The sequence below is a fragment of the Burkholderia sp. Ax-1724 genome, from assembly GCF_011752995.1.
In the GTDB taxonomy this organism is placed as follows: domain Bacteria; phylum Pseudomonadota; class Gammaproteobacteria; order Burkholderiales; family Burkholderiaceae; genus Paraburkholderia.
On record NZ_VWWL01000001.1, the window covers coordinates 286,929 to 343,944 of the forward strand.

Below are 57,016 nucleotides of genomic sequence, written 5' to 3' on the forward strand. Positions count from 1 at the left end.
CCCATCGCGCTCGGCTCGCTGATGGCCTACGCGGAAACCAAGCCGTGGGTCATCACGCGGGCGAAAGCCTACGCGAGCGGCGTGCGGGTGCTGTGGCTGCTGGGCGCCGCTCACGCGTCGGTCGGCGCGGTCATCGCCTCGTTCGCCTGGCCGCTCGAAGCCTACGTGGCGGCGGCCGCGCCGTTCACCCGTTACCGGACGCTCGCGTTCAACCGGCCGCCGTCCCTGCACGGCTCGGAAACGGTCAAGCGAACGCTGATCGTTCGCGGACTCCGGATGTGGCCCGCGATTGCCGCGAGCGTGCTGGTGCTGCGCATGGACCGGCTGTTGCTCGGCACGCTGATGTCGAAGACGGACCTCGGTATCTATGCGGCTGCGGCGTCGCTCGTCGAGCAGTGGAATTCCGTGGGCACGACGCTCGCGCTGGCGCTTGCCCCGGCCATGGTGTTCGTCGCGCGCGGCGAAGACCAGCTGCGCAGCAAGGCGATCAAGCTCAGCGCGTATCTGGCGGTAATCGCCGCGGTGGCGCTCGTCGGAAGCCTGTTCGTCGGGCGCGCGGTGTTCCTCGTGATCTATGGCCCCGCGTTCGAAGCCGGCATTCCCGTGATGATCTTCGGCACGGCCTGCTCGATCGCGACGTTCGTGGACGCGGGGCTGACGACCTGGCTCATCGCCGCGCGCCGTTACCGGCTGATGACGATCAAGCTGCTCGTGACCATCGCCGCGATCGGCGTGGCGCCATTCGTCATGCCGACGGCGCTCATGATGTATGCGCCGGCGGTAGGGACGGCCTTGTCGATCGTCCTGTTCTGGGCTGCCGTCTTCGGACAGGGGCAACGTTTAAAGGTGGCGCAATGAAACTCTGCCTCTGCAATAACCGCTTTCCGCCGCATGTCGTCGGCGGCACCGAAGTGGTCGTCTACGATCTCGCGGTTCAGCTTCGCGACCGCGGGCATGACGTGTCGATCTTTACCCTGTCGGATTCGCGCTCGGCAGAAACCGTGGTTGTCGATGGTCTGCACGTGCACAGCATGCCGAATACGAACATCTACAACCAGTTTTCGCACGCTGAGCGCAGCGGGCTGAAAAAGGCCTTGTTCGGCGCATTGGATACGTTCAACCCGCTCGTATTCTTCTACGTGCTGCGCCATTTGCGGCGCCTCGGTATCGACGTGCTGTGCACGAACAACCTCAAGGGCATGGGGCCGGCCATCTGGCTCGCTGCTTGGTGTTTGCGGATTCCCGTCGTGCATGTGCTGCATGACTATTGGCTGATCTGTCCGACCTCGACGATGTTCCGCAATGGCCGCGCATGCGAACAGGCCTGCAAGGGGTGCCGGAGCGTTTCGGCGCCCAAGGCGTGGTTCTCGCGGCTGGTCGGGCATGTGGTGGGCGTCAGCGAATTCGTGCTGGAACGCCATCGACGGCAAAACTTCTTCGGCGCCGCGCAGCCCTGCGTCATTCATAACGCGCGGCAGCCGTTCAGCGCTGTTCCTGCCATACCCGTCGAACCGCGCAAGCCTTTTCGAATCGGCTTCATTGGACGCACCGACGCGACGAAAGGTATTCGCGAGTTCTTTGCGGGCGCGGCTGCGGCGCGAACAGGCAACCTCGAGTTGCATATTGCCGGCCGGGACAACGAACGGATTCTGGATCAACTGATCGCGGAGTACCCCGATCTGCGGGTCGTGCGTTATGGCTTTATGCCGGCTAAAGATTTTTATCCGCTTGTCGATCTGGTGGTCGTGACGTCGATGTGGAACGAACCGTTCGGCATGGTCGCGTTCGAGCCGTGGGAATTCTTCAAGCCATCCATTGCGTTTACGTCCGGTGGATTGCCCGAAGTATTCAGTGCTTTTCCCGAATTGACGGTCCCGCGAGGCGACGTCGCGGCGCTCGGTGCGCTGATTCGCCGCTTTATCGACGATCCGGCTTTCTATCGCGACATGGCTCGCCGTTGCCACGAACGGCGCAGTCACTTCTTGCCGCCGCGACAACTGCAGCAATTCGAAGCGGTCCTGCGAGCTGCCGCGAGACGGGATCGGCGCGCAGCGAGTGTGAGCGTAATCGAAGCCGACCGGGACGCTCGCAGCTAATCCGGTGTGCGGACGGGATGGACGCGCCAGCCGCCCCGGACGCATACGTATTGCAAATTCGGCGACGCAGCGGATTTGCGAAGCATGGAGGTTGGCGGAAGTTTAACGGCCAGCCTGGTGTTCTGATTAATTAGTATGGCGAATAGTATAAAGAGAAAGGTGGATTTCTGTGAATATCGGTAAAGAGATTCCATTGATATCGCGGCACTTCGGATCTGAACTTGCTTCCGTAGCCCAGCGGAACGATTCAGGAACTATTTCCGCTCGGGAGGCATCATGAGAAAACGCGTACTGATGGTAATGACCCGGGAGATTCCCCGGGCCGCGTCCAATGGACGCGAGCGCACGTTGTGTTTTATTCGCAAAGCGATCGGCATGGATGCGGATGTGCGCGAACTCAAGATTCACTCCGTATTCGAAACGGGTACGCTCGCCTCGAAGCTGCGCGCCGGGCTCAGGGTCGCCGAAGGTCTGGTGACGGGCCGGCCTTGCGCACTGCAAGTCGCCATGTTCGCCAGTGCCGACGGAAAGAAGCGGCTGGTCGAGGCGATCGAAGACTATCAGCCCGACGTCATCTATTTCGACGGCATCCGGATGGTCGACTATGCTGCCTTCGTGCGCCGGCGCTATCCGTCGAGCCATATCATCAGCGACCTGGACGATCTGATGTCGCGGCGCGCCCATATCCTGAGAACCGGCAATTTCGCGTTGTCCGTCGGCTACCTTGCCAAGTCGATTCCCCCTGCCATCGTTTCGCTGATCAATTCGCGATTCGCCCGCAATCTGCTGCTCAGATACGAGGAGTCTGCACTGAAAGGCCATGAGCGGCGGGCGACGACGGTGTCGAATGCCGTCACGCTGGTGTCGACGACGGATGCCGACGCGTTGACCCGCATCCTTCCCGGTGCGTTGAAAAGGCGGGTGTATGTGATCGCGCCGCCGGTTGACTCGGTCAAGCCGGCGGTGCGGCCCGCCGATCCGGTTCGGTTCGTATTCGTTGGTGCGGACAGCCAGTTGCAGAACCGGCTTGCAATCGAATATCTGCTGGCATCCTGGAAGAAGCTCGAATTGAGCTTGCCACTCGTTATATACGGGCGCATGTCCCGTCAATACGAAGCGGTGCCGAACGTCGTGTTCGCCGGCTTTGCCAGGACGCTCGACGAAGTCTATACGCCTAACTCGATTGCCCTATGTCCGACATTTTTGCGCGGCGGCATCAAGTCGAAGGTACTCGAGGCTGTCTCGTTCGGTTGCGTTCCGGTTGGCAACGACGCTGCGTACGAGGGGCTGAATTTCGAAGATGCCGCTCTGGCGATGGATGAGGCGCGACTGCATCGTTTCCTCGGCGATCCTTCCGGCGATCTGGATGAAGTCATGGAGGCCGCGACGCGGTTTGCGGCTTTCTGCGAGCGCAATTTCAGCATGCCGGTGTTTGCACGGCGTTGGGGCGATCTGCTGCGGCCGGTGTACGTTCCGGAGACCGAGACAAGTGGTGTTGTCGGCGAAGGGAAAATGTCCACCATCGCGCAGCGTAGTAGTCCGGCAAAGCTGCCGTGAGCGTGGCGCGGTGACTCACGCCTTGCCGTGAGTCACCGCGAGGCGTGTACGGCGCCAGATGGATTCGTTCCAGAAGGATTGCGTTGCCTGAGCAGGAGAGGGGCGCGCAATAGAAGTCCCTGGAAGTTCCGGCGCACCCCGCTTGACGTGCTATATGCGCTTCCGCTTGTGCATCAACGTCCACCAGCGGCGTTTGAATCCATAATAAAGACGATACGGATCGATATTGTTCCGTCGCATCACGCGCCGATACAGAGCGGTAATTTTCCCCTTGCCCCGCAGCCAATTGACTTCGATCTCGTCTCGCGTCGTGGTCTGATTGAGCCAGTTGAACTCGCGGTATTCCGTCGAAACGGTAGCGGGAACATCGAAGACGACGACATAGGCAAAGCGCGCCGTTGCGGTGACATTCGGCCCGGCACCATGCAACGTGCGGCCCAGATGAACCGTACATCCGCCAACCGGCACAGGACAGAAGATTGCGTCGTCGGGATCGAATCCTTCATAGCATTCAATTCCGTGCGAACGTTCCTTGCCCGGGAGTTTTCTATGAGGCTGAACGCTCCACCGATGCGAACCCGGAATAAAACGAAGACAGCCGTTTTCGATAGTCGCCGGTTGCAGAGGTAGCCAGAAGCTCACTTCCTGGTAGTTGAACCGCGGGTCGTGAAATGCTTCGTCCTGATGCCAGGGGGTTTCAGGGCCGGCCACCGGCGGCTTGTAGAAGAGGTGATCTCCCGCGAAGCGCGCCTTGGGACCGAGAACCTGCCTCGCGAGGACTTCGAGCCGCTTGTGATAATTGGTTCGGCGCAGCCGCGGATTGAAGTTGCTCGGCATACTGAGCTGCGTCAATGCCGTCGAGGCGAGAGGATTGTCGCCAATGAAGTCGAACAAAGCCCCCTCCTGGGCACCCGCGCCGGCGAATATCAGTCGCTCACAGATGCCTTTCAGTTCGGCTATTTCTTCCAGCGAGGCAATGTTCTCAAACGAACCGAAGCCACGCTCTCGAAGCGTGGCAATCTGATCGGCGAGTAAACTGTTCTGCGTGAGACGATCGGGGAGCACAAAGTTTGTTTGCATGTCTTCTCCAATGCGTTCCGACCTTGATGGAATAATCTTAAAAGTTGTTAATTGTTAAATATGTTCGATACCGCCTATATCGGCACTTTCATGTTGTTGTCATATAGGGCTGTCATCGAATGTCTATTTCTCGATATAGGTACTCTTACTATTTCTCGGCAGGCTCTCTCGCATTTTGCGAGTTTTTCTATTGAGACCTATAGGTATTAGACGATTGAGCGATGAATGGATTGAATAGCACGGTGTCGTGTTGCGATCGACAAAGAGTTATCCGTGAATAATTTGTGACGACTCATGCAGTCATGCAAAGTGAGCGATAAGTCGAGATCGGTCGGCACGCGCGTGCCGACCGATCTCGACGGTTGCGCTGGCTACGCATTGCATCAATGCAATGGTGATGCAGGAGAGAGAAATAGCTGTGTCACGGCCCGATGCATGGCGAACACGAGCAGGGCGGCCGCTACGAACGTGCTACGCGGTGTTGCATGGCAAGCGACCGCGCCGAGTGTCGTAACCATCGGAGGCGCTGCAAATGCAGGGCGCTTCAAGCGAGGGAGTATCGGCGTTAAAGGTCCGGCACCGTGATTTGGAAAAGCGCAACGACCTGCCGTACGCCTAGCCGCGAAACGCCCGAAGCAGAATGCGATGCAACCCGGCGCACACGACGTGTGTCGAGTATTGCTGTGCATTGGTTGTACCGCGCTCCCGCAGTTCGTCCATCCGGGAAGGGGAGTCGATCAGGCTGCCGATTGCCGCCGCCCATTCGTTCGGATTCGTCGGGTTTGCAACGGCAAGGAACGAGTCCTTCATGGAGCCGCGAAAGACCGGGATGTCCGATGCGATCACGGGCGTTCCCGCCATCTGTGCTTCGATCACGGTGCGGCCGAAGCCTTCGTGCAATGTCGCCGAAACATAGATGTCCGCAGCTTGATAAAAGTATCCGAGATCTTCCTCGCTGACGGAGTCGGCGAAGTGAGCACGGAGCCCGGACGTTTCGGCGAGCGTTTTGCATTCCATGCGATTAGCGGCATTGAACGCTTTGCCTGCCCGAACGATCATCAGATCCTTGCGTGCCAGTTTGGCCAGCGCCTGGAACAGGGTGAGGTTGTTCTTACGCGTCTCATCGGAGCCGACATTGAGCAGCACCAGCGCGTCGCCCATGTCCAGACCAAGGCGTTGCTTCAGAATCGCCCGCGCCTGAGCGCGAGTCTCACTCCGTGTCGCCGCGGCGAGCGGCGAATATTTGTCTTCGAACGGGCAGGGCACGATCTGCACGAGCTCGGGCTTCACCGGGGCAGCGCGTACCAGATCCTTGGCCGCCGAGTCGGCTTCGACGAGCACGAGATCCGCTTTCGGCGCCAGCGGAAGAAGTGTCTTGACATAAAGTGACTTGAGCTTTTCCACGATGCCGCGAGCATGGCCTGGAATCTGGACGTGATGGAACATCAGACAGACCCGACCACCGGCGAGATGGATGATCGGGATCATGAAACTGAGGTCTTCCTGATAAAGGATGATCATGTCGCATGAACGTGCCACGCGAATTGCGTGCAGCGGGTACAGCACCAATTGCGTCCAGTAACGCTTGAGCGAGCGAGGCTGTGCATCGATATCGACTGTTTCGACGCGGAAGTTCGTGTACTTCCTCAAACCCGCAGCCAATGCAAGACTATGCTGACCTACTCCGGTCAGACTGCTTGGCCGCGGCCCCATGAACCACACGATCCGTGCACCGTCGGCCGCATTCGGTACGGCGCTTTCTTGCGAGACCGGTTTATGCAGTTCTGCCGCATCGCGTCCGGACAGCATGGAAAATAATTTCATGGATAGTTCTGGCGAAAACAAGGTTGACGGGCCGCTGAGCGAATATCGGCGTATAGCTGCCTGAATCTTCGTTCGGCCGGCGTTTATCTGGAGGCGTTCGAGCGGCGTCCTGAATGGAGAAACGCGAGCCGGTCCGTTGAACGGGATGCTGTCGAACTTCTCGTATTTTCCTGAAACACGAGGCCGTCCGTTCGAGGCCATTCGGTCCGCTTGCGACGGCACTCGACGGATTCCTCGCATGCAGGCTTCGTGTTGCTCGATGGAGCCATCATGTGAACCCTCAGACATATACTGAGCGCCGTTGCCGTCATTCTCAGTGCGCTAGACCACAATGATTTGCGCGAAGCATGAATCCGGAACGTGTTGCTGGCGGGGGGCTCGAGGCCGATTGAGGCCGAAACAGGGATACGCCGTCGGGTTCGTGGAGCCGTTGCGGTTTCAGATTTGCCGCAACGCGAGACGCGACCTGTTGGCGCGACGTCGGGCGAATTGAACAGGAATGTAATGACGCTGAGGAGGGCGGCGAGTCCGGTTCCCCGGTTAAACAATGCATCGTCGAATGCGAATGTGCCACGGACCCTTGCCATCTGGTTTGCAACAAGGGCGGCGTGGCACATTCATCGATCAACAACAGAGGCAACTCCCCGCTTTACGACGAGATGACGGGGTCGGTCCCGTCACAGGCTGCTGGCGGATGACGTATCCGGAATCACCTCGTTCTCGTCCAGCGCAATGTCCGTATCGCGTTCGAACGGCACGGTCGATAGCGCTTCGAGGACGCCATTCATGACCCGTCCGCCGAAGTCATGGTGAAACGCCCACACGCCGTAAATGCGTCCACGGAACGCGGCTTCGAATCCGGTCTCGCGGCGGATCTGTTCGTCGGGACGGAACCCCGAGCCGAGTCCGAACGAGAACAGCCCTTGCACCAGATTGCCGTTGACATCGAAGGGGCATCCATACCTGTCGGAGACCACTCCGCCCTGGCCGAGTTGCAGCGAAATCGGCAGGTCCCAACGATCGACGAGTATCGACATGTTGGGCCCGTATCCGGCGCCGTGAACGACCGCGATCGACTCTTCCAGACACTCGCGCGCGCGCGACCGGGCCGCGTCGCTCGAATCCGCCTCGATCAGCTCGATGCGTGGTTTTGCGCCGGGTATATAGCCGCTTGCCATGATCGAGCGCGCAATGTCGAAAGCCCGATAACGCAGACCGCCCGCCCGGTTGACCCGCTTGGTGACGGGGCAGACGTCATTCTCTTCGTCGACCTCGTAACTATTGGCGTGCGCTTCGTCGACCGTTTCGAAGAACAGGCGAACCTGGGAGCGGTGAATCACGGCAATTTCATCGAGGCCTTCGCTGCCCAGTTCCATGGCAAGTCGATCGACAACGGTGAATGCACTATGCGATCCGCCGATAACCGTAATCCGTTTCGGGTGGCGCGTTTCTCGTTGCGAGAGGTCGCGCGCGAACTCGTCGATCAATTGCGGAGTCGTCAGGCTGAGCAGATCATCGGACACATAGCTGCGCAGATTCTCGTCCGGCGGCGGCAACCGCAACCCGCGACACAGCTCGTCGATTTCGCTCACGTGCTGCTGTCCGCCGAGATTCATCACAACGGTGTCGCTCGATACCGTGCAGACCTCGGTCGGATCGCTGACATCGTGATAATCGATTTCGAAACCACCGCTGTCGAGGTATCGGATCTTGTCGATCTCGCGGCCACGCAATACCGTCACGTCGTAGCGCGCGGTCAGGTAAGCGAGCAGCTGCTCGGTTGCCAGCGCGAGCAACGCGCCTGCGTCGGTGAGGCTCGGCGGCCCATCGGCCACCTCGACCATCCGTTTGTGCAGCGGCGAGTTTTCCCTAAGGTCGGCAAACACCTCTTCGAAGTTGGCGTGTTCGAGGCAGGCGAGAAACGTGTTTCCCACGGTATTCCCGGTGACATTCACGTACTCGCCCAGCCTGCCAGCACCGAGTTCGGTGCGTTTGTCGATAATCAACAGACCATTTCTCGCGATCTCCGGCAGATTGCCCGTTTTGAAAGCATGGAACAAAAATCCCATCCCCGACGGACCAGCTCCGCAAATGGCGCAAGAGAATTTTGTCCGTGCAATCCGCCCGACGGATGGCACGTGTAATGTGTGATTCACGTTTGTTTTCTCCTTAGCGCGGGCATTACGACGCTAATGTCGTATGAAAGGAGATTTCCGCTCTGTTCGCTGCCGCACCGAACTGCGATGTAGGCGACCGAGATGTATTCAACGAGCTAGATCACCGCGGCTGGTTTGACAATCTCGCCCGGTGGATCGGGTGCTGCGGAGGGGATGCGGCCGAATCGGACAAAGAAGAGCGGATTTGGCGATTTTTTTCTGTGAGTACTGACTGAGGCAATTGCCTGCAGCGCGCGTGATCGGGTTCGATCTGCTATGGGCGGGGACGAGGCGCGATCAAACAGGTGGCGAGGAACACGTGCTGAGTGTGTTGGCGAGTTGAATGGCCGCGCCGTGAGTCAGGGATCGCTATGAAGTGATGAGCGCGCGCATTGGCTGGGGTACGAATGCTTTGCCGCTCATTGAATGATCGAAGAGGAGAACAAGGAAGTACGCCGTATCGCACAGCGTACTTCCTGCTCTGAACGCGAGGCGCCACGTGACATCATTCGATGTCACGCGACGCGGACGCGACCGCTTAATTGACCGTGATGGCCGAAGAAAGCGTGTTCTTGATAAACGGCTTGCCCACCGCCTTGACATAGTATGTGCCCGCGGCGGTTACCGGGATCGTGGTCGTGTTGGCCGGGTAGCTCACCTGGCTCCACGCGGAATTGTTGAAGCTCCACAACTCCAGATGGTCGAGGGTACTCGTATTCGACGGGGAAACCGTAATCGTGCGGCCGCTCGCCGACGTATTCAGCGTCAGACAGTTATCGACACCCGTTTCCAGCGGCGTGCCTTCGTAGTAGTCATCCCATGTCACCAGTTGCAGGAAAGGAAGCTGCTTCGCCGAGTTGTAGTACTGGTTGATCTTGGTGAAGCTGTTGAGCCACGTCTGACCGCACTGCTGATCGACGTACTGCTGACCATCCCACGACGCATATTGCGAGTTGAAGCCCTTGTAGGCGCCTCCCATCGTGATTTCCGTCGGGTGCAGATTGGCGCGGGTGTAGAAGTCGTCCATGCTCGACAGATCCGGCGGCACCACGTCTTGAGAGGTCGGGTTGACCCAGAGGAACGAGCCGCCGCTCTTGGGGATGTTGAATCCATCCGGCGACGTCGCGTTGTCCAGGTGCACGAACTGGACATTCGGATACGCGTTCTGAATCGCTGTCCAGTCGATACCGCTTGCTGCCGTCAGGCCGAAATCGCCGACAACGGGCTTGCCGTTATAGGTCAGATACGACGGGTCTTTGAGGTACTGCGCATTGATGTAGTTCATCGCCGCCAGCACCTTGGCCTGGTTGGTGCCGCTCGCGTTGTTCAGCAGGTTCGCGTCGAGCATGATTGCAAACGTCAGCTTGTCGCCCGACAGCGTCGTGTAATTGTGAATGAGCGGCTGCGAAACGAGCCAGTCCTTGTCGCTGATATCGGTCTGACCTTGCCAGTCCACCATCACGCCGTCGACACCGCGACTGACGATATCGGCGAAGAATGAGTTGATATAAGTCGGATTGGCGTTCGAGTAGTTGACGTTGATACCCGTGTCCATGCCGCCGTCGAACCACGGCAGATAGTGCACCAGCACCTTCGTGGTGTTACCCGGGTAGAGCAGCGAGTGAACGTTGATCTTCGAGACGTCGGTCGCGCCCGACAGCGTGCCGTTCGACAGACCTGCAAAGGACACGCTTGCCGAGGTGTCGGCCGGCATCAGTGTCGATTGCACGGCTGCCGATGCGGTCGATGCGGCCGAACTGGTCGAGCCGGTCGAAGCCGCTGGAGTTGCCGGAGTTGCGGGTGACGATGCACTCGATGTCGACGGTTGGGTGCTTTGCGAGTGCGAATAATGTCCGTGTGCTTGCGCCGAACACGCGACAAAAGAAGTCGTACAAGCCGCGAGCATGGCGCGGGAAAGAACGTTTTTTAATTTCGATGACACTAGCAGGATCCTCTCGAATTTTATTTGAAGACTCAAAGCCCCTGTACCTCGGACTTCACGAAAAAAAGGGCTGCCTGCGCCGAAGGCGCCTCGGCTGTGCCCCAGGCGTCGACAAAAGATGACGAGGCCATGACGCCGATCGCAGCGGCAGTGCCCTGCGATCAGGCTGGAGAAAGCGGATTCGTTCTTACCAGGTCACTTCATAGGAGTGACATATTGATAAGCATGACTGATTAACTCAGGCTGTTCGATATCGAGTATTGCGATTCCTCCTCTTATCGGTTGGTCACCTCGCGGCAACATCATCTCGACGCGACTCGCCATCCACACGCCATCCGACGGTGGGTGAATCAGGACTGGAGAAGGGAACGAACTTTCGTCCAGAAAGACAACTAGAGCGAAGTCTGTGTCGATTGAAGTGTTTTCGAGAAAGTGGCGCTATAACATAAAATGACCAGAATAGTTAATTTGCAATGCGAATTAAAATGTATAAAAATGTAACTGCCTTACATCTCACGCACGACCGCTTTCGTGGCACGCACACTGGCAAATTCGCTCGATCGTGGCGGACTCATACCCACGCTCTGATCGGGAAAAATAAGGACCGTTACGTACTGACAGGGTCATAACATCAGAACAGAGCCGCTCGATATGAATGGCACGGCCCTTCCTGATCGAGGATGTATGCGTCGATTCCGTTGATTGCAGCGGTGCGAGCGTCTTGATCGCGATAGCCACTTGCAGTCCACCACCCGCGAAGCGAAATCTTTCGAATTCGCCGGGCGCGAAGTATTGCTGCTGGCAGATGCAAATGGAGCGAGAGAGAATTGCGCGATAGGGTTTTCCCGCGCAACTCAAGTGCACGAATTATCCCCCAAAAAACGTTTCAGTTTTGTAACGCAGGCAAAGTTCAGGCAAAAAAAGCGATAGCTCCCCGCTCCCGTTTTCGAGGAGTTGGTTTTTCCTTGAATTTCGCATCATATGCAACAACTCTTCTTCCGGAATCGAAAAGGAACAATGAAATACTTGGCCTCCTTACTTCATTCATACCAAAGAGAGCGCGTCGGTATTTTGAAATTCTTCATATAAATAGTATTCCGAATAAAATACCTAAGGAGGGAATCTAGGTATTTTCCGCCAATGTGGTTTTGGACTGGAAAATAGCAGCGAAATGCGAAGCGTCCCTTACTGTGGTTTACGGTATTCGTTAGTCGAATACATGCCGGGAATTATTCGCGTATCGTGAATTCAATGAAAGAAAAGTGCTGTTGAAGTGGTCTTATCCGATGGTGTTTTTTTGAATTATTTATTGAATTCGCGAGTGCATGAAACGCGAATTATCGGGGAATAAAGGGGCGCGAGAAAACCGAAAGTACTCTTGTGGGAATGTGGGGGTGCGAGAAAGCAAGCGTACTCGTCGCCATGCTTTCCATGGGGAACCGAAGGGAAGTACTCGCTTACAAAGAGGGAAGGACGTTGCCGTGCGGCTACGTCGACTGTCGTAATCGAGGTATCTGCCTCACAAAGACCAACCGCGGCGGAGCCCGTGCATCGCGACTCACCGGGTCCGCGGTCGATCTGCAGCGGCACTCAGGCCGCTTCTGCCGTTATTGAACCGGCCTCGGCCGCTTCAGGCAAACCCTCGCGGATTCATCGACTGCCAGCGCCAATGATCGGCGCACATGCGCTCGATGCCGAACTGCGCGCGCCAGCCGAGAATCCGCTCGGCCGCCGCCGGATCTGCGAAACATTGCGCAACATCGCCGGGCCGGCGCGCGACGATCTCATACGGCACCGGCTTGCCGGACGCCTTCTCGAACGCGCGCACGACGTCGAGCACGCTATAGCCCTGACCCGTGCCGAGATTGACGACAAAGCTCGCATCGCGTTTGACGAGCGCATCGAGCGCGGCGAGATGCCCGCGCGCCAGATCGACCACGTGGATGTAATCGCGCACACCGGTGCCGTCGGGCGTTTCATAATCGCCGCCGAACACGCGCAGTTTCTCGAGCTTGCCGACCGCGACCTGCGCGACGTATGGCATCAGGTTGTTGGGAATGCCGGCCGGGTCTTCGCCGATCAGGCCGCTCTCGTGCGCGCCGACCGGGTTGAAATAGCGCAGCGTCGCGATGCGCCACGACGGGTCAGACACTTCGAGATCGCGCAGCACCTGCTCGGCGATCAGCTTCGATTGACCATACGGGTTGGTTGCCGAGAGCGGGAACGATTCGTCGATCGGCGAGCTTTTCGGCACGCCGTACACGGTCGCCGACGAGCTGAACACGAACTGCTTCACGTTGCGATCGCGCATCACGCCGAGCAGCGCGAGCAGACTGCCGACGTTATTGCGGTAGTACTCGATCGGCTTCGCGACCGATTCGCCGACCGCTTTCAGCGCCGCGAAGTGGATCGCGCCGGTGATCGGGTGCGCGTCGAAAATCCGCCGCAGTGCCGTTTCGTCGCAGGCGTCGTCGTCGTAGAAGGTCACGGCGCGGCCGGTGATCTGCTCCACGCGCCGCAGCGATTCGCGCCTGCTGTTCACGAGGTTGTCGATCACCACGACGTCGTAGCCGCCGTTCAGCAGTTCGACGCAGGTGTGCGAGCCGATGAAGCCCGCGCCGCCCGTTACCAGAATCGTGCCCTTCGTGGTCATGCTGTTGCTCCCTTAAAGTAAAACGCCTGTGATTTTCTGTACCAGGTCTTTATAGGTTTCGACGACCATGCGTTCGTCGAATTCGGTTGCGACTTTCTGCCGGCCGCGTTCGGCCATCGCGCGACGCCCGGCGGCGCTCATGTCGAGCATGCGCGCGAGGCTCGCGGCGAGGCTCGCGGCATTGCGCACTTCGCACAGCAAGCCGTTGACACCGTCGGCCACCACTTCGCGGCAGCCGGGCACGTCGGTCGTGACGATCGGCCGGCCCATCGACGACGCTTCCATCAGCGTGCGCGGCACGCCTTCGCGATACGACGGCAGCACGACGCAATCGGCCGCAGCGATAAACGGCCGCACGTCGTGCGCTTCGCCCAGATACTCGATCACGCCTTCCTGTTCCCACGCGGCGACCTCGGCGCGCGTGATCGCACTCGGATTGTCGACGCCGACCGGCCCGAGCAACTGGAAGCGCGCATGCGGGTAGCGTTCGCGCAACTGCCGCGCGGCCTCGACGAATTCGCCGACACCCTTGTCCCACAGCAGCCGTCCGATCAGCACGAAGCGAAACTCCGCGCCTTCGGGCAGCGGGCTCAGCGCGAACTGTTCGAGATCGACGCCTTCGCCATGCAGCAGCCGCGCGCGTTCGGGATGCACGAGCAGCTTGCCGTCGATGAACGCGGCCTGATCGTCGCGATTGAGGAACCACACTTCGCGCGGGAAACGGAACGCAAAACGATACAGCTTTTTGGCGATCTGCGCGGCACGGCTCTGCTGGATGAACACGTAGCCGAGCCCCGTCGTGACCGCGATCGACTGCACGCCGGCGAGCTTCGCCGCGATCGAGCCGTAGATGTTTGGTTTGATCGTGTAGTGAAACACGACGTGCGGACGAATTGTCCGGTATTGCCGGTACAGCGCCAGCAGCATGCGCAGATCCTCGCGCGGACTCGTGCCTTTCGAGGCGACCGGCAGCTCGATGCAGCGGCAGCCCATCGCCGTGAGCAATTCGAACGTGCGGTCGCGCGGCGCGAGCACCGTGACGTCGACGCCGCGTCCGATCAGCATGCGGATCAGCCCTTGCCGATACGTATAGATTGCCCAGGCCGTGTTGCAGACGAGTGTAATGCGCAGCGCGGGCGTCGACTTGAAAGAGGGCTTCATGCGTATAAGGCGGGGCGTGGGGTTATCTGATGAGCGAGGTAGCGAATAAAATCGCGAACAAAACCGCGACCCTCGCGCGCAACATGTTCAACGACTCACGCGCGGCGCGAGCAGCGCGCGCTTGACCCGCTGCAGCGTGCGATAAGGCAGCGCGAGATGCAGCAGATTCTTCGCGAGACCGAGCCAGTCGTACGGATTGCCCGCGTTGAAATAGCGTAACTGCAAACGCAGCGTCGAGCCGATCTGGCGGCGCCGCTTCGTCGCGCTGATGCCACCTTCGTTCAGTTCGTAGTAGAGACCGAGTTCGGGCAGGTTCGCGCAGTCGTAGCGATCCATCAGACGTACGAACAGATCGAGGTCTTCCGCCGAACGATACTCGGCGCGATAGTTGCCGGCCGTGCGCACGGCATCGATGCGCAGCATCATCGACGGATGCGCGAGGCACGAGCGGAAAAACCGCTGACGCCGGATCGCGTCCGGCTCGGTGGGCGGCGTCAGCATGAAGAGTGGTTCGCCCGCGCGCGTGACGACCTGGGTCCACATGCCGAGGCCCGCCACGTTCGGATGCCGTTCCATGAACGCGCGCTGCTTCGCGAGCCGTTGCGGCACCGCGCGGTCGCCCGTGTCGATACGCGCGGCGTAGCGAAAGCCGCGCTGCGCGAGCGCGTCGATGCCGGTTTGCAACGCGCGTTCGATGCCGCCGTTCTGCGCCATGCGCAGCACTTCGATATGCAGGTTCGGCAGTGTCGGCGCGACGATCGGCGGCGTGCTGCCGTCGTCGACGATCAGCACGTGCACCGGCGCATTTTCCTCGAACGAGGCGAGCGTGGCATCGAGGTCCGCCTGGCCGTTGTACGCGGGGATCAGCACCGCGACGTCGTCGAGCGGGATTTGCGCGGTGGCGGATGAATTCGTCATGGGCGCAGTTTGAAACGGATGTAATAAAGATTGACCGACGCGGCCGCGAGATAACCGGCCGCGAGACCCACGAGCGCGCCATACGCGCCGAGCCGCGCAATCGCGAGCAGATTGACCGCGAACGCCACCGCGAGCGCAAGCAGCCATTTCGCGAGCAGTACGAACTTGGCCTGATACTTGAGCACGACCAGATTGCCGATTGCCTCGATACCGGCCGGCACGGACAACCACACGGCCCAGCGGAAAATCTCGATCGCGCCTTCGAAGTCCGGCCCGAACACGCGGCGAATGATAAAGCCCGCGAGCAGGTCGAGCACGAGCGCGCCGGCCACCATCAGCACGGCGGTCAAGGCGGTCAGGCGCAGCATGTTGCGGCGCAGTTGCGCGATGCCCTGCACGCGATAGACAAAGGCCGGCGCGATGGTCTGCGCGAGCATCAGCGCGAGCGTGATCCAGTTTTCGTTCAACTGCTGCGCGGCCGAATAGCGTCCGAGGTCGGCGAACGAAATCGCGCGCTCGAGCATGAGTCGGTCCAGTTTCAGGAACAGATACATACAGATGAGCCCGAGCCAGAACACCGTGCCCGCGCTCGCGAAGTGTTTGAACAGCGTCCGGTCGACATGCCAGCCGAGCTTGCCGCCATGCCGGCGCATGAAGTAGAGCACCAGCACCGCGCCGATCGCCGCGGATTCGAGCGCCCACAGCCAGCCGAAGCGCGCGGGCGCGGCCATCGCGCGCACCAGCAGATAGACGAGGCCGGCCTTGAGCACCGCCGTGCTCATGCTGGTCAGCAACTGCGGCTTGCTGTAGGTCATGCTTTGCAGCCACGCGTTGATGATGCCGACGAACGGTTCGCGAAACAGCATGGTCACCGCGAGGCCCGCGAGCATCGCGCCGACGAGCGGTTCGAACAGATGCAGCGCGATGCCGAGCCACGTGAGCAGCAGCGCGATGGCCGACACGGAAAAGCGCAACGCAAAGGCGCTGCCGAGCACGGTGCCGAGTTGTGCGGGCGCGCGATTGACGATGGTCGGCACGAGGATTTCCGCGCCGCACACCCAGGTGATCGGCGACAGCACGAGCAGCAGCGTGTTCGCGTATTGCCACTTGCCGAACGTGTCGGGCCCGAAGTAACGCGCGAGCATGCCGCTGATCGCGATCGCGACGCCGATCTGCGTGAGCCGTTCGAGTCCGAGCCAGATGATGTTCGTGAACGCGCGCGTGACGTCGGGATTGGCGAAACGTTTGAGCGTCAGCATCCGTTGGCCGCCCGCCGTTGCGCGCCGGCGCGGCCGCATTGCGCGGCGCCCCGCATGTTCGCCCGCCCGGCCGGCAGCCGCGGCAACTTTACAAAAGGAGGGCGTCTAAGCATTAGAATGGCGTTATTCAGGCTGGTCAGAAGAACGCAATTATAAGTTGGAACCGGATCGCTTCCGGCAAGGGCGCGTCGCGGCGAGGCAAGGCCCGGTTTTAGCGTGGTTTTTACCGCGATTTTTACCGGTCACCGACGGTGCGCAGGTCAAAATTTTCCATTGCACGCAAGTGAGCCAACATGATCTCCAAATCCATTTTCAAGGCGTATGACATTCGTGGCGTCGTCGGCAAGACGCTCGATGCCGAGACCGCGCGTTCCATCGGCCGCGCGTTCGGCAGCGAAGTGCGTGCGCAGGGCGGCGACGCGGTCGTGGTCGCGCGCGACGGCCGCCTGTCGGGTCCCGAACTGATCCAGGCGTTGTCCGACGGTTTGCGCGCGGCAGGTGTCGACGTCGTCAACGTCGGCATGGTGCCCACGCCGGTCGGCTACTTCGCGGCAAGCGTGCCGCTCAAGCTCGCGGGCGGCGAGCGCCGCGTCGATTCGTGCATCGTCGTGACCGGCAGCCACAATCCGCCCGACTACAACGGCTTCAAGATGGTCCTGCGCGGCGCGGCCATTTACGGCGAGCAGATTCTCGCGCTGCATCAGCGCATCGTCGACGAAAACTTCGCGCAAGGCAGTGGCTCGTACGCCGAGTACGACATCGCCGACGAGTATCTCGAGCGCATCGCGAGCGACGTGAAGCTCGCGCGCCCGATCAAGATCGTCGTCGATACCGGCAACGGCGTGGCCGGCGGCCTCGCGCCGAAGCTGTTCAAAAAGCTCGGCTGCGAACTCGTCGAACTCTTCACCGAAGTCGACGGCAACTTCCCGAACCATCACCCGGACCCGGCGCACCCCGAAAATCTCGAAGACGTGATTCGCGCGCTGAAGGAAACCGATGCCGAAATCGGCTTCGCGTTCGACGGCGACGGCGACCGCCTGGGCGTCGTCACGAAAGACGGCCAGATCATCTATCCGGACCGTCAGCTGATGCTGTTCGCCGAAGAAGTCCTGTCGCGCAACAAGGGCGCGCAGATCATCTACGACGTGAAGTGCACGCGCAATCTCGCGAAGTGGGTCAAGGACAAGGGCGGTGAGCCGCTGATGTGGAAGACCGGCCACTCGCTCGTGAAGGCGAAGCTGCGCGAAACCGGCGCGCCGCTCGCGGGCGAAATGAGCGGCCACGTGTTCTTCAAGGACCGCTGGTACGGTTTCGACGACGGCCTGTACACGGGCGCGCGTCTGCTCGAAATCCTCACGCGCGTCGCCGATCCGAGCCAGCTGCTGAACTCGCTGCCGAACTCGCACGCCACGCCCGAGCTGCAACTGAAGCTCGAAGAGGGCGAGAACTTCGAACTGATCGCGCGCTTGCAGAAGAACGCGCAGTTCACCGGCGCGGACGACGTCGTGAAGATCGACGGCCTGCGCGTCGAGTATCCGGACGGCTTCGGTCTCGCGCGTTCGTCGAACACGACGCCAGTCGTCGTGATGCGTTTCGAGGCCGACAACGACGCGGCGTTGAAGCGCATCCAGGACGATTTCCGCCGCGTGATTCTCGCGGAGAAAGCCGACGCGAAACTGCCGTTCTGACGGCGGCGCGGCGGTGCCGCGGTCCTGGTCGCAACAGGTCGAAGCACCGCCGCCATCGAACGCGGCGCGGGCGGTATTGCCCGCGCCGCATTTTTCATGTCGCGCCAAGGCGGGGCCTCTCTCGCATTCTTATGTGACGTTTTGATGCGCGGCCCACGCGGCGCGCTAGAATTGCCGTCCTCTGCCCTGTCGGGGGCTTGGCGCGCGTCGCCGGGTTCGGGGCTTTATCAACGCATCTTCGAGCCGGACAGCCGGTTTTCCCACTCTTGAGCGCGCAAAAGATACTGATCGTGAGGGTGTCGTCGCTGGGCGACGTCGTTCACAACATGCCGGTGATCGCCGACATCCGGCGCCGCCATCCCGATGCGCAGATCGACTGGCTCGTCGAAGAGAGCTTCGTCGGGCTCGTGGAACTCGTCGGCGGCGTGCGGCGCGCGATTCCGGTGTCGCTGCGGCGCTGGCGCAAGCGCATCCTGTCGGTCGGCAACTGGCGCGAGATCGGCGCGTTTCGCCGCGCGCTCGCGGCCGAGCACTACGATCTCGTGATCGACTGCCAGGGGCTCATCAAGACCGCCTGGGTGTCGAGCATGGCGCGCGGACCGGTGACCGGTCTCGCGAACCGCACCGAGGGCGCGGGCTTCGAATGGCCGGTGCGCTTCTTCTACGACCGGCGCGTGCCGATCGAGCCGCGCACGCACGTAGTCGAGCGCACGCGGCAACTGGTGGCGGCGGCGCTCGGCGACCCCGCGCCGCAACCGACCGACGAGATCGACTTCGGCCTCGATACGCGCCGTGCGGCGCTCGCGCTGTCGCAGGCGAATCTGAACCTGCCGGTGCCGTACGTCGTGTTCGTGCACGCGACCTCGCGCGCCGACAAGCAGTGGCCCGATACCGCGTGGATCGAACTCGGGCAGTCGCTCGTGCGGCGCGGCGCGTCGCTCGTGCTGCCGTGGGGCAGCGAGGCCGAGCGCGCGACCAGCGAGCGGCTCGCGAAGGAATTCGGCGCGGCCGCGATCGTGCCGCCGAAGCTGTCGCTGCCGGCGGTGGTCGGCCTGATCGAGGGCGCGGCTGCGACGGTCGGGGTCGACACGGGGCTGGTGCACATCGCCGCGGCGCTGAAGCGGCCCACGGTCGAGTTGTACAATTTCTCCACTGCGTGGCGCACCGGCGGCTACTGGTCGCCGAACGTCGTCAATCTCGGCGCGGCCGGGCAGCCGCCGACGCTGCAACAGGTCAAGTCGGCGCTGGCGGGCTTCGGTCTTCTATAGCCGGGGCCGCCATCCCCCGCGTCCACTGCAATCCGCCGGTGCGCTGCGCCTTGAGCACCTTCCGCACCTTCCGTTCCCAAGGGCGACCATGAACGAAACCCAGATCATCGAAGTAGCGAGCGCCGATTGGCACGGCCGCAACCTGTCCGTGCCGCGCGAGACGCTGCTCGCCGGCGTCGAGCGCGGCAAGGTGCTGTACTTCCCGAACCTGCGCTTCGCGATCGAAGGCGGCGAGCAGGCGCTGCTCGACCCGGCGCTCGCCGATCCGAACCGCAAGAACATCAGCCTCGAACCGAACGGCGGCGCGCTGCACGGCGTGGCCGGCGACGCGGTCACGCAGTCGGCCGTGCGCGCGCTGGTGGCGCGCTACCAGGCCAACGCGCGCACGCTCGTCGACGGGCTGTTCCCCGAATACGACGGCAAGCTGCGCGTCGCGCCCACGAGCCTGCGGCTGCATCAGGTCGCCACGCGCCAAAGCTCGTGGCGCAAGGACGATAGCCGTCTGCACATCGACGCGTTTCCGTCGCGGCCCAATTACGGCGAGCGTATCCTGCGCGTGTTTACGAACGTCAATCCGCATGGCGAGCCGCGCGTGTGGCGCGTCGGCGAACCGTTCGAGGACATCGCGCAACGCTTCCTGCCGCGCATCAAGCCGCAGATGCCGGGCTCGGCATGGCTGCTGAATCTGCTGCACGTCACCAAGTCGCCGCGCAGCGAGTACGACCATCTAATGCTCAATCTGCACGACGGCATGAAGGCCGACCTCGACTATCAGAAGACGAGCCCGCAGGAGACCATGCGGTTTCCGCCGGGCTGCGTGTGGGTGTGCTTCTCCGATCAGGCCTCGCATGCGGTGATGTCCGGCCAGTTCATGCTCGAACAGACGTTCTTCCTGCCGGTGAAGGCGATGGCGCAGCCCGAGTGCGCGCCGCTCGGCATTCTCGAGCGCCTGAAGGGCAGGGCGCTGGTTTGAGCGCCGCGGTTGGCCTGATGGCCTGGCGGGGCGCGCCGGCCGCTTGTTTGTCGTGGGGTGAGATCGATGCGAGTCGCGCGAGTTGCGTGGGCGGTGTGATTCGCGCGGGCGCGGCGATCGGCGCGATTCACCTAAAGCGTCCGAACCACACGAACTACGTGCATCCCGTGCACCCCACGCGCCGCGCGGATCATTCGAGCCGCCCGAGCCATGCGAACGATGCGGAGCGCCGATGCTAAGAGCGATTTATCGCGCGCTCTGGTGGCTCGTCGCGCCGCTGGCCGTGCTGCGTCTGTTGATCCGTTCGCGCAAGGAGCGCGGATATCGCGAGCATATCGGCGAGCGCTTCGGCTATGCGCGCGGCCGCCTGCCCGAGGACAGCGCGCCGTTGATCTGGGTGCATGCGGTGTCGGTCGGCGAAACGCGCGCTGCGCAGCCGCTCATCGATGCATTGATGAAGGCGCGTCCCGACGCACGCATTCTGCTCACGCACATGACGCCGAGCGGCCGCGCGACCGGCACCGGGATTTTCGGCGACCGCGTGCTGCGCTGTTATCTGCCCTACGACATGCCTCACGCGGTGCGGCGTTTTCTGCGCGCGTGGCGGCCGTCGCTCGGTCTCGTGATGGAGACCGAAGTGTGGCCGACGCTGATCGACGAATGCCGCCGCGCCGACGTACCGCTCATATTGACCAATGCGCGGATGTCGGCGCGTTCGTACAAGCGCGCGGCGAAGTTCGGCAGCGCGACGAAGGACGTGTTCGGTGGTTTCGCGCGCGTGCTCGCGCAGAGCCCGTCCGATGCCGAACGGCTGACCGCGCTCGGCGCGCGCAACGTCGCGGTGCTCGGCAATCTGAAGTTCGATATGAGCACGCCGCCCGAACTCGTGGCGCGCGGTCATGCGTGGCGCGCCGCGATCGGCACGCGGCCCGTGTGGGTCGCGGCCAGCACGCGCGAGGGCGAAGAGGCGCTCGTGCTCGAAGCGTTTGCGGCGCTTGGCGTCGACGATGCGCTGCTGATTCTGGTGCCGCGTCATCCGCAGCGCTTCAACGAGGTCGCGGGGCTTGTCGAGAAGGCGGGCTTGCGGCTCGAACGCCGCTCGAACTGGGCGCCCGATGCGAAGCTCGCGTCGGCGGCGCGAAGCGTGGACGACGGCGTGCCGCCGTTGTCTGCGGACGTGAAGGTGCTGCTCGGCGATTCGATGGGCGAACTGGGTGCTTACTATGCGGCGTCGGACCTTGCGTTTATCGGCGGCAGTCTGTTGCCGCTCGGCGGACAGAATCTGATCGAAGCGTGCGCGGTCGGCGTGCCGGTGCTGATCGGCCCGCACGTGTTCAACTTCACCCAGGCCACTGCCGACGCGGTCGCGGCCGGCGCCGCCGTGCAGGTGCAGGACCCGGCCGATCTGGCGCGCGCGTTGCGCGAGCTGTTTGGCGACAGGGCGCGGCGGCTGGCGATGGGTGGCGCGGCGGCGGCGTTCGCCGCACGGCACAGCGGAGCGACGGCGCGGACGGTGGATGTGTTGACGGCGGTGTTGCCGGGATGAGGAAAAAAGCCGATGGGCGGTTAATTCTTCTTCGGACTTTAATCAATCGATGGGGGCCGCCGTTGATCGTGATGGGGACCGTCTTGGGTATGTATCACGCAGTGGTGGACCATTTTTACGGTGGCCGGATTTCTCTGCTTCAGGAGCAAGTTGCATTGCTCAAGCAGCAAAATGAAAGTCTGATGCAAAGCAATACGGAATTGCATCACACGCAATGTGATGTTCAGTATTCGCAGATCGATTCCGCCAGAAAACTGGCCGATATGCGAATGGCTCAGCTCACGTCGTCTATCCAGCTGGTTGGTGGGGGAGCCGTTAATCCAGATGACGTTGCTTATCGCTACATGTGTCTTCGCTTGAAGCGGTAGTCTCACACCCTCAACAACCCCTTCTTTTCAATAAACGCGACCACCTCGTCCAGGCCCGCGAGCGCCTTCAGATTGCACATCACAAATGGCCGCTCGCCGCGCATCCTGGTCGCATCGGACGCCATCACGTCGAGGTTCGCGCCGACCAGCGGCGCGAGGTCCGTCTTGTTGATGACGAGCAGATCCGACTTGGTGATACCGGGGCCGCCCTTGCGCGGAATCTTCTCGCCGCCCGCGACGTCGATTACGTAGATCGTCAGGTCCGACAGTTCCGGGCTGAAGGTCGCCGCGAGATTGTCGCCGCCCGATTCGATGAACACGATGTCCGCGTCGGGAAAACGTGTGAGCATGCGCTCGACCGCTTCGAGGTTGATCGACGCATCCTCGCGGATCGCCGTATGCGGGCAGCCGCCCGTCTCGACGCCCATGATTCGCTCGGCCGGCAACGCGCCCGCCACCGTCAGCAGACGCTGGTCCTCTTTCGTGTAGATGTCGTTCGTGATCGCGACGAGGTCGTACCGGTCGCGCATCGCCTTGCACAGCATTTCGAGCAACGTGGTCTTGCCCGAGCCGACCGGACCGCCGACGCCCACGCGCAGCGGCGGCAGTTTCTTCGTGCGGGGTCGGGCGGGGAAAGCGGAATGATGAGGTGCGTTCATGATGGATCGTGTGAGCGTGTTACGAGCGGAAGAGCCGCGAATACTGCGACTCGTGGCGCGCCGAGAGAATGCCGAGTTGCGGCGCGAACGTGTTGATGTCCTCGCGCGAGGTCGCGAGCGCCCGCGCGACGGCCGCATCGATCGGCCCGCGCAGCGCGACGAGGATGCGCTGGCCCGCGAGCTGTCCGAGCGGCACCGCCTTCAGGGCGGCGGCGGCCTGGTTCTCGACCCAGCTGAACGCGTAGGCGGCCAGCGCGGCATCGGCGGCGGCGTCGTGCGCATAGGCGGCGAAGGCGAACGCGGTCGGCTGCGCGAGCGGCGTGAGCGTGGCGAGCGTCGCGCGTCGTGACGCATCGCCCCATTCGAGCGACACGCACAACTGCCGCAGCGACCAGCCCATCTGCTCCGTTTCGCGCCGCAGTTCGGCCGATTCGCGGCTCGCGAGAAATTCGCCGTTGGCATCGGCGAGGCCGGCCGCGTCGTGCGTGCGCCAGCGCTCCATCTGCTGCGCGAGAAACGGCAGCTCGCAGCGTGCGAGCACGTCGGTCAGGCCGCTTGCGATCCAGTCGCGCGCGGAATCTGCGTCGGTGATCAATTGCGCTTCGATGGCTGCTTCGAGGCCCTGCGAATAGCTGAACGCGCCGATCGGCAGCGCCGGCGACGCGAGATGCAGCAGTGCGGTGAGTTCAGCGATGCGCATGCGGGTGTGAGTGATGCGAGTGGCCGCATGTGTCGTCGTGCGCGTGGTCATGGTCACATGCCTGGCCATGCTGATGATCGTGATCGTGGCCACGCTCATGGCCGTGCTCGTGCTCGTGCTCACGCGCTTGCGAGTGCGCATGCGGGTGCTCATGCAAGTGCCCATGCGAATGCGCGCAACCCTCATGGGCATGCGCATGCCCATGATGCTCACCGAACACCTGCTGCGCGAGCGCATAGTCTTCGGCGAAGGTCTCGTCGTGACCATGCTTGTGTCCGCCGCCATACGCGCCCGCTTCGGGCTGGAACGGCAGCGATACCTGCTCGACCGTCGCGCCGATGCGCACGAGCATATCGGCAAGCACCGGATCGTATTCGAGCTTCAGATAATCGGCGCCGACTTCCACCGGCGTATGACGATTGCCGAGGTGATACGCGGCGCGCGTGAGCGTCAGCGCATCCGAAGCGCGTACGTAAAGCACGGCTTCATGCGCGGCAACGACACGCACGAGACCGCCATCGTCGGCGATGAGCACGTCGCCGTCGTGCAGCACGGTGCCGCGCGGTAACAGCAATGCGACTTCCTCGCCGTTGTCGAGCGTCGCCGCCAGACGGCTTTTGCGGCGCTCGTCGAAGGCGAGCGTCAATGTCGGGGCGCGCCGGATCAAGACGGGCGCGAGTTTCAGATGCGGTGCGAGAAGTTTGTCGAGAGTACGCATGTCTAGAAGAGGAAATAACGTTGCGCCATCGGCAGCACGGCGGCCGGCTCGCAGGTGAGCAACTGGCCGTCGGCGATCACCTGATACGTTTCGGGATCGACGCTGATGTTCGGGCGCCACGCGTTGTGAATCATGTCGGCCTTCGTGATGTTGCGGCAGTTCTTCACCGCGACGATGCGCTTTTGCAAACCATAGCGTTCGGCGACGTTCGCCTCGGCGGCCATCCGCGAGACGAAGGTCAGCGACGTTCGGCCGAGCGCGCCGCCGCGCGTCGCGAACATCTCGCGATAGTGCACGGGCTGCGGTGTCGGAATCGATGCGTTGGGGTCGCCCATCTGCGCCATCGCGATCATGCCGCCCTTGAGGATCAGCGACGGCTTGATGCCGAAAAACGCCGGCTCCCAGAACACGAGGTCGGCCCACTTGCCCGGTTCGATCGAACCGACTTCATGCGCGATGCCGTGCGTGATCGCCGGGTTGATCGTGTACTTCGCGACGTAGCGCTTCGCACGGAAATTGTCGTGACGCGCGTTGTCCTCGGGCAGCGCGCCGCGTTGCACCTTCATCTTGTGCGCGGTCTGCCACGTGCGAATGATGACCTCGCCGACACGCCCCATCGCCTGCGAATCGGAAGACAGCATCGACAGCGCGCCGAGGTCGTGCAGGATGTCCTCGGCCGCGATCGTCTCGCGGCGAATCCGCGATTCGGCAAAGGCGATGTCTTCGGCAATCGACGGGTCGAGGTGATGACACACCATCAGCATGTCGAGATGTTCTTCGAGCGTGTTGACCGTATAGGGGCGTGTCGGATTCGTCGACGAGGGCAGCACGTTCGCCTCGCCGCATACCTTGATGATGTCGGGCGCGTGGCCGCCGCCCGCGCCTTCGGTGTGATACGTGTGGATCGTGCGGCCCCTGAACGCGGCCACGGTCGCTTCGACGAAGCCCGCTTCGTTGAGCGTGTCGGTGTGGATCGCGACCTGCGTGTCGGTGTCGTCGGCGACGGCAAGGCAGTTGTCGATCGCGGCCGGCGTCGTGCCCCAGTCCTCGTGCAGCTTCAGGCCGATCGCGCCGGCGGCGATCTGCTCGACGAGCGGCTGCGGCCGGCTCGCGTTGCCCTTGCCGAGAAAGCCGAGGTTCATCGGATACCCGTCGGCCGCCTGCAGCATGCGTTCGAGATGCCACGGCCCCGGCGTGCAGGTCGTCGCATTGGTACCGGTCGCGGGGCCGGTGCCGCCGCCGAGCATCGTCGTCACGCCGCTCGCGAGGGCTTCCTCGATCTGCTGCGGGCTGATGAAGTGGATATGCGTGTCGATGCCGCCCGCCGTCACGATCAGCCCTTCGCCCGCGATCACTTCGGTGGACGCACCGATCGCGATCGTCACGTTCGGCTGGATGTCGGGGTTGCCGGCCTTGCCGATCGCCGCGATGCGCCCGTCCTTGATGCCGATGTCGGCCTTCACGATGCCCCAGTGATCGAGAATCACCGCGTTCGTCACGACCGTATCGACGACCTCGGCATGCACGCGCTGCGACTGGCCCATGCCGTCGCGAATCACCTTGCCGCCGCCGAACTTGACCTCTTCGCCGTAGGTCGTGAAGTCGCGTTCGATCTCGATCAGCAGGTCGGTGTCGGCGAGGCGCACGCGGTCGCCGGTGGTGGGGCCGAACATCTCCGCGTATGCGCGGCGGCCAATGCGTAGTGTCATGGTGTGGGTCCGGAATGGGCGGCTAAGCGAAGCGAGGCTGCGGAGCGTGGTTGCGATGGGAAGCTATAAAGCAAGGCTATGAAGCAAGGCTATGAAGCAAGGCTATGAAGCAAGACCAGAAGCGGCACAGCGCGGCCGAAGCGAACGGGCGCGGCTCGCGTACCTCACAGCTTGCCCATCACCTTGCCGTTGAAGCCGTAGACGACCCGCTCGCCCGCCAGTTCGACGAGCTCGACCGTGCGCTCCTGGCCGGGCTCGAAGCGCACGGCGGTGCCGGCCGCGATGTTCAGGCGAAAGCCGCGCGCCGCGTCGCGATCGAACGACAGCGCTTCGTTCACCTCGTAGAAGTGGTAGTGCGAGCCGATCTGCACCGGCCGATCGCCGGTATTCGACACGACCACCGTGAGCGTCGCGCGGCCCGCGTTCAGTTCGTGCTCGCCGTCGTCGATGAGGAGTTCGCCGGGAATCATGGAACCTGCCATGGAGCCTGCCTTGACGGTAAGAAGTTCAGGGAATCGGATGATGCACCGTGACGAGCTTGGTGCCGTCGGGGAACGTCGCCTCGACCTGGATGTCGGGGATCATCTCGGGCACGCCTTCCATCACGTCGGCGCGCGTAAGCAGCGTGGTGCCGTAGTGCATGACCTCGGCAACGCTCCTGCCGTCGCGCGCCGCTTCCATCAGCGCCGCGCTGATGAAGGCGACCGCTTCCGGATAGTTCAGTTTGAGGCCGCGCGCGCGGCGCCGTTCGGCGAGCAGCGCGGCGGTGAAGATCAGCAGCTTGTCCTTCTCGCGAGGTGTCAGCTTCATCGGATATGGGCTTGCAAATAGGGCTTGCGGTGAGGTCGGTCGTGGTGGCGTGGCCTGTCGCGTTGCGGACAATGCGGCCATGCCGGATCAACTGGTCACGGTATCAAGTCCTGCTAACGGTGGGCTTACAGACAGGGGGCGGCCGTCGGGTCGTGGTGCCACGCGGCAGCACAGTGTGCGGCGGCGCAATGCAACGCAAGCCGTATGCCATCGCGTCGCGGCCTCGGTGCACAGCGCGCGCGACGCGCTTGCGCACGGGTTTGGGGCATGCGTGCGCGCCACGTTGGTGCGCGTTCGGCGTTCTGAAGGTGAAAACCGAGGCGGGCGGCTTGCCGGGTCGGCCAGGTGCAAGCGTGCGGGTCTTCCGCGCTGCTCAGGTGCTCAGGTGCTCAGGTCGACCAGATTCGCAACGGCACCGCCGCGACGCCATGCACGACCGGCCGCAATTGCAGCCAGCAGCGCGTCAGTGCCTGTTGCAGCGTCTCCATCGAGCGCGACACCGCGCGCACGATCAGCACGCCGTTCGTCACGCACGAGGCGGCGGCGCGCAGCGTATCGTCGAACGGCAGTTGCGCCGAGAGCGACTCGGCGAGCGCGTCGTCGCACGCGGCGCCGACGGCCCATAGCGCGCCGTAGGCAGGAAAGCCGGCCAGCCCTTGCGGTGCATCGCGCAGCGGATCGTTCGCGGCGAGGCTCGCGCGCTCGAACCACAGCAATTCGCCGCGCGCGCCGACGATGCGCGACACCGCACTCAGGCTGCCCGCCGACCAGCGTTCGCCGGCCGCCTGGCGTCCGAGCTGCGTCGCGTCCCAGCCGATCGCGCTCGCGCCGTCGGCGAGCGTCAGCGAAAAATCGAGTTGCGCATGCGCATGATCGAACACGATGTTGTTCTGCGGCAGCCAGTCGAGCTTCGCGTGTTCGCCGACGCGCACCGCAATGCGCTGCCGCGCCGCGCGGCCGTTCGACTTGTACCACTTGGTCGCGCCCGGCGTCGTCAGCACGGCATGGCTGTGCATGCCGAGCGCGACGTCGATGTCGAGCCGGTCGCCGCCCGCGATGCCGCCGGGCGGATGCACGATCACCGCATGGCAGATCGCCTGGCCTTCGGGGTAGAGCGGACGTTGCACGCGCAATGGCCCAGCGTGCCGCCGGTGCGCGAGCGTCGTGCGTGCGTCGCCGTGGGTGAAGCCGAGTTCGAGGCGCGCATGCCACGGCGCATGGGTGGCGTCATGAGCGGCTTTAGGGGTAGCGTCATGAGCAGCCGGTTGCGCGGTGACGAGCGTGGCGCGGTTTTCGTGAAGCGACATGCGAGTGGATGGGTGGGCGACGGCGTGGAACGGAGCGGGTCAAACGAGTGCCATGTTAAACCGCAATCAACCCGCGCACGCCATCCGCTTCCATATTCGCGCCTGCGCCGCCCGCGACGATCTCCCCTCGGCTCATCACCCAGTAATGATCGGCGATCGCTTTGGCGAAGTCGTAATACTGCTCGACGAGCAGCACCGTCAGGCCCATGTCCTCGACCAGTTGCCGCAGCGTGCGGCCGATGTCCTGAATGATCGACGGCTGGATGCCTTCGGTCGGCTCGTCGAGAATCAGCAGTTGCGGCTCGCTCATCAGCGCGCGGCCGATCGCGAGCTGTTGCTGCTGACCGCCCGAGAGATCGCCGCCGCGCCGTCCGCGCATGTCCTTAAGCACGGGAAACAGTTCGTAGATGCGCGCGGGGATCTGCTTCGGCGCCTTGCGGCTCGCCGCGCCCACCAGCAGATTTTCCTCGACGGTCAAACGCGGAAAGATATCGCGGCCCTGCGGCACGTAAGCGAGACCCTGCGCGACGCGCGCATGGGTCGGCAGCTTCGTGAGCGGCATGCCGCGCCATGCGATCGCGCCGCTCTTCGCGGGCACGACGCCCATCAGGCAGCGCAGTAGCGTGGTCTTGCCGACGCCGTTGCGGCCGAGCAGCACCGTGAGCTTGCCGTCGGGCACGCTGAGCTGCACGTCGCGCAGAATGTGGCTGCCGCCGTAGTACTGGTTCAGTCGGTCTACTTCGAGCATGTTCCTGATGTCCTGTCGAATCGTCGTTCAGCGGCCCAGATAAGACTCGATGACGGTCTCGTTCTGCTGCACCTCGTCGAGCGTGCCGTGCGCGAGCACGCGCCCCTCGGCCATGACCGTTACCTTGCCGGTTTCTCCCGCGAGCGCCGCGACGAACTCCATGTCGTGCTCGACGACCATCATCGAGCAGGTGCCGCGCAGCCGGTCGAGCAGTTCGGCGAGCTGCATGGTTTCGTCGTCGGTCATGCCGGCCGCGGGTTCGTCGAGCAGCAGCAGTGCCGGGCGTTGCATCAGCAGCATGCCGATTTCGAGGCGCTGTTTCTGTCCATGCGAAAGCTCGCCCGCGAGCCGCCGCGCTTCGCTTTCGAGCCCGATCAGCGCGAGCGTTTGCTCGATGCGCGCCTGCGCCTCGCGATCGAGCCGTGCGCGCAGCGAGGCCCACCAGCCCTTGTCGGCCTGCATCGCGAGTTCGAGGTTTTCCCATACGGGATGCTGTTCGAACACGGTCGGCTTCTGGAACTTGCGGCCGATGCCCGCGCGCGCGATCGCGGGCTCGTTCATGCGCGTGAGGTCGATCGACTGGCCGAGAAACACCTTGCCGTCGTCGGGCGCGGTCTTGCCGGTGATGACGTCCATCATCGTGGTCTTGCCCGCGCCGTTCGGGCCGATGACGCAGCGCAGTTCGCCCGCGTCGATCGCGAGCGACAATGCGTTGAGTGCGCGAAAGCCGTCGAAGCTCACGGTCACGTCTTCGAGGTAGAGGATCGTGCCGTGCGAGACGTCGATCTCGCCCGGTACGACCGCGTGCCCCATGTTCGCGACGCCGCTCAGCGACGTTTCGGCGGGTGCTTCAGGCAAGGCCAGATCGGCCACCAGCGGGTTTTCGTTCATCATGCGCGGTTCCTTTTGCGCGTCAGCAGCTCGGCGAGCCCCATGATGCCGTTCGGCAACAACAGCGGCACCAGCACGAAAATCAGGCCGAGAAAGAACAGCCAGTACTCCGGAAAGTTCGCCGTGAAAAAGCTCTTCGCGCCGTTCACCGCGAACGCGCCGATGATCGGTCCGATCAGCGTGCCGCGTCCGCCGACCGCGACCCAGATCGCCATTTCGATCGAGTTGCCCGGCGACATTTCGCCCGGATTGATGATGCCGACCTGCGGCACGTAGAGCGCGCCCGCGATGCCGCACAGCACGGCCGACACGGTCCACACGAACAGCTTGTAGGCAAGCGGGCTATAGCCGAGAAACATCAGCCGCGTTTCGCCGTCGCGCACCGCGGTGACGACGCGGCCGAGCTTCGAGGTGACGATCGCGCGCGCGCCGAGGAATGCCGCGATCAGCACCGCGAACGTGATCAGCAGCAAGGCGGCGCGCGTGCCCGGATGCGTGATCGGAAAACCGCCGATGCGCTTGAAATCGGTGAAGCCGTTGTTGCCACCGAAGCCCGTTTCGTTGCGATAGAACAGCAGCATCGCGGCGAAGGTCATGGCCTGCGTGATGATCGACAGGTACACGCCTTTCACGCGCGAGCGGAACGTGAAGAAGCCGAACACCCACGCGACCACGGCCGGCACCAGCACGACGAGCAGCAGCGCATAGCCGAGATGCTGCGTGCCCTGCCAGTACCACGGCAACCGGTGCCAGTCGAGAAACACCATGAAGTCGGGCAGATCGCTGCCGTACTTGCCGTCGTGGCCGATCGCGCGCATCAGGTACATGCCGATCGCGTAGCCGCCGAGCGCGAAGAACAGCGCATGGCCGAGGCTCAGGATGCCGCAGTAGCCCCAGACGAGATCGAGCGCGAGCGCCGCGATCGCGTAGCACATGAACTTGCCGGTCAGCGTCATCGCGTAGGCGGACAGATGCAGCGCGCTCGTTTCGGGAATCACGAGCGCGGCGAACGGCACGCCGAGGCCGAACACGATGACGAGCGCGATCAGCGCGAGCCACGCGCGGCGCGACAGCAAGGCGGGACGCGGCGGCAGGCCGAGCGCGAAGCCGGCGTTGGCATCGCGTGCGTTGCCCGCGCCGCTGCCTGCCGTGGCGCCAGGCGCATGACCGTCGCGACCGACGCGCGACGGTGCGACGGAAGATGGACTTGCCGGCGAATGCGTCGCTGAGGTCGCCTCCGAGGCGGCCGACGACGTAGTAGAGGAAATTGCCGATGTCATCTCAAGCCTCCGCGCTGCGGCCCTTCAAGGCGAACATGCCTTGCGGACGCTTCTGGATGAACAGCACGATCAGGACGAGCACCGCGATCTTCGCGAGCACCGCGCCCCAGAACGGCTCGATCGCCTTGCTGACGAGCCCGAGGCCGAAGCCGCCGAGCACGGTGCCCGCAAGCTGGCCGACGCCGCCGAGCACGACCGCCATGAACGAATCGATGATGTAGCTCTGGCCGAGGTCGGGCCCGACATTGCCGATCTGCGACAGCGCGCAGCCGCCGAGTCCCGCGATACCCGCGCCGAACGCGAACGCATACGAATCGACGCGCGCGGTTTTCACGCCGACGCAGGCGGCCATGCGGCGGTTCTGCGTGACCGCGCGCACGAACAGGCCGAGCCGCGTGCGCGTGAGCACGGCCCACGCGATTGCGACGACGATCAGCGAGAACGCGAGAATCGCGAGCCGGTTGTACGGCAGGATCAGGTTCGGCAGCACGGTCACGCCGCCGCTCATCCACGACGGATTGACGACCTGCACGTTTTGCGCGCCGAACAGCATGCGGGTTGCCTGAATCAGGATCAGGCTCACGCCGAAGGTGGTCAGCAGCGTTTCGAGCGGCCGCCCATACAAATGCCTGAGCACGAGCCGTTCGAGCACAATGCCGACGAGCCCCGCCGCGACGAACGCGGCCGGTATCGCGAAGAGCGGATACCAGTCGAACGCGCCGGGCGCGAAGCGCTGAAACAGGTTCTGCACGACATAGCTCGCATACGCGCCGATCATCAGGAATTCGCCATGCGCCATGTTGATGACGCCGATCAGCCCGTACGTGATCGCGAGGCCGAGTGCTGCGAGCAGCAGCACGCTGCCGAGCGACAGCCCCGCGAACAGCGTGCCCGCGATCTGGCTGCGGCGCTGGATCGCCTCGAGTTCGTCGATGCCGCTTTGCGCGGCCGCGCGCACGCGTTCGTCGCTTTCCGCGAACGAGCCGTCCGCTTTCTTCGCGACGAGCGGGCGCAGCAGTTCGTTCATGTCGAGGTCATGGCGCGCGGCAACCAGCTGCACCGCTTCGAGGCGCCTGACGGGATCGGCGTCGTGCAGCGCGCTCATCGCCCATAGCGTGTCGAGGCGTTGCTTCAGCACCGGGTCGGTTTCCTTCGCGCGGGCCGCGTCGACGAGCGGCTTGAGCGACGGGTCGGGGTTTTGCAGCAGCGCGTCGATGGCCGCCGCGCGCGTGGCCTGGTCGGGCGAGGCGAGTTGCAGGCCCGAGAGCGCGCCCGAGACTTTCGCGCGCAGCAGATTGTTCAGCGTGACCGGCTGCGCGTCGTTCGCGGCGACGGCCTGGCCCGTCAGCGCGTCGCGTGCGGTGTCGCTGTCCTGCAGCAGCAGGGCGCCCGCGTCGGTGGCGAGCGCGCTGTCGTCGGCGAGTGCCTTGAGCACCGCGAGCGAGGCGGCATCGTGCGTTGCGATCAGCTTGTCGATGGCCGCGGACTTCGCTTCGAAGTCGTCGCCGGCAAGCGGCGCGAGGTCGGCTTGCGTCAACGCGAATGCGGCGGACGGTGCGCCGGTGAGGCACAGCACGAGCAGCAATGCGAGCGAGGCATTGCCGATCGTACGGAATGCGACGCAACGTACGATGCGTGGCGTGAAGCGTCGTCGTGGGAAAGTCGGAAAGGAAAACGCCATGATGGCCTTTTGCACGAGGGGGATTCGATAAGCCGATAAAGCCGGCGAGGGCGGCGCGGTAGCCGCCGCGCTTTTAGACGCAAGGCGTTGCGGGACATCGGCGCGCGCCGCAACGTCACACACTCGCTTTCGCGGATACGTCACGCGTCACGCAATCCGCGAACGCCGCAAAAACGCCGGGATCGAGCTGACCACATCCGGCTTGCCCGCATTGCCGGCGATGAACGGGCTCCACGGCTGCGCGCGAACCGGTCCCTTGGTGTGCCACACGACGTTGAACTGGCCGTCCGCGCGTACCTCGCCGATCATCACCGGCTTGTGCAGATGGTGGTTGCCGTCCATCTCGAGCGTGAAGCCCGAGGGCGCGGCGAAGGTCTGCCCGACCATCGCGACGCGCACCTTGTCGACCTCGGTGCTCTTCGCTTTCTCGACCGCCTGCTTCCACATATGAATGCCGACGAAGGTCGCTTCCATCGGATCGTTGGTCACGCGCTTCGTGCCGCCCGGCAGGTTGTTGTCCTTGACCCACGCGGCCCATTGCTTCTTGAACTTCTCGTTGGCCGGATTGCGCAGCGACATGAAGTAGTTCCACGCCGCCAGATTGCCGACGAGCGGCTTCGTATCGATGCCGCGCAACTCTTCCTCGCCGACCGAGAACGCGACGACCGGCACGTCCGAGGCCTTGAGCCCCTGGTTGCCGAGTTCCTTGTAGAACGGCACGTTCGAATCGCCGTTGACGGTCGAGATCACCGCGGTCTTGCCGCCCTGTGAGAAGGTCTTGATGTTCGCGACGATGGTCTGATAGTCGCTATGGCCGAACGGCGTATAGACCTCCTGAATATCGGCTTCCTGCACGCCTTTCGACTTGAGGAACGCGCGCAGGATCTTGTTGGTCGTGCGCGGATAGACGTAGTCGGTGCCGAGCAGGAAGAAGCGCTTCGCGCCGCCGCCTTCGGCGCTCATCAGATACTCGGTCGCGGGAATCGCCTGCTGATTCGGCGCCGCGCCCGTATAGAACACGTTGCGCGACATCTCCTCGCCTTCGTACTGCACGGGATAGAACAGCAGGCCGTTCAATTCCTCGAACACCGGCAGCACCGATTTGCGCGACACCGAGGTCCAGCAGCCGAACACGGCCGCGCACTTCTCCTGCGTCAGAAGCTGGCGCGCTTTCTCGGCGAAGAGCGGCCAGTTCGATGCCGGGTCCACCACCACGGGCTGAATCTGCCGGCCCATCACGCCTGCGTTCCGGTTGATGTCCGCGATCGTCATCAGCGCGGTGTCCTTCAGCGAGGTTTCGGAGATCGCCATCGTGCCCGACAGCGAATGCAGGATGCCGACCTTGATCGGACCGCCATCGGACTGCGCGTGTGCGAACGGCACGCGGCCCGCAAGCGCGAGCGCGCCGGCCATGGAGCCATACTTCAACAGACTGCGACGTTTCATGTGCTTTCCCCTTGCCATTGATGGTCACTGCTTATAAGCGTCGGTTTCAGCCAGCGGGACCTGGACCGTACGACTAGCCGCTCGTCTACTGCAAGGCATATGCCATGTGACGCATCGGGTGCGGGGCGCGCGCGATGCTTGTGGTGGCGCGGCCGGCGGCGGCGCGGGTATCGCGCATTCGCGGGCGGATAGCGGCGCGAATCTGGTGCAGGCGCACGCGCTGTGCCTCGTTCGAGTGCGCGCCGCGCTGTAACGAAGCGTGGATAAGCGTCAGTGGCCGGGAGCGGGCGCAAGCGGCGTGTGTGCGGGTGCATGCGCAGCCGGCGTGTGTGGGGGATGTGTGTTCGGTGAGGGGCGACGATCGCATCGTGCGAGCGCGAGTCGCTATTCGCAAGCAGCTATTCAAGCGAGCTGCGCGCATGGCGCCGCTGTTCGAGCGCGCGCTTCACAAGCTGCGCGACGTGATGTGAGGCGAGGTGACGGACGGGCAGAGGCGGAAGAGTAACGACAACAGCAAAGGTACAAAAAACAAACGGCGCAAGGACTGCCCGCTCTTGCGCCGTCGCAACGCGCTGGTTACCGCGCGTTCAAACTCAATAGCTCCGCCTCAATACGTGGGAACCGACGGATCGACCTGGCGCGACCACGCATCGATGCCGCCTTGCAGATTGAACACGTTCGTATGGCCGCGCGATTCGAGGAACATCGCGACCTGGGCACTGCGCGCGCCGTGATGGCAGATGCAGACGATCTGCGCGTCGTCGTCGAGTTCTTCGCTGCGCGCGGGAATCTCGCGCATCGGAATCGACACGATGCCGGCCATCGACGCCGTTTGCAGTTCCCACGGCTCGCGCACGTCGAGCAGCACGGGCGCGGGACGCGAGGTGTCGGCGAGCCATTCGGCGAGTGCCGGAGCGGTCAGGTTTTGCATCAGCGGGACATCCAGTTCAGGGGACGGCGGCATGTGCGCCGTCCGTCCGGTAAAAAAATGCAGCCAAAAGCCGCTTCAGAACTTGAAGCGCGGCGGTTGCACCGCGTTGGCGAGCGGCTCGATGTAGGTTTCGAACACGTCGGCGATGCGGTACTGCTTCTCGTCGATGCGCGTGATGATTTGCGCCTTCATGACGGGGGCGGTGCCGACGAACGCGGCGAGACGGCCGCCCACCTTCAACTGTTCGAGGATTTCCTGCGGCAGCACCGGCAGGCCGCCCGACACGCAGATCACGTCGTACGGTGCCGCGCCGGCCCAGCCGCGCGCGGCGTCGCCGGTTGCGACTTCGGCGTTCAGCACGCCGTTGGCGATCAGGTTGCTCTTCGCGAGTTCGGCCAGTTCCGGCTCGATCTCGACGCTCAGCACGTGCTGCGCGCGATGCGCGAGCAGCGCCGCCATGTAACCCGAGCCCGCGCCGATTTCGAGCACGCTTTCGTGCTTCTTCACCGCCAGTTCCTGCAGCACGCGCGCCTCGACGCGCGGCGCCAGCATGTGCTGACCGGCCGGCAGCGGCACTTCGAGGTCGGCGAAAGCGAGGTCGCGGTAGGCGGCGGGGACGAAATTCTCACGTTTGACGATCGAGAGCAGATTCAGCACGTCCTGGTCGAGCACTTCCCAGGGGCGGATCTGCTGTTCGATCATGTTGAAACGCGCTTGCTCGATGTTCATGGTGGATTCGGCGGTTTTGGTTTGGCGAGCGGGCGGGGAGCCGCGGACTGTTGACCTGACTGTGCCGCGGCTTGGTTGCCGGCGGGCGCGGCTTCGCGGGAAAGCCTTCGGAGTTGCGGGCCGCGTCAGGGTAGCGGCGCGATTGTACCAAATGGCGGCAGTTCGCCGGACTTCGGCAGCCAATCGGCAGCCAATCGGCGAGCAGGCGGCACGCGGGCGGCCGGTAAGCGGTCAGTCGTCCGCCCGCCCGGGGCCGGCCGTGCGCGGCGCCCCCCGTGTTAATCCCTAGCGATCGGTTCTTGCGATTCGCCGCGTCATCGCGCAAAAATGTAATCGATTACATTTTTGCGCGAGCCCCTGTGTCCAGAACTTCGTCGAAGTCGTCTCCGGCCGCGCCGGCCACCGCGAGCGGGGCGGCTTCCGAGGTCGCCGGCGCGTCGCTGCGCGCGGCCGGCGACATCTCGATTGCGGGCGTCGCGCAGCAGGCGGGCGTCTCGGTCGCGACGGTCTCGCGCGTCTTGAACGGCCACGAGAACGTGCGGGCCGCGACGCGCGACAAGGTGCTCGCCGCGATCGACGCGAGCGGCTATCGCGTCAACGAACTCGCGCGCAATCTGCGCACGGCGGAAAGCCGCCTGCTGCTGACGATGGTCCCCGACTTCGGCAATCCGTTCTACGCCGAGATCGTGCGCGGCATCGACAGCGTCGCGCGTCAGCACGGCTACTTCATGCTGTTGTGCGACACCGGCGCGGACCCGGGCCGCGAGCGCAGCTATTTCGACATGCTGCGCCGCCGCCGCGCCGACGGCGCGATCTGCCTCGATCCGGACACGATCCAGCAGGCGCTCGGCGAGGCCTCGCAGGCGCTGCCGTGGGTCGCCTGCTGCGAGTTCGACCCGGCGGTGGGCGTGCCGTATGCCGGCATCGACAACTACCGCGCGGCCGGCGACGCGGTTCGGCATCTGCTCGCGCGCGGCCATCGGCGCATCGGGCTCATCAATTCCGACGTCGGCTATCTGTATGCGCGGCAGCGCCAGCAGGGCTATCTCGATGCGCTCGCCGAGGCCGGCATCGCGCCGGACCCGCGCTGGCGCATGAACCTGAACAGCCTCGACTACGAAGCGGGCGCCTCGGCCGCGGTCACGCTGATGCAGCAGCCCGCCGCGCCGAGCGCGATCTTCGCGGTGTCGGATACGCTCGCGATCGGCGTGATCCACGGTTTGCGCAGCGTCGGCAAGCGCGTGCCCGACGACGTCGCCGTGGTCGGCTTCGACGATATTTCGCTCGCCGCGCAGATCGATCCGCCGCTCACGACGATCGCGCAGCCGATGCGCGAACTCGGCGAAACGGCCGCGCGCCTGCTGCTGCAACGACTCGCGAATCCGCAGGCCAGCGTGCCGGGCGTGCTGCTGCCGCATCGCCTCGTGATTCGCGGGAGTGCCTGAGCCATGAGCCTCGCGATCCGCTTCGACGACATCCGCAAGGACTTCGGCCCCGTGCGCGTGCTGCACGGCGTGAGCTTCGAGATCGCACCGGGGCGCATCTACGGCTTGCTCGGCGAGAACGGCGCGGGCAAGTCGACGCTGATGAAAATCCTCGCCGGTTACGAAACGGCCACGTCGGGCAGCGTGCTCATCGACGGTCACGCGCGGCGCTTTAGCGGTTCGCGCGACGCCGAGGCGCAAGGCATCGTGCTGATCCACCAGGAGTTCAATCTCGCCGAGCACCTGACGATCGCGCAGAACATGTACCTCGGCCACGAGAAGCGGCGCGGCTGGTTCGTCGACGATGCCGCGATGCGTGCCGACGCCGCGCGCTATCTCGCGCAGGTCGGGCTCGAGCGCGCGCCCGACACGAAGGTGCGCGAGCTGATCGTCGCGGAAAAGCAGATGGTCGAGATCGCGAAGGCGCTGTCGCGGCGCGCGCGTCTGCTCATCATGGACGAGCCGACCGCGACATTGACGCCCGCCGAAACCGAACGGCTCTTCGCGCTGATGGCGAAGCTCAAGGCCGACGGCGTGACGATCGTCTACATCTCGCACAAGCTCGACGAAGTCGAGCGCATCACCGACGAGGTGATCGTGATGCGCGACGGCCGCTTCGTCGCGCGCGGCGAGACCGCAGGGCTTGCGCGCCAGCAGATGGCGAACCTGATGGTCGGGCGCGAGCTGTCCGATATGTTCCCCGACAAGGCGACCGCGCCCGCCGATGCGCCGGTTGCGTTGCGCGTGAACGGCCTCACGGTGCCCGACTGGGTCGAGGACCTGAGCTTCGAGGTGCGCGCCGGCGAAGTGCTCGGCTTCGCGGGGCTGGTCGGCGCAGGCCGCACCGAGGCGTTCGAGGCGCTCATCGGCTTGCGCAAACGCACGGGCGGCCGCCTCGACATCGCGGGCCGGCCCGTCGATCTGAAAAGCCCGCGCGAGGCGATGCGCCACGGCCTCACGTATCTGAGCGAGGACCGCAAGGGCAAAGGCCTGCACGTCGATCTGAACCTGCAGGACAACCTCACGCTGATGACGCTCGAACGCTACGCGCATCCGCTGCTCGACCTGAAGGCGGGCCGCGCGGCCTTGCAGAAAGCGGTCGGCGAATTCGGCATTCGCACGGGCGACCTGTCGAGCCGCGCGCGCATGCTCTCGGGCGGCAACCAGCAGAAGCTCGCGCTCGCGAAGTTTCTGCAACCGGACCCGAGCGTGATCGTGCTCGACGAGCCGACGCGCGGCGTCGACGTCGGCGCGAAACGCGACATCTATTTCCTGATTCATCGTCTCGCCGCGCAGGGCCGCGCGGTGATCGTCATTTCATCCGAACTGATCGAGCTGATCGGCTTGTGCCATCGCGTCGCCGTGATGCGCGCGGGACGCCTGCAAGCGACGCTCGCGCTCGACCATCTGACCGAAGAGGAGTTGATCGCCCATGCGACCGGCACCCACTGAAGCCGTGCCATCACGCCGCGCGCTGCGCGTCGCGCAGCGGCTCTATACGCTCGGGCCGCTCGTCGGGCTGATCGCGCTGTGCATCGTCGGCACGCTGCTCAATCGCGATTTCGCGACGCTCGACAACCTCATGAACGTGCTCACGCGCACGTCGTTCATCGGCATCATCGCGGTCGGCATGACCTTTGTGATCATTTCGGGCGGCATCGATCTGTCGGTCGGCTCGATGGCCGCACTGATCGCGGGCAGCATGATCTGGCTCATGAACGCGCTGGCGGCGGGCGCAGCAGGCCATGCGTTGCCGCCGTTGCTGATCGTGACGATCGGCATCGTCGCGGCGCTCGTGCTCGGTGCGCTGTTTGGTTGCGCGCACGGCTTGCTGATTACAAAAGGGCGCATCGAGCCGTTCATCGTCACGCTCGGCACGCTCGGGATTTTTCGCGCGGTGCTGACGTGGCTCGCCGACGGCGGGGCGTTGACACTCAATGATTCGTTATCCGATCTGTATGGCCCGGTCTATTACGCGAGCCTGTTCGGCGTGCCGGTGCCGATCTGGGTGTTTCTCGTGGTCGCGGCGGGCGGCGCGCTGATCCTCAATCGCACCGCGTTCGGCCGCCATGTGCAGGCGATCGGCTCGAACGAACAGGTTGCGCGCTATGCGGCGATTCGCGTCGATACCGTGAAGATCGTCACGTATGTGCTGCTCGGGATGTGCGTGGGCGTGGCGACCGTGCTGTATGTGCCGCGCCTCGGTTCCGCGACGCCGACCACCGGCCTGTTGTGGGAGCTTGAAGCGATCGCGTCGGTGGTGGTCGGTGGCACCGCGCTCAAGGGCGGCGAGGGGCGCGTGATCGGCACCGTGATCGGCGCGATCCTGCTTTCGGTGATCGCGAACATCCTGAACCTGACCAGCATCATCAGCGTGTATCTGAATGCGGCGGTGCAGGGCGTCGTAATTATTTTCGTCGCGTTCGTGCAGCGTGGAAGGCGGTAGTGGGGCGCTGCCGGTTGGAAGCGCGGCGAGCAAGGGCCGTAGTGAAGCAGCCATGAGGCAGCAATGAAGCCTTAGCCAGTCAGCCGCAAAGCAACCGCAAAGCAACCGCAGTGCGGCCACGGTGATGAAGTAACGGCAGTGCGGACGCAGCGAAAAGCAGCAAAAGAAAGCAGCAAACGCAACAACGGCAATCTGAACGCAGGTCCGAAAAACGGGGTGCCCCGAGCGCCTCAACATTGGAGACACACCATGAAGCAGGTCATTCGAGCGATCGGCGCCGGCATGCTGGCGTTGGGAATACTGGGCACGGTGGGCGCGGCGCGCGCCGACGACAAGGTCACGCTAGGCGTCGCGATTCCGACGGCCGATCACGGCTTCACGGGCGGCATCGTCTGGTGGGCCAACAAGGCGAAGGCCGATCTCGAGAAAGCGCATCCCGATCTGAAGGTGATCGTGAAGACCGCGGCCAACTCGCCCGAGCAGGCGAACCAGTTGCAGGACCTCGTGACCGTCAACAAGATCAACGCGCTGGTGATCTTTCCGTATGAATCGGCTTCGCTCACGCAACCGGTCGAGCAGGTCAAGAAGAAAGGCGTGTACGTGACCGTGGTCGATCGCGGCCTCACGAACACGAGCGCACAGGATGCCTATGTGGCCGGCGACAACACCGCGTTCGGCCGGATTCCCGCCGAGTATCTGGCGAAGTCGCTCGGCGGCAAGGGCAATATCGTTGCGCTGCGCGGCATTCCGACCACGCTCGACAACGAGCGCTGGACCGCGTTCACGAACGTAATCAAGAACTATCCGGACCTCAAGATTCTCGACGCGAAGTACGCGAACTGGAATCGCGACGATGCGTTCAAGGTGATGCAGGACTACCTGACGCGCTTCAAGCATATCGACGCCGTGTGGGCCGCCGACGACGACATGGCGGTCGGCGTCGTCAAGGCGATCGATCAGGCGAAGCGCAACGACATCAAGATCGTGTTCGGCGGCGCGGGCTCGAAAGGCATGGTGAAGAACGTGATGGACGGCGCGCCGATGATCCAGGCCGACGTGTCGTACTCGCCGAAATTCATCTACGACGCGATCAAGCTCACGGCCGAGGCGCGGTTAAAAGGCGAGAAGCTGCCGGCCACGACGATCATTCCGTCGGTGCTGATTACGAAGGAAAACGCGCAGCAGTTCTATTTCCCGGACTCGCCGTTTTAAGTTAGGCGGCGCTCGGGCGACGCTGCGAGCGGCACGTTGGGTGCCATCTTGCGTTCCGCCCGGAGCATCGCGGCGCTGATCGTTTAACGCGCGCGGGAGCGTCCCGTTCATCCTGAAGGGAACGCGACCCGCGCGCGCCAGGTTCGAGGAACCGTACGATGAAAACCATCAAAGGTCCGGCGATCTTTCTCGCGCAGTTCATGGGCGACGAAGTGCCGTTCGACAATCTCGCGCATCTTGCGAACTGGGCGGCCGGTCTCGGCTTCAAGGGCGTGCAGGTGCCGTGCGATCCGCGCCTGATCGATCTCGAGAAAGCGGCCACGAGCGACGCGTATTGCGATGAGTTGCGCGAGACCGTCGATGACGTGGGCGTGGAGATTACCGAGCTGTCGACGCATCTGCAAGGACAACTGGTCGCCGTGCATCCCGCCTACGACGCGCTGTTCGACGGCTTTGCCGCGCCGCACGTGCGCGGCGATCCGGCCGCGCGCACGCAATGGGCGATCGCGCAGATGAAGCTCGCCGCGCAAGCATCGCGCCGCCTGGGATTGAGCACGCACGTGTCGTTTTCCGGCGCGCTCGCGTGGCCGTATCTGTATCCGTGGCCGCAGCGTCCGGCCGGTCTCGTCGAGGCTGCATTCGACGAACTCGCGCGCCGCTGGACGCCGATTCTCGATGCGTTCGATGCAGCCGGCGTCGACGTCTGCTACGAACTGCATCCGGGCGAGGACCTGCACGACGGCGTGAGCTTCGAGCGCTTTCTCGACGCGGTGAAGCAGCATGCGCGCGCGAACATTCTCTACGACCCGAGCCACTTCATGCTGCAACAGCTCGATTACCTTGCGTTCATCGACATCTATCACGAGCGCATCAAGGCGTTTCATGTGAAGGACGCCGAGTTCCGGCCGACCGGCAGGCAGGGCGTGTACGGCGGCTATAGCGGCTGGGTCGAGCGCGCGGGACGCTTCCGCTCTCTCGGCAATGGACAGATCGACTTCGGCGCGATCTTCTCGAAGATGGCGCAATACGATTTTCCGGGCTGGGCCGTGCTCGAATGGGAGTGCGCATTGAAGCATCCGCACGACGGCGCGCGAGAGGGCGCGGAGTTTATCCGGCGGCATATCATCCGCGTGGCCGAGCATGCGTTCGACGATTTCGCGGGCAGTGGCGTCGATGCCGTACGGTTGAAAAGCGTGCTTGGGATTTGATGGCCGTTTGTGCCGCGCGGGTTGCACGGTAGGGCTATTCGGAGATTGGCAGGCACGGCGGCGGTCCGTGAGCGCGGTGATAGAGAGCGGGTGACAAGGAACGGGTGACAGCAGCGCGCGGTGACAGAGGGCCCGCGCGAAGGAAGGACAGAAGGCGCGGTGGCGCGCACCGTGCGTGGCCGCGTGCCACACCCACCTACGCACGCGTCGCGCCGTCCAAACACAAAGACAAAGGAAGGAGAGGAAATCCGATGCCACAAAAAAAGCTCAGGCTCGGCATGGTCGGCGGCGGGCAGGGCGCGTTCATCGGCGCGGTGCACCGGATCGCCGCGCGGCTCGACGATCGCTTCGAACTCGTTGCGGGCGCGTTGTCGTCCGATCCCGAGCGCGCGCGGACGAGCGCGCTCGAAGCCGGCATCGCGCGCAGCTATGCGGACTGGCGCGAGATGGCGCGCGCCGAAGCCGCGCGCGATGACGGCATTGACGCGGTGGCGATCGTCACGCCGAATCATCTACATGCGCCAGTCGCGACGGCGTTTCTCGAAGCGGGCATCCACGTGATATGCGACAAGCCGCTCGCGGTGTCGCTCGCCGAAGGCGAGGCCCTCGCGCAACTCGCGCGCGCGAGGCAGCGGCTGTTCGCGCTCACGCATACGTATTCGGGCTATCCGCTCGTGCGCCATGCGCGCGAACTGGTCGAGCGCGGCGAGTTGGGCGAGATACGCGTCGTGCAGGTCGAATACGCACAGGACTGGCTCGCCGAACCGATCGAGGCGACCGGCGCGAACAGGCAGGCCGGCTGGCGCACGGACCCGGCGCTCGCGGGACCGGCGGGCTGTCTCGGCGACATCGGCACGCACGCGTATCACCTCGCCGTCTTCGTCACGGGGATGCTGCCGCGCGAACTTTCCGCCGAGCTGCATACCTTCGTGCCGGGTCGCCGTGTCGACGATCATGTGCAGGCGCTGCTGCGCTACGCGAACGGCGCGCGCGGCATGCTGTGGGCGAGCCAGGTGGCGAGCGGCGCGGAGAACGCGTTGCGGTTGCGTGTCTATGGCACGAAGGCGGGTCTTGCGTTCGATCAGGAGCAGCCTAACGAATTGTGGTTCACGCCGCTCGGCGGCACGGCCGAGCGACTGACGCGCGGGCGCGTGAACAGCGCGGTGGCCGCGCATGCGACGCGCGTGCCGCAGGGGCATCCGGAAGGGTATCTCGAAGCGTTTGCGCAGTTGTACAAGGACGCGGCCTTGCAGATCGACGCGTTGAACGAGGGCCGCGAGCCGCCGCCCGAAAGCCGGCTGCTGACGACGGTCGACGATGGCGTGGCCGGTTTGCGCTTTATCGAGGCCGTGCTCGCGAGCAGCGCGGCGGATGGGCAGTGGCAGGAGATCGCGGCGGGGTGAGTGGGGTGGTGGTTGGGGGCGAGTGGGGTGGGTTGGCTTGCCTTGCCTCGTCGCTGGCGATGGCGCTGGCATTGGGCCGCAAGGCCGCGATGTGGCGCGATGCTTTGTGATGTCGCGTGATGTCGCCAATGCGTTGCGCGGCGCCTGCGTGACACCGCTGCCGCGTTACTCGCCCTTGCTCTTTTTGATCTGCGCTTCGAACGCGACGTCGAGCTTGCTGGCCTTGCGCGGTTTCTGCGGACCGAACGCGTCGACGAATTTGACGAAGTCGTCGAGCGCGAGCGGCTCGGAGACCTTTTTATCGACGCCGCTCGCTTTATCGACCAGATAGAACAGGCCGCCAGACAGGCTGATCGCGGCAAAGCGGGGATTGCCGCTGCGCGTTTTCAGCCGCTCGACGGCATGGATGGCTCGGGTGGTGCGCATGATGGACTGCTGAGTGGGAAAAGACTGCTACTTTAACAATTTCGCGGACCTTCCGCGTTTGTGCGCGTTTGTGCGGATAGGGCGCTGGGTGGCTGCGTGAAGGTGACGATGTCAATCTAACGATTCCGAAGAGGTCTCAATTTCAAGCGAGTCAAACTCGACGATAAGCTCCGCCACGCATGTCGAGAAAAGTTGCGCGAGTTTGCCGGGTTGGTTATCGGTCTATCGTTCGGCTGTGGCTAACCTTCGTTGTGCTTTCTCGTAACGCTCTGTTCCCTCTTCCAGCATGTCGATTGCGTAAACGATGTTTTGAAGACCGAGATTCTCGACAATGCACCGACTCATTCCGACGAATGAAAGCGACGCACGCCGATTCTGCAAATACAGGCTCAGTGTGAGCGTTTCGCGCTCCGTCGACACATGGAGGGTGTCCATATACCAGTCGTGGAAGTGATTGAAGGCGTTCAGCTTGTCCATGCGTTGTCACCACGGAAGGATCGGTACAGGGTTGCCGAGGTCTCGGACCTTGCCGTCCCGGCATGGCGATGGTTCCATCGGGCAGCACGTCGCAGAGGCGGACAGGTGACCCCATCATCATGGGCCATGACGCGCGGTGCGTGAGCGGCAGGTTATGTCTGTAACGGCTTGTCGATGGGCTCTTGCGTAACCGGGATGTACTGCCTGATGTCGGGTTGCCCGAGAGCAATCAGGTTGAGCATGGCGACGCCAAGCCGGCGAGCAAATTCATCATCGAGCCGGTAATCGAAACTGTCCAGAAGGATGGGCATTTCGAGTTGACCGGCAGTTACCGTGGCGATCCTGGTTTGATCGACGGCATGAACGATGAATCTTTGTTGATCTTCGGCGCAAGTCAATATCACTGAATATGGCGTGTGGCTGGCCATCAATATCCCCTGCATTGTTGGTAACGATCAAACGCATTCTGCTCGCACAGAACCTGGCCGCGAGCGTTGCCTATGGCACGGCGCAACGCGGGAACGATGATGGCATTTCTGAGCATTCCCCTTGGACGCTTACTCCCCGGTCCTGGTTGCTAAGCCATCGTTTTTCCAGTTGACGGGCTCTGCTGTCGTTATCTGCAAACGCTCACGCAATTCCGGGTGGACGCCAGCCTGTACGAGTATCGCCAGGCCGCCGAGCTTACGCGCGTCTTCGTCGGTGAGTGGGCGCATGCTGTGATCGGCTTCGTCGGGAGGAACTCGCATCCCGCCTGTGCGTGCCAGTGCGTTATCAATGACACCTTGCACTTCCCGCCGGAACACGTTGCATATCATGAGTTGCTGCGCGTCTTCGTCATAAAAAATGATGCTGGCGCGTGGTGGTTTTTTCATGTTAATAGCCTCTGCAAGTTTGATAGTTGACGAAAGGTCGCTGAGAGCAAAGGGCATAGGTTCGGTTGTCCCGGTACATGGCGCGAGCAAAAGAGCATTCTTCCATTTCGGTTTCGTATATCACGTGACACTCTTCTTCGTCGGCCTCACTGACGCCACGCGCAGCTAACTCCTGTAGATCGCCGAGCGAAGCATCCTCTTTGTATTCGAACGGCTGCGCATTGCCGAGTGGCGTCGATACCGGTACGGCGATGGTTCCATCGGGCCGTACGTCGCCGGGGCGGGAAAACCAGATCGCGAGGTCATCATCGGATGCTAGCCGTGGCAATCGCGGGCGCTCGAATGAACGAGCGGTACGCGCCAGGCGTTGCTCGGGCCGGAATAGTTGCGACGGCGAGAAGGTTTCATGGTATGGCCGGGGCGGCTGTTCGATACGCACACTGCGTCCACCCGAGGCATGCGGCTTCGCCGCGACGGCAATCACATCGCCGCGCTCGACGGCGGTCCGCAGCATCCGGGCGAGTTGAGCCGGTGCAGCACCGCTCACGTATGCGCAGCCGGGCGCTTTGCGCATGAACGCGACGAGCCGTGCCAATTGGTGCGTGTCGTGCGTCAGTTCCCCTGAGCTTGCCGAAGTAATGAGCTGGCGGCCGGCACGTGCCTCATCGCTGAAAGTATTGCCGCGATATTCGTGCCGCGTATAAAGCGTGCAGCTCCGATGAGTTCCAACCTTGAATTCGATCGCCATCCGCCGTCCATACCCAAGTCAGATCAGCGGGAGAACCTATCATGGCGTCGAATCACGTATGACAAAAGAATGAATCCCTGAAACCACTGCGCACCCCGCAATACTGGCTGGCAGCCGCAGGAACACGCTATGCCGCGAGTGAGAGCATCTCGCAACATCGTGGACAACTGTCAACGAAAGCAGACCGAGATCAGCCCGCCGCGCTCGACCGGAAGGTTCGAATCGCCGACAATCGGCGGCATTGCCGGCGACCGAGGCCCGAGACGCCCGAGGTCGCGGCGCACCATGGAGCGAAACCGGCGATGAACCTCGACCCTCTCAGCGACGACAAGATCATCGCTTCCTGGCAGCGCAACGCGTCGCCGTGGATGAATGCGGTGCGCGCGGGCGAAATCGAAAGCCGGCGCCTTGTCACCGATCAGGCCGTGCTCGATGCCGTATTGGCGTGCGAACCGGCCACCGTCCTCGATCTGGGCTGCGGCGAAGGCTGGCTCGCGCTTACGCTGCAACGCCGCGGAATCGGCGTGACGGCGGTGGATGCGATCGCCGGACTGGTGCATGCCGCGACCGCCGCCGGCGTGCTCGACGGCAGAATCCTGTCGTACGAAGAGATCGCGGCGGGCCGGCTCGCCATGCGTGCCGACGTCGTGGTCTGCAATTTTTCGCTGCTCGGCAAGGAATCGGTCGACGGGCTGCTGCGCGCCGTGCCGATGCTGCTCGCTCCCGGCGCAAGCCTGATCGTGCAGACGCTGCATCCGCTCGTCGCATGCGGCGACTTGCCGTACGTCGACGGCTGGCGGCCGGGTTCGTGGGCGGGGTTCGGCGACGCATTCACCGACGCGCCGCCGTGGTATTTCCGGACCTTGCAGACGTGGCTCGAACTGATGGCGGCGAGCGGGCTGTTGCTGCGGGAGATGCGGGAGCCGGTGCATCCGCGCACCGGCAAGCCGGCCTCGGTGATTTTTCGCGCTCAGGTGCGGGAATAGCTGGCGAGTGCCGGGCGTAGGGTAGGGCGCGGCTGCAAGGCGCTCCCGCTTGCGAGCAAGCCCGGGCCGTTCGATGTCTTCACGTTTGACGATGGCGGGAAGCGCACCCAATAGCACCGAACAGTACCAGGCGGGGCGGCGGCATCCGGACAGACCATAGCCCCCATCAACCGCACACCCCTCAACACATAAGCCGCGCGGTCACTGGCTCAGATAAACGAACTTGCCGTCCCTGATGATGCCCATCACGCTCGCGCGCTGATCGAGCCCGACGTGGTCCTGCGGGCTCGTATTGACGACGCCGTTCGGCACCACGAGTTCATGCGCGTGTTCGAGTTCCTCGCGCAGCGCGACGCGAAACGCCGGCGTGCCCGGCTGCGCGGTCTTCAACGCGCGCGCGACCGCATCCTGCAAGCGCGGATACACGCCGGCCGCATCGCCGGCGAACTGCGTCACGCTGCCCGGGCCGTACTTCGCCTCGTACGCGTCGACGAACGCGAGCGCCGCTTTCTTCGACGGATGATCGGCCGGCAGCGAGCGCGCGACCACGACCGGCTGCGTCGGGAACAGCGTGCCTTCCACGTCCTTGCCGCCGAGCTTGATGAATTCGGGCGTGGCGATGCCGTGCGTCTGATAGATCGGCCCCTTGTAGCCGCGCTCGATCAGCGTGCGCTGCGGCAGCACGGTCGGCGTGCCCGCGCCGGCGATCAGGATCGCGTCGGGCTTCGCGGCCATCAGCTTGAGAATCTGGCCGGTCACGCTCGCGTCGGTACGGTTGTAGCGCTCGGTCGCGACCAGTTGAATATGGCGCAGCGCCGCGAACTTGCTGAACTCGTTGAGCCAGCTTTCGCCGTAGGCATCGGCGAACCCGATGAAGCCGACTGTCTTCACGTTGTGGTTCGACATGTAGCGCGTCATCACGTCGGCCATCGCGCTGTCGGTCTGCGCCATCTTGTAGGCCCAGACCTTCTTGCCTTCCTGCGGCTCGACCACGCTGGCCGAGCCGATCAGCGTAATCATGGGCGTCTGGCTTTCGGCGACCGGATCGAGCGCGGCCATCGCGGCCGGCGTGATGTTCGGCCCGACGATCACGTCGACGTGGTCCTCGTTGATGAGCTTGCGGATGTTGCGCACGGCGACGCCGGGGTCGGAGGCGTCGTCGAGGAAGATGTAGTCGGCTTTCTGGCCGGCGATCGTCTGCGGCCACATCAGCATCGCGTCCTTGCTCGTGATGCCGATCACGGCGGCCGGCCCCGTGTTCGACAGGTCGATGCCGACCTTGAGGTCGGCGTGCGCGGCGCTCGCGGCGAGCAGCGCACCGGCGGCGGCGAGGCCGCGCAACATGTTTCGAAGCGTGTTGTTATGCAACGTCATGAGAAAGGTCTCCGTAGCGGAAAGCGGGATTCAAACGGAATCGGGAAGCGGGAATCAGATAGAAGCGGAAATTAGAAAGCGGGAACCGGAAAGCAGGGCGCAATCAGCGCGGTTCCCGCCGCCATCAAAGTTCGTAGGTTTCGTGCTCGCCCTTGAGCGCCTGCTCGATCAGCTTGCGGTTCAGGCTCGGCGACAGCAGTTCGACGAGCGTGTACACGTAGCTGCGCAGATACGCGCCCTGTTTCAGCGCGACGCGCGTCACGTTGCTGCCGAACAGATGGCCGACCGGCATCGCGCGCAGATGGCGGTCGCGCTCGGCGTTGAACGCGATGTCGGCCATGATGCCGACGCCGAGCCCGAGTTCGACGTAGGTCTTGATCACGTCGGCGTCGATCGCTTCGAGCACGATGTCGGGATGCAGCCCGCGCAGGCGGAACGCCTCGTTGATCTTCGAGCGGCCGGCGAACGCGTTGTCGTAGGTAATCAGCGGGTACTGGGTCAGATCGTCGAGCGAGAGCAGCTTGCGCTCGATCAGCGGATGGTCCGGCTGCATCACCGCGAGGTGGTGCCACTGGAAGCACGGCAGCGAGACCAGATCCTTGTAGTTGGAGATCGCCTCGGTGGCGATCGCGAGGTCGGCCTGGTCGTGCAGCACCATCTCGGCGACCTGGGTCGGGCTGCCTTGCAGAATCGAAAGGTGGACCTTCGGGAAGCGCCGCTTGAACTCGGCGATCGCGCCCGGCAGCGAGTAGCGCGCCTGGGTGTGGGTCGCGGCGATCGTCAGGTTGCCCTGGTCCTGCGCCGCGTAATCTTTGCCGACGCGCTTGAGGCTTTCCACTTCCTGGAGGATTTTTTCGATCGATTGCAATATGATGCGGCCCGGCTCGGTCAACGAGCGCACGCGTTTGCCGTGGCGCGTGAAGATTTCGACGCCGAGCTCGTCTTCGAGCTCGATGATCGCCTTCGAGACGCCCGGCTGGCTTGTGAACAGCGCCTTGGCGGCTTCGGTGAGGTTGAAGTTCTGCCGCACTGCCTCGCGGACGAAGCGGAATTGGTGCAGATTCATATATAACCTCTGCGCATATAAAAAGAATTTTTTAGTCGTTTGAAATATAAGGCGAGTTTATTACGATCTGTCCAACTTTTTCAATATGGATATCTGTATTTGTCATAAGCAAATAAGCGATGGGTCTAAACCCTTGCTTGCGGCAGTTGACAAACACCGGTATTCGAGCCACGGCGGAAACCGGACCGCCGTGTGTCACGCAAAGTTTCGAAAAATTGGGGTCCCCGAATGTACCAATACGATCAGTACGACCAGACCATCGTCGATGAACGGGTCGCGCAATACGCCGATCAGGTTCGCCGCCGCTTGTCGGGCGAATTGAGCGAAGAGGAGTTCCGTCCGCTGCGCCTGCAGAACGGCCTGTACTACCAGCGCCACGCGTACATGCACCGTATCGCGATTCCGTACGGCAACCTGCGCAGCGACCAGATGCGCGTGCTTGCGCAGATCGCGCGCGAACACGACCGCGGCTACGGCCATTTCTCGACGCGCTCGAACATCCAGTACAACTGGATCAAGCTCGAGGAAACGCCGGAAATCCTGCGCAAGCTCGCCAGCGTGCAGATGCACGGCATCCAGACCTCGGGCAACTGCATTCGCAACATCACCGCCGATCAATTCGCCGGCGTCGCGCCCGACGAAGTGATCGACCCGCGTCCGTGGGCCGAAATCCTGCGTCAATGGTCGACGTTCCACCCCGAATTCGCGTGGCTGCCGCGCAAGTTCAAGATCGCCGTGTCGGGTTCGAAGGAAGACCGCGCGGCCGTGCAGATTCACGACATGGGCGTGTATCTGAAGAAGAACAAGCAGGGCGACGTGGTGGCCGATATTCTGGCCGGTGGCGGCCTCGGCCGTACGCCGATCGTCGGCGCGATCATCCGCCGCGACCTGCCGTGGCAGCATCTGCTGACCTACTGCGAAGCCGTGCTGCGCGTCTACAACCGCTACGGCCGCCGCGACAACATGTACAAGGCGCGCATCAAGATTCTCGTGAAGGCGCTCTCGCCGGAGAAATTCTCGGCGCAGGTCGAGGAAGAGTGGCAGCACCTGAAGGACGGTCCGTCGACGCTGACGCAGGTCGAAGTGGATCGCGTGGCGCAATACTTCGTGCCGCCCGCCTACGAGAAGCTGGCCGACACCGACGCGTCGTTCGAGAAGCATCTGCTCGAAAACCGTGCGTTCGCGCGCTGGGTCGAGCGTAACGTGCGTCCGCACAAGGTGGCGGGCTACGCCTCGGTGACGCTGTCGCTGAAGCCGACCACGATCGCCCCGGGCGACGCGACCGACGCGCAGATGGAAGCGGTCGCCGATTGGGCCGACGAATACTCGTTCGGCAAGATTCGCGTGTCGCACGAACAGAACCTGATTCTCGCCGACGTCAAGAAGCGCGACCTGTTCGCGGTCTGGGAAAAGGCCAAGGCGCAAGGCTTCGCGACGCCGAACGTCGGTCTCCTGACCGACATCATCGCGTGCCCGGGCGGTGACTTCTGCTCGCTCGCGAATGCGAAGTCGATCCCGATTGCGCTCGCGATCCAGGAACGCTTCAGCGATCTCGACTACGTGTACGACCTCGGCGACGTGTCGCTGAACATCTCGGGCTGCATCAACGCGTGCGGGCATCACCACGTCGGCAACATCGGCATTCTGGGCGTCGACAAGGACGGCTCGGAGTGGTACCAGGTGACGCTCGGCGGCGAGCAGGGCACGGGCGCGACCGGCGCTCACCTCGGCCGCGTGATCGGCCCGTCGTTCTCGGCTGAGGAAATGCCGGACGTGATGACAAAGGTGATCGACACCTTCGTGGAAAACCGCCAGGAAGGCGAGCGTTTCATCGATACCTACAACCGTATCGGCATCACCCCGTTCAAGGAGCGCGTGTACGCCGCGCGTCAACCGGCTCACGCGTAACCGCGAAAGGATACTGAACAGATGGCTTCTATCATCAAGAACCGCGCGATCGTCAACGACGACTGGACGGTCGTGCGCCCCGCGGAAGACGGCGCTTTGCCGACGGTCGGCGAACTGCCGGCCGGCAAGGTGATCGTGCCGCTGGCGCTGTGGCAGGCCGGGCGCGACGCGCTCGTCGCCGCGCGCGGCACGACGGAACTCGGCGTGTGGCTCGCGCCGGACAGCGAACCGGCGGATATCGTCGGCGACTTCGACAAGCTGGCATTGATCGCCGTGGATTTCCCGGTGTTCCGCGACGGCCGCGGCTACAGCATTGGCCGCCTGCTGCGCGAGCGCTATGGCTACCAGGGCGAGCTGCGCGCGATCGGCGACGTGCTGCGCGACCAGCTCACGTTCATGTTCCGCTGTGGCTTCGACGCCTACGCGCTGCGCGCCGACAAGGACTTCGACGACGCGCTGAAGGCGTTCGACGAATTCAGCGTGCAGTACCAGGGCGCCGTCGATAACCCGTCGCCGCTGTTCCGCCGCCGCGCGGCGCAGGCCGGCGCCGGCAAGGTGCCGGCATGAACACCGCCGCGCAAACGCTGGGCCCGGAGCTTGCCGCGAAAGTTGAACGCCTCGACGCGCTGCTCGATTCGATCGCCGCGCGTCACGCCAACGTGAAGCTCGCGAGCAGCCTCGCGGCCGAAGACATGCTGCTCACGCACGCGATCCTCTCGCGCGGCGTGAAGATCGGCATCTTCTCGCTGAACACGGGCCGTCTGCACGCGGAAACGCTCGGCATGCTCGAGCGCGTGAAAGAGCGCTACGGCTACGACATCGAGCAGTTTCATCCGCAGGTGGCCGCGGTCGAGCAGTACGCGAGCGAGCACGGCCTGAACGCGTTTTACGAAAGCGTCGAGCTGCGCAAGCGCTGCTGCGAGATCCGCAAGGTCGAGCCGCTCAATCGCGCGCTCGCCGACGTCAGCGCCTGGGTGACCGGGCAGCGCCGCGAGCAGTCGGTCACGCGGGCCGAGCTGCACGAGGAAGAGCACGACGGCGCGCGCGGCATCGCCAAGTTCAATCCGCTCGCGGACTGGAGCGAGGCCGAAGTGTGGGATTACCTGAAGGCGTTCGACGTGCCGGTCAATCCGCTGCACGCGCGCGGGTATCCGAGCATCGGCTGCGAGCCCTGTACGCGCGCGATCCGCCCCGGCGAGGACAGCCGGGCGGGGCGCTGGTGGTGGGAGTCGCGCGACACGAAGGAATGCGGCTTGCACATCACGGCGATTACGCCGATCGCGGTCGAGCCGAGCGAAAACGCATCGGCCTGATATCTCGCTACACTGGGAGCCTGGCTCCCGGTCCGAGCGCCGCATCAATCGAACTGAATACTTGTGCTCGGGCGGGCGACCGCTCGCCGGGCCAATCAACGAAGGACCCAACATGAGCACCACGCTCGATTCCACTGTGAACGCTCCGCTTATCAACACGGCGAACCGTATGGATCACCTCGATTGGCTCGAAGCCGAGTCGATCCACATCCTGCGCGAACTGGTCGCCGAATGCAGCAAGCCGGCGCTGCTGTTTTCGGGCGGCAAGGATTCCGTCGTGGTGCTCGCGCTCGCCCTGAAGGCCTTTGGCCTCGGTGCGAACCGCAAGACGCAGTTGCCGTTCCCGCTCGTGCATATCGACACGGGACACAACTACGACGAAGTGATCGACTTCCGCGATCGCCGCGCACAGGAGATCGGCGCCGAACTCGTGGTTGGCCACGTTGAAGATTCGATCAAGCGCGGCACCGTGCGTCTGCGCCGCGAAACGGATTCGCGCAACGCCGCGCAGGCGGTCACGCTGCTTGAAACCATCGAGCAATACGGCTATACCGCGATGATCGGCGGCGCGCGCCGCGACGAAGAAAAGGCCCGCGCGAAAGAGCGCATCTTCTCGTTCCGCGACGAATTCGGCCAGTGGGACCCGAAGGCGCAGCGCCCGGAACTGTGGAGCCTCTACAACGCGCGTCTGCACAACGGAGAACACCTGCGCGTGTTCCCGATCTCGAACTGGACCGAACTCGATGTGTGGCAGTACATCGCGCGCGAACAGCTCGAACTGCCGTCGATCTATTACGCGCACCAGCGCGAGATCGTGCGCCGCAACGGCTTGCTCGTGCCGGTTACGCCGCTCACGCCGATGCGCGAGGGCGAGACCAGCGAACAGACGCTCGTGCGCTTCCGTACCGTGGGCGACATCAGCTGCACGTGCCCGGTCGAAAGCGATGCGGACGATATCGAGAAGATCATCGCCGAGACGGCCGTGACCGAAATCACGGAGCGCGGCGCGACGCGGATGGACGATCAGGTGTCGGAAGCCGCGATGGAACAGCGCAAGAAGCAGGGTTATTTCTAAGCACACATGGGACCGGCGTAGCGCGCTAAAGCGCGAACTCCGGTCGACAGAGGGACAAGGAAAATCATGAGCAGTATTCATCAACCAGAAGACCTCGGCGTGCTGCGTTTCATCACCGCGGGCAGCGTCGACGACGGCAAGAGCACGCTGATCGGCCGCCTGCTGTACGACAGCAAGGCGGTCTTGAGCGACCAGCTTTCGGCGCTGTCGCGCGCGAAAAACAAGCGCACCGTGGGCGACGAAATCGATCTGTCGCTCCTGACCGACGGCCTCGAAGCCGAACGCGAACAGGGCATCACGATCGACGTCGCGTACCGCTACTTCGCGACCGCCAAGCGCAAGTTCATCATCGCCGATACGCCGGGCCACGAGCAGTACACGCGCAACATGGTGACGGGTGCCTCGACCGCGCACGCGGCGATCATCCTCGTCGACGCGACGCGCGTCACGTTCGAGAACGGCGTTGCGCAACTGCTGCCGCAAACCAAGCGCCATAGCGCGATCGTCAAGCTGCTCGGCCTGCAGCACGCGATCGTCGCGATCAACAAGATGGACCTCGTCGACTACAGCGAAGCGCGCTTCAACGAGATTCGCGACGCCTACGTCGAACTCGCGCGCCACCTCGGTCTCGAAGACGTGCGCTTCGTGCCGGTGTCGGCGCTGAAGGGCGACAACATCGTCACGGCAAGCGAGCGCATGCCGTGGTACGCGGGCGAGCCGCTGCTCGACGTGCTCGAAGCGCTGCCCGTCGAAACCGCGAGCGGCGAGGCGCTGCGCTTCCCGGTGCAGTGGGTCGCGCGCCAGGACGGCAGCCAGGCCGACGATTTCCGCGGCTACATGGGCCGTATCGAATCGGGCGAAGTGAAGCTCGGCGACACGATCGTCGTGCTGCCGGCCAATCGCGAAGCGACCGTGGCCGAGATCATCGCGCCGGTGGTCGGCGGCACCGCGCAGGTGGATCGCGCGTTCGCGGGTCAAACGGTCACGATCCGTCTCGCGGAAGACGTCGACGTGTCGCGCGGCGATACCTTCGTGCTGCGCGCAGCGGCGCCGGAGCCGGCGAAGAAGCTCGAAGCGGACCTCTGCTGGTTCGACGACACGCCGCTCTCGACGCAGCGCAAGTATCTGCTCAAGCAAACCACCAACACGGTGTTCGCGAAGATCGGCGCGATCCAGGAAGTGCTCGACGTGCATACGCTGTCGCAGGCCATCGATCGCAAGGAACTCGCGATGAACGACATCGGCCGTGTCGCACTGACCTTGCAGAAGCCGCTCGTGTGCGACGCGTACGATTCGCATCAAGGCACGGGCGCGTTCGTGCTGATCGACGAAGCGACGAACCATACCGTCGCGGCTGGTATGATCCGGGCATTTTCGGCCTGAGCGAGACGCCTGAACGCGCGATATGCGCGATGACGCGGCAGGAGCGACGCAAAAGGGCTACGCGGGCGGTGCACGGCGCCGCCTGCCTACGCTGCAACGAACAGGTTGATGTCCATGGGTAAGGTTTATCTGATCGGCGCGGGACCCGGTGCCGCGGACCTGATTACGGTGCGCGGCGCGCGGCTGCTCGGCACCGCCGACGTGGTGCTGCACGACGCGCTCGTCGAGCCGGCGATGCTCGACTACGCACCCGCCAGCGCGAAGCGCATTGCGGTCGGCAAGCGCTGCGGACAGCTCTCGACGGCCCAGCAGTTCATCAACAAGCAGATCGTCGACGCGGCTTTGGAGCACGACGTGGTCGTGCGTCTGAAGGGCGGCGATCCGATGCTGTTCGGCCGCGCGGACGAGGAAATGCGCGCGCTCGAAGCGGCCGGCATCGAGTATGAAGTGGTGCCGGGCATTACCGCCGCGCTCGCGAGCGCGGCATCGCTGCAACGCTCGCTGACCTTGCGCGGCGTATCGCGCAGCGTCGCGCTGGCGACGTTCAGCCGCGCGCCGGGCTCCGAGGAAATCCGCGAGCAGGTCAATGCCGATTCGCTCGTGTTCTACATGGGGCGCGACAGCGGCGTCGAGATCGCGCAGCAGTTGATCGATGCAGGCAAGCCGGCGACGACGCCGGTTGCGATCGTCGAAGCATGCAGCACGCCGCGCGAGCGCATGCTGACGCTGACTCTCGAGGAGTTGGCCGCCGGTGACGCGCAGCGCTGGGTCGATGCTTCGCAGCCGAGTCTGCTGATGATCGGCGAGGCGTTCGCGGAGCGGGAGCGGCAAACCGATGCGGGGCAGTCTGCGAAGGGTATTCGGGTCGCCGCCTGAGGTCTTCGCTGCGAGGTTTTTCCGGTCGGCCGTCGCGTGATGCGTCGGCCGATTTCATTTTCTGGCCAGGTTCAGATCAGGCTCGCGTCATGGGCCCGAACCACGGGCTTGAATCATGGCCCCGAATCAGGCCCATCTACGCCAGCGCAGCGCACGCTACCGGGCGAGCCTCAAATCTGCTGCAAACAGTACTGCGCGAGCGCATCCAGTACCGATTCATCCTCGCCGACCGCGACCGCGCAGCGAATCTCGACGGCCGGATGAGCGGCGCGGCACCGGTCGATCAGCGCGGGCAGGTCCTGTCTGACGTGGCCGCCCTGGCCGAAGAACACCGGCACGACCGTGATCGCGTCGCACCCCTCGCCGACGAGTTGCGTCACCGCCGTCGGCAGATCGGGCTCCATCAATTCCAGAAACGCGAGCGTGACGGCCTGTGCGCCGCCCGTTGCGGTACGCGCCGCGCGCAGCTTGCCGGCGAGCCGTTCGAACGGCTCGCGCCAGCGCGCATCGCGCGCGCCGTGGCCAAACAGAATCAGTCCATGCATCGCCATCGCGTCGACTCCCGACGATGTCTCTCAGCGCACCGGCCGCACCGGCACTAGTGCCGGTCGACCCACTTCAGGCCGACGAGGCCGAGCACGAGGTACACGAGCCCCGG

General features: G+C 63.7%; 52 protein-coding genes (2 of these 52 only partly in view). 21 read left to right on the forward strand and 31 right to left on the reverse strand.

Annotation, left to right across the window (positions count from 1 at the left end; all coding sequences use genetic code 11):
• From F3J19_RS01190 to F3J19_RS01200, 3 genes are all read left to right on the forward strand, one after another.
• A protein-coding gene (locus tag F3J19_RS01190) for a hypothetical protein (protein ID WP_167036401.1) crosses the window boundary here: on the forward strand, positions 1-858 show its 3' portion. It extends 378 nt beyond the left edge of the window; 858 of the gene's 1,236 nt are visible here — the last part of the coding sequence; its start codon lies beyond the left edge, outside the window; its stop codon occupies positions 856-858.
• Positions 855-2,096 (forward strand): glycosyltransferase, encoded by a 1,242-nt coding sequence (locus tag F3J19_RS01195; RefSeq protein ID WP_167036404.1) that lies wholly within the window; start codon positions 855-857, stop codon positions 2,094-2,096. Before F3J19_RS01190 ends, F3J19_RS01195 begins: the two co-directional genes overlap by 4 nt.
• Positions 2,097-2,372: 276 nt before the next feature.
• On the forward strand, positions 2,373-3,653 hold the full coding sequence (locus F3J19_RS01200) for a glycosyltransferase (protein WP_167036407.1): 1,281 nt from the start codon (positions 2,373-2,375) through the stop codon (positions 3,651-3,653).
• A gap of 150 nt (positions 3,654-3,803) precedes the next feature.
• Here F3J19_RS01200 and F3J19_RS01205 read toward each other — a convergent pair whose 3' ends face one another.
• The 8 genes from F3J19_RS01205 to F3J19_RS01240 form a co-directional block, all read right to left on the reverse strand.
• Positions 3,804-4,733: a phytanoyl-CoA dioxygenase family protein gene (locus F3J19_RS01205; RefSeq protein WP_167036410.1), complete on the reverse strand. Its 930-nt coding sequence runs from the start codon at positions 4,731-4,733 to the stop codon at positions 3,804-3,806.
• Positions 4,734-5,348: 615 nt separating this feature from the next.
• Positions 5,349-6,557, reverse strand: a complete 1,209-nt coding sequence (locus F3J19_RS01210) for a glycosyltransferase (RefSeq protein ID WP_167036413.1) — start codon at positions 6,555-6,557, stop codon at positions 5,349-5,351.
• A 677-nt stretch (positions 6,558-7,234) separates the two neighbouring features.
• Positions 7,235-8,617, reverse strand: a complete 1,383-nt coding sequence (locus F3J19_RS01215; RefSeq protein WP_167036416.1) for a hypothetical protein — start codon at positions 8,615-8,617, stop codon at positions 7,235-7,237.
• A gap of 634 nt (positions 8,618-9,251) precedes the next feature.
• Positions 9,252-10,442, reverse strand: a complete 1,191-nt coding sequence (locus tag F3J19_RS01220; RefSeq protein WP_167036419.1) for a hypothetical protein — start codon at positions 10,440-10,442, stop codon at positions 9,252-9,254.
• 1,843 nt (positions 10,443-12,285) lie between these two features.
• A complete protein-coding gene (gene galE, locus F3J19_RS01225; RefSeq protein ID WP_167036422.1) occupies positions 12,286-13,308 on the reverse strand; it encodes a UDP-glucose 4-epimerase GalE in 1,023 nt (340 codons plus the stop codon).
• Positions 13,309-13,320: 12 nt separating this feature from the next.
• A complete protein-coding gene (locus F3J19_RS01230) occupies positions 13,321-14,469 on the reverse strand; it encodes a glycosyltransferase family 4 protein (protein ID WP_167036425.1) in 1,149 nt (382 codons plus the stop codon).
• Between the two features lie 87 nt (positions 14,470-14,556).
• Complete coding sequence (locus F3J19_RS01235) at positions 14,557-15,387, reverse strand: glycosyltransferase (protein WP_167036428.1); 831 nt, start codon at positions 15,385-15,387, stop codon at positions 14,557-14,559.
• Complete coding sequence (locus tag F3J19_RS01240) at positions 15,384-16,646, reverse strand: oligosaccharide flippase family protein (RefSeq protein ID WP_167036431.1); 1,263 nt, start codon at positions 16,644-16,646, stop codon at positions 15,384-15,386. The genes F3J19_RS01235 and F3J19_RS01240 overlap by 4 nt, the downstream gene beginning before the upstream one ends.
• 293 nt (positions 16,647-16,939) lie before the next feature.
• Here F3J19_RS01240 and F3J19_RS01245 point away from each other — a divergent pair, with 293 nt between their 5' ends.
• The 5 genes from F3J19_RS01245 to F3J19_RS01265 all read left to right on the forward strand — a co-directional run bounded on the left by F3J19_RS01245 (position 16,940) and on the right by F3J19_RS01265 (position 22,489).
• Complete coding sequence (locus F3J19_RS01245; RefSeq protein ID WP_167036434.1) at positions 16,940-18,334, forward strand: phosphomannomutase/phosphoglucomutase; 1,395 nt, start codon at positions 16,940-16,942, stop codon at positions 18,332-18,334.
• A gap of 266 nt (positions 18,335-18,600) precedes the next feature.
• Positions 18,601-19,602: a lipopolysaccharide heptosyltransferase I gene (waaC, locus tag F3J19_RS01250; RefSeq protein ID WP_167036437.1), complete on the forward strand. Its 1,002-nt coding sequence runs from the start codon at positions 18,601-18,603 to the stop codon at positions 19,600-19,602.
• Positions 19,603-19,690: 88 nt separating this feature from the next.
• Positions 19,691-20,575: a Kdo hydroxylase family protein gene (locus F3J19_RS01255; RefSeq protein WP_167036439.1), complete on the forward strand. Its 885-nt coding sequence runs from the start codon at positions 19,691-19,693 to the stop codon at positions 20,573-20,575.
• Between the two features lie 232 nt (positions 20,576-20,807).
• A complete protein-coding gene (gene waaA, locus F3J19_RS01260; protein WP_167036442.1) occupies positions 20,808-22,121 on the forward strand; it encodes a lipid IV(A) 3-deoxy-D-manno-octulosonic acid transferase in 1,314 nt (437 codons plus the stop codon).
• Entirely contained in the window at positions 22,118-22,489 is a 372-nt protein-coding gene (locus F3J19_RS01265; RefSeq protein ID WP_167036444.1) for a hypothetical protein, read from the forward strand. Before waaA ends, F3J19_RS01265 begins: the two co-directional genes overlap by 4 nt.
• A gap of 2 nt (positions 22,490-22,491) precedes the next feature.
• Here F3J19_RS01265 and ureG read toward each other — a convergent pair whose 3' ends face one another.
• From ureG to F3J19_RS01335, 14 genes are all read right to left on the reverse strand, one after another.
• Positions 22,492-23,148, reverse strand: coding sequence for an urease accessory protein UreG (gene ureG, locus F3J19_RS01270; RefSeq protein ID WP_167036447.1), 657 nt, complete (start codon positions 23,146-23,148; stop codon positions 22,492-22,494).
• A 19-nt stretch (positions 23,149-23,167) separates the two neighbouring features.
• Positions 23,168-23,848, reverse strand: coding sequence for an urease accessory UreF family protein (locus tag F3J19_RS01275; protein WP_167036450.1), 681 nt, complete (start codon positions 23,846-23,848; stop codon positions 23,168-23,170).
• Positions 23,835-24,566 (reverse strand): urease accessory protein UreE, encoded by a 732-nt coding sequence (gene ureE, locus F3J19_RS01280; protein WP_167036452.1) that lies wholly within the window; start codon positions 24,564-24,566, stop codon positions 23,835-23,837. Before ureE ends, F3J19_RS01275 begins: the two co-directional genes overlap by 14 nt.
• A gap of 2 nt (positions 24,567-24,568) precedes the next feature.
• Positions 24,569-26,275: an urease subunit alpha gene (ureC, locus tag F3J19_RS01285; RefSeq protein WP_167036455.1), complete on the reverse strand. Its 1,707-nt coding sequence runs from the start codon at positions 26,273-26,275 to the stop codon at positions 24,569-24,571.
• A gap of 164 nt (positions 26,276-26,439) precedes the next feature.
• Positions 26,440-26,745 carry an urease subunit beta gene (locus tag F3J19_RS01290; RefSeq protein ID WP_167036942.1) on the reverse strand — a complete coding sequence of 102 codons (306 nt, stop codon included), beginning with the start codon at positions 26,743-26,745 and terminating at the stop codon, positions 26,440-26,442.
• 37 nt (positions 26,746-26,782) lie between these two features.
• Positions 26,783-27,085: an urease subunit gamma gene (ureA, locus tag F3J19_RS01295; RefSeq protein WP_167036458.1), complete on the reverse strand. Its 303-nt coding sequence runs from the start codon at positions 27,083-27,085 to the stop codon at positions 26,783-26,785.
• A gap of 389 nt (positions 27,086-27,474) precedes the next feature.
• Positions 27,475-28,392 carry an urease accessory protein UreD gene (locus F3J19_RS01300; protein WP_167036461.1) on the reverse strand — a complete coding sequence of 306 codons (918 nt, stop codon included), beginning with the start codon at positions 28,390-28,392 and terminating at the stop codon, positions 27,475-27,477.
• Between the two features lie 55 nt (positions 28,393-28,447).
• Positions 28,448-29,140 (reverse strand): urea ABC transporter ATP-binding subunit UrtE, encoded by a 693-nt coding sequence (gene urtE / locus F3J19_RS01305; RefSeq protein ID WP_167036464.1) that lies wholly within the window; start codon positions 29,138-29,140, stop codon positions 28,448-28,450.
• A gap of 27 nt (positions 29,141-29,167) precedes the next feature.
• Complete coding sequence (urtD, locus tag F3J19_RS01310; RefSeq protein WP_167036946.1) at positions 29,168-30,031, reverse strand: urea ABC transporter ATP-binding protein UrtD; 864 nt, start codon at positions 30,029-30,031, stop codon at positions 29,168-29,170.
• Entirely contained in the window at positions 30,031-31,311 is a 1,281-nt protein-coding gene (urtC, locus tag F3J19_RS01315) for an urea ABC transporter permease subunit UrtC (protein WP_167036467.1), read from the reverse strand. The genes urtD and urtC overlap by 1 nt, the downstream gene beginning before the upstream one ends.
• 1 nt (position 31,312) lies before the next feature.
• Positions 31,313-32,992, reverse strand: coding sequence for an urea ABC transporter permease subunit UrtB (gene urtB, locus F3J19_RS01320; protein ID WP_167036949.1), 1,680 nt, complete (start codon positions 32,990-32,992; stop codon positions 31,313-31,315).
• Between the two features lie 147 nt (positions 32,993-33,139).
• The gene (gene urtA, locus F3J19_RS01325; protein WP_167036470.1) at positions 33,140-34,438 is read right to left on the reverse strand and encodes an urea ABC transporter substrate-binding protein; all 1,299 of its coding nucleotides are present in this window, start codon (positions 34,436-34,438) and stop codon (positions 33,140-33,142) included.
• Positions 34,439-35,045: 607 nt separating this feature from the next.
• A complete protein-coding gene (locus F3J19_RS01330; protein ID WP_013088667.1) occupies positions 35,046-35,369 on the reverse strand; it encodes a rhodanese-like domain-containing protein in 324 nt (107 codons plus the stop codon).
• A 75-nt stretch (positions 35,370-35,444) separates the two neighbouring features.
• Complete coding sequence (locus F3J19_RS01335) at positions 35,445-36,098, reverse strand: protein-L-isoaspartate O-methyltransferase (protein ID WP_167036472.1); 654 nt, start codon at positions 36,096-36,098, stop codon at positions 35,445-35,447.
• A gap of 359 nt (positions 36,099-36,457) precedes the next feature.
• Between F3J19_RS01335 and F3J19_RS01340 the strand changes: the two genes are divergently transcribed.
• The 6 genes from F3J19_RS01340 to F3J19_RS01365 all read left to right on the forward strand — a co-directional run bounded on the left by F3J19_RS01340 (position 36,458) and on the right by F3J19_RS01365 (position 43,851).
• The gene (locus tag F3J19_RS01340) at positions 36,458-37,543 is read left to right on the forward strand and encodes a LacI family DNA-binding transcriptional regulator (protein ID WP_167036475.1); all 1,086 of its coding nucleotides are present in this window, start codon (positions 36,458-36,460) and stop codon (positions 37,541-37,543) included.
• A gap of 3 nt (positions 37,544-37,546) precedes the next feature.
• Positions 37,547-39,034: a sugar ABC transporter ATP-binding protein gene (locus F3J19_RS01345; protein WP_167036478.1), complete on the forward strand. Its 1,488-nt coding sequence runs from the start codon at positions 37,547-37,549 to the stop codon at positions 39,032-39,034.
• Positions 39,015-40,028, forward strand: coding sequence for an ABC transporter permease (locus F3J19_RS01350; RefSeq protein WP_167036481.1), 1,014 nt, complete (start codon positions 39,015-39,017; stop codon positions 40,026-40,028). Before F3J19_RS01345 ends, F3J19_RS01350 begins: the two co-directional genes overlap by 20 nt.
• Positions 40,029-40,277: 249 nt before the next feature.
• The gene (locus tag F3J19_RS01355; RefSeq protein WP_167036484.1) at positions 40,278-41,240 is read left to right on the forward strand and encodes a substrate-binding domain-containing protein; all 963 of its coding nucleotides are present in this window, start codon (positions 40,278-40,280) and stop codon (positions 41,238-41,240) included.
• A gap of 158 nt (positions 41,241-41,398) precedes the next feature.
• Positions 41,399-42,448, forward strand: coding sequence for a sugar phosphate isomerase/epimerase family protein (locus F3J19_RS01360; protein WP_167036487.1), 1,050 nt, complete (start codon positions 41,399-41,401; stop codon positions 42,446-42,448).
• A gap of 251 nt (positions 42,449-42,699) precedes the next feature.
• The gene (locus tag F3J19_RS01365; protein WP_167036490.1) at positions 42,700-43,851 is read left to right on the forward strand and encodes a Gfo/Idh/MocA family oxidoreductase; all 1,152 of its coding nucleotides are present in this window, start codon (positions 42,700-42,702) and stop codon (positions 43,849-43,851) included.
• Between the two features lie 165 nt (positions 43,852-44,016).
• Here the strand turns inward: F3J19_RS01365 and F3J19_RS01370 are convergent, their stop codons facing one another.
• The 5 genes from F3J19_RS01370 to F3J19_RS01390 form a co-directional block, all read right to left on the reverse strand.
• A complete protein-coding gene (locus F3J19_RS01370) occupies positions 44,017-44,277 on the reverse strand; it encodes a hypothetical protein (RefSeq protein WP_167036493.1) in 261 nt (86 codons plus the stop codon).
• Between the two features lie 222 nt (positions 44,278-44,499).
• Positions 44,500-44,754, reverse strand: coding sequence for a hypothetical protein (locus tag F3J19_RS01375; RefSeq protein ID WP_240158621.1), 255 nt, complete (start codon positions 44,752-44,754; stop codon positions 44,500-44,502).
• Between the two features lie 152 nt (positions 44,755-44,906).
• Complete coding sequence (locus F3J19_RS01380) at positions 44,907-45,182, reverse strand: hypothetical protein (protein ID WP_167036496.1); 276 nt, start codon at positions 45,180-45,182, stop codon at positions 44,907-44,909.
• 129 nt (positions 45,183-45,311) lie between these two features.
• On the reverse strand, positions 45,312-45,629 hold the full coding sequence (locus F3J19_RS01385) for a hypothetical protein (RefSeq protein ID WP_167036499.1): 318 nt from the start codon (positions 45,627-45,629) through the stop codon (positions 45,312-45,314).
• A 1-nt stretch (position 45,630) separates the two neighbouring features.
• Positions 45,631-46,377 carry a hypothetical protein gene (locus tag F3J19_RS01390; RefSeq protein WP_167036502.1) on the reverse strand — a complete coding sequence of 249 codons (747 nt, stop codon included), beginning with the start codon at positions 46,375-46,377 and terminating at the stop codon, positions 45,631-45,633.
• Between the two features lie 302 nt (positions 46,378-46,679).
• On the opposite strand from F3J19_RS01390, the gene F3J19_RS01395 reads away from it, so the two are divergent.
• Entirely contained in the window at positions 46,680-47,363 is a 684-nt protein-coding gene (locus tag F3J19_RS01395) for a methyltransferase domain-containing protein (RefSeq protein ID WP_167036505.1), read from the forward strand.
• 201 nt (positions 47,364-47,564) lie between these two features.
• On the opposite strand, the gene F3J19_RS01400 is transcribed toward F3J19_RS01395, so the two are convergent.
• Positions 47,565-48,737: an ABC transporter substrate-binding protein gene (locus F3J19_RS01400; RefSeq protein WP_167036508.1), complete on the reverse strand. Its 1,173-nt coding sequence runs from the start codon at positions 48,735-48,737 to the stop codon at positions 47,565-47,567.
• A gap of 124 nt (positions 48,738-48,861) precedes the next feature.
• Entirely contained in the window at positions 48,862-49,803 is a 942-nt protein-coding gene (locus F3J19_RS01405) for a CysB family HTH-type transcriptional regulator (RefSeq protein ID WP_167036511.1), read from the reverse strand.
• Between the two features lie 228 nt (positions 49,804-50,031).
• On the opposite strand from F3J19_RS01405, the gene F3J19_RS01410 reads away from it, so the two are divergent.
• The 6 genes from F3J19_RS01410 (at position 50,032) to cobA (ending at position 56,358) form a co-directional block, all read left to right on the forward strand.
• Positions 50,032-51,711, forward strand: a complete 1,680-nt coding sequence (locus F3J19_RS01410) for a nitrite/sulfite reductase (protein ID WP_167036514.1) — start codon at positions 50,032-50,034, stop codon at positions 51,709-51,711.
• A gap of 21 nt (positions 51,712-51,732) precedes the next feature.
• Positions 51,733-52,278, forward strand: coding sequence for a DUF934 domain-containing protein (locus F3J19_RS01415; RefSeq protein WP_167036516.1), 546 nt, complete (start codon positions 51,733-51,735; stop codon positions 52,276-52,278).
• A complete protein-coding gene (locus F3J19_RS01420) occupies positions 52,275-53,024 on the forward strand; it encodes a phosphoadenylyl-sulfate reductase (protein ID WP_167036519.1) in 750 nt (249 codons plus the stop codon). Before F3J19_RS01415 ends, F3J19_RS01420 begins: the two co-directional genes overlap by 4 nt.
• A 112-nt stretch (positions 53,025-53,136) precedes the next feature.
• Positions 53,137-54,099 (forward strand): sulfate adenylyltransferase subunit CysD, encoded by a 963-nt coding sequence (gene cysD, locus F3J19_RS01425; protein WP_167036522.1) that lies wholly within the window; start codon positions 53,137-53,139, stop codon positions 54,097-54,099.
• A gap of 66 nt (positions 54,100-54,165) precedes the next feature.
• A complete protein-coding gene (locus F3J19_RS01430; RefSeq protein WP_167036525.1) occupies positions 54,166-55,482 on the forward strand; it encodes a GTP-binding protein in 1,317 nt (438 codons plus the stop codon).
• Positions 55,483-55,596: 114 nt separating this feature from the next.
• Positions 55,597-56,358 carry a uroporphyrinogen-III C-methyltransferase gene (gene cobA / locus F3J19_RS01435; protein WP_167036952.1) on the forward strand — a complete coding sequence of 254 codons (762 nt, stop codon included), beginning with the start codon at positions 55,597-55,599 and terminating at the stop codon, positions 56,356-56,358.
• 170 nt (positions 56,359-56,528) lie between these two features.
• Here cobA and F3J19_RS01440 read toward each other — a convergent pair whose 3' ends face one another.
• On the reverse strand, positions 56,529-56,909 hold the full coding sequence (locus tag F3J19_RS01440) for a CbiX/SirB N-terminal domain-containing protein (protein WP_167036528.1): 381 nt from the start codon (positions 56,907-56,909) through the stop codon (positions 56,529-56,531).
• A 47-nt stretch (positions 56,910-56,956) separates the two neighbouring features.
• Positions 56,957-57,016 carry the end of an LPS export ABC transporter permease LptG gene (lptG, locus tag F3J19_RS01445; RefSeq protein WP_167036531.1) on the reverse strand. The gene runs 1,089 nt beyond the window's last position, so 60 of the gene's 1,149 nt are visible here — the last part of the coding sequence; its start codon lies off the right edge, out of view; it ends in the stop codon at positions 56,957-56,959.

What these genes read in the sequence shown, in the direction of transcription:
- F3J19_RS01195 (WP_167036404.1), top strand. Translation starts at nt 855, where the DNA reads ATGAAACTCTGCCTCTGCAATAACCGCTTTCCGCCGCATGTCGTCGGC.
- F3J19_RS01200 (WP_167036407.1), top strand. Translation starts at nt 2,373, where the DNA reads ATGAGAAAACGCGTACTGATGGTAATGACCCGGGAGATTCCCCGGGCC.
- F3J19_RS01205 (WP_167036410.1), bottom strand. Translation starts at nt 4,733, where the DNA reads ATGCAAACAAACTTTGTGCTCCCCGATCGTCTCACGCAGAACAGTTTA.
- F3J19_RS01210 (WP_167036413.1), bottom strand. Translation starts at nt 6,557, where the DNA reads ATGAAATTATTTTCCATGCTGTCCGGACGCGATGCGGCAGAACTGCAT.
- galE (WP_167036422.1), bottom strand. Translation starts at nt 13,308, where the DNA reads ATGACCACGAAGGGCACGATTCTGGTAACGGGCGGCGCGGGCTTCATC.
- F3J19_RS01230 (WP_167036425.1), bottom strand. Translation starts at nt 14,469, where the DNA reads ATGAAGCCCTCTTTCAAGTCGACGCCCGCGCTGCGCATTACACTCGTC.
- F3J19_RS01235 (WP_167036428.1), bottom strand. Translation starts at nt 15,387, where the DNA reads ATGACGAATTCATCCGCCACCGCGCAAATCCCGCTCGACGACGTCGCG.
- F3J19_RS01240 (WP_167036431.1), bottom strand. Translation starts at nt 16,646, where the DNA reads ATGCTGACGCTCAAACGTTTCGCCAATCCCGACGTCACGCGCGCGTTC.
- F3J19_RS01245 (WP_167036434.1), top strand. Translation starts at nt 16,940, where the DNA reads ATGATCTCCAAATCCATTTTCAAGGCGTATGACATTCGTGGCGTCGTC.
- F3J19_RS01255 (WP_167036439.1), top strand. Translation starts at nt 19,691, where the DNA reads ATGAACGAAACCCAGATCATCGAAGTAGCGAGCGCCGATTGGCACGGC.
- waaA (WP_167036442.1), top strand. Translation starts at nt 20,808, where the DNA reads ATGCTAAGAGCGATTTATCGCGCGCTCTGGTGGCTCGTCGCGCCGCTG.
- F3J19_RS01265 (WP_167036444.1), top strand. Translation starts at nt 22,118, where the DNA reads ATGAGGAAAAAAGCCGATGGGCGGTTAATTCTTCTTCGGACTTTAATC.
- ureG (WP_167036447.1), bottom strand. Translation starts at nt 23,148, where the DNA reads ATGAACGCACCTCATCATTCCGCTTTCCCCGCCCGACCCCGCACGAAG.
- F3J19_RS01275 (WP_167036450.1), bottom strand. Translation starts at nt 23,848, where the DNA reads ATGCGCATCGCTGAACTCACCGCACTGCTGCATCTCGCGTCGCCGGCG.
- ureE (WP_167036452.1), bottom strand. Translation starts at nt 24,566, where the DNA reads ATGCGTACTCTCGACAAACTTCTCGCACCGCATCTGAAACTCGCGCCC.
- ureC (WP_167036455.1), bottom strand. Translation starts at nt 26,275, where the DNA reads ATGACACTACGCATTGGCCGCCGCGCATACGCGGAGATGTTCGGCCCC.
- F3J19_RS01290 (WP_167036942.1), bottom strand. Translation starts at nt 26,745, where the DNA reads ATGATTCCCGGCGAACTCCTCATCGACGACGGCGAGCACGAACTGAAC.
- ureA (WP_167036458.1), bottom strand. Translation starts at nt 27,085, where the DNA reads ATGAAGCTGACACCTCGCGAGAAGGACAAGCTGCTGATCTTCACCGCC.
- F3J19_RS01300 (WP_167036461.1), bottom strand. Translation starts at nt 28,392, where the DNA reads ATGTCGCTTCACGAAAACCGCGCCACGCTCGTCACCGCGCAACCGGCT.
- urtE (WP_167036464.1), bottom strand. Translation starts at nt 29,140, where the DNA reads ATGCTCGAAGTAGACCGACTGAACCAGTACTACGGCGGCAGCCACATT.
- urtD (WP_167036946.1), bottom strand. Translation starts at nt 30,031, where the DNA reads ATGAACGAAAACCCGCTGGTGGCCGATCTGGCCTTGCCTGAAGCACCC.
- urtC (WP_167036467.1), bottom strand. Translation starts at nt 31,311, where the DNA reads ATGACATCGGCAATTTCCTCTACTACGTCGTCGGCCGCCTCGGAGGCG.
- urtB (WP_167036949.1), bottom strand. Translation starts at nt 32,992, where the DNA reads ATGGCGTTTTCCTTTCCGACTTTCCCACGACGACGCTTCACGCCACGC.
- urtA (WP_167036470.1), bottom strand. Translation starts at nt 34,438, where the DNA reads ATGAAACGTCGCAGTCTGTTGAAGTATGGCTCCATGGCCGGCGCGCTC.
- F3J19_RS01330 (WP_013088667.1), bottom strand. Translation starts at nt 35,369, where the DNA reads ATGCAAAACCTGACCGCTCCGGCACTCGCCGAATGGCTCGCCGACACC.
- F3J19_RS01335 (WP_167036472.1), bottom strand. Translation starts at nt 36,098, where the DNA reads ATGAACATCGAGCAAGCGCGTTTCAACATGATCGAACAGCAGATCCGC.
- F3J19_RS01345 (WP_167036478.1), top strand. Translation starts at nt 37,547, where the DNA reads ATGAGCCTCGCGATCCGCTTCGACGACATCCGCAAGGACTTCGGCCCC.
- F3J19_RS01350 (WP_167036481.1), top strand. Translation starts at nt 39,015, where the DNA reads ATGCGACCGGCACCCACTGAAGCCGTGCCATCACGCCGCGCGCTGCGC.
- F3J19_RS01355 (WP_167036484.1), top strand. Translation starts at nt 40,278, where the DNA reads ATGAAGCAGGTCATTCGAGCGATCGGCGCCGGCATGCTGGCGTTGGGA.
- F3J19_RS01360 (WP_167036487.1), top strand. Translation starts at nt 41,399, where the DNA reads ATGAAAACCATCAAAGGTCCGGCGATCTTTCTCGCGCAGTTCATGGGC.
- F3J19_RS01365 (WP_167036490.1), top strand. Translation starts at nt 42,700, where the DNA reads ATGCCACAAAAAAAGCTCAGGCTCGGCATGGTCGGCGGCGGGCAGGGC.
- F3J19_RS01370 (WP_167036493.1), bottom strand. Translation starts at nt 44,277, where the DNA reads ATGCGCACCACCCGAGCCATCCATGCCGTCGAGCGGCTGAAAACGCGC.
- F3J19_RS01375 (WP_240158621.1), bottom strand. Translation starts at nt 44,754, where the DNA reads ATGGACAAGCTGAACGCCTTCAATCACTTCCACGACTGGTATATGGAC.
- F3J19_RS01380 (WP_167036496.1), bottom strand. Translation starts at nt 45,182, where the DNA reads ATGGCCAGCCACACGCCATATTCAGTGATATTGACTTGCGCCGAAGAT.
- F3J19_RS01385 (WP_167036499.1), bottom strand. Translation starts at nt 45,629, where the DNA reads ATGAAAAAACCACCACGCGCCAGCATCATTTTTTATGACGAAGACGCG.
- F3J19_RS01390 (WP_167036502.1), bottom strand. Translation starts at nt 46,377, where the DNA reads ATGGCGATCGAATTCAAGGTTGGAACTCATCGGAGCTGCACGCTTTAT.
- F3J19_RS01395 (WP_167036505.1), top strand. Translation starts at nt 46,680, where the DNA reads ATGAACCTCGACCCTCTCAGCGACGACAAGATCATCGCTTCCTGGCAG.
- F3J19_RS01400 (WP_167036508.1), bottom strand. Translation starts at nt 48,737, where the DNA reads ATGACGTTGCATAACAACACGCTTCGAAACATGTTGCGCGGCCTCGCC.
- F3J19_RS01405 (WP_167036511.1), bottom strand. Translation starts at nt 49,803, where the DNA reads ATGAATCTGCACCAATTCCGCTTCGTCCGCGAGGCAGTGCGGCAGAAC.
- F3J19_RS01410 (WP_167036514.1), top strand. Translation starts at nt 50,032, where the DNA reads ATGTACCAATACGATCAGTACGACCAGACCATCGTCGATGAACGGGTC.
- F3J19_RS01415 (WP_167036516.1), top strand. Translation starts at nt 51,733, where the DNA reads ATGGCTTCTATCATCAAGAACCGCGCGATCGTCAACGACGACTGGACG.
- F3J19_RS01420 (WP_167036519.1), top strand. Translation starts at nt 52,275, where the DNA reads ATGAACACCGCCGCGCAAACGCTGGGCCCGGAGCTTGCCGCGAAAGTT.
- cysD (WP_167036522.1), top strand. Translation starts at nt 53,137, where the DNA reads ATGAGCACCACGCTCGATTCCACTGTGAACGCTCCGCTTATCAACACG.
- F3J19_RS01430 (WP_167036525.1), top strand. Translation starts at nt 54,166, where the DNA reads ATGAGCAGTATTCATCAACCAGAAGACCTCGGCGTGCTGCGTTTCATC.
- cobA (WP_167036952.1), top strand. Translation starts at nt 55,597, where the DNA reads ATGGGTAAGGTTTATCTGATCGGCGCGGGACCCGGTGCCGCGGACCTG.
- F3J19_RS01440 (WP_167036528.1), bottom strand. Translation starts at nt 56,909, where the DNA reads ATGGCGATGCATGGACTGATTCTGTTTGGCCACGGCGCGCGCGATGCG.